Origin of the sequence: Arthrobacter sp. AQ5-05 (assembly GCF_003287975.1) — a bacterium.
GTDB lineage: Bacteria > Actinomycetota > Actinomycetes > Actinomycetales > Micrococcaceae > Paeniglutamicibacter.
In genome coordinates, this window is sequence record NZ_QMKQ01000029.1 from 1 (window position 1) to 42,466 (window position 42,466).

Consider the following 42,466-nt stretch of genomic DNA (forward strand, 5'->3'; position numbering starts at 1 on the left):
TTGATGCGTTCGAGCATGGCCATTTTTTCGTGTTGGTCGCGGGCGCTGCCGCCGGTGTCCAGGTTGGCGACGCCGTCCAGGAACGCGCGCAGGTAGGCCAGGTCCTCGGCGTGGCTCCGTCCGGGTATCGGCGGGAGGGCGGGAGCCGGGGGCTGCCGGGCTGCCGGTGCATTGCTTTCGTCTGGAGGTTCGTCTTCCGAATCCCCTTTATGGTATTCATCGAACATATCTTCATTCTACGCCGCCGGGCCGGCAAAATGAAGGCCCGGATTGCGATCAATCAGGCATAAAGATCCATGTCATAGGCTTATTTTGGTTATCCACAGAATTGCGCAGGGGGCTTGACGGACGGGCCCGGACTGGGTGTCCAGGCCGCGGAAATTGCTGCTTCGCGGCCCCTGCGCGAGACAATGGTTGAATGCTTCCCTCCACCCTGACCTGGCTGCCTCAAGAGCAGTGGCTGCCCGCGGCCACTGCCCACCAAGCGCGCGCCAAGCGCTTTGGCGAGCCGTTCACAGAGCGCCGGATGAAGCGGCAGAAGCATCCGGTCGAGGATTTCCTCTTCACCTATTACACGCAGAAGCCCGGACAGCTCTACCGCTGGCACCCGGGACCCGGCGTGGTCCTGGCCGGGGAAAAGGCCCTCGAACGAGCGGATTGGAAGTTCTACCGAGAGGCCATCGACCCGGATTCCGGCGAGCGCGGCTACACGGTGGACCTGACGGCATTTGCCGGCGCCCGTGCAGAGGCGGTCCGCTTCGCCGCCATCGTCCTGGCCGGCACGGCATCGCGCCCGGGGAACTTCGCCTGCTTCGGGCTGCACGAATGGGCCATGGCCTACAAGTCGGCAGACAACGGCATCCGCCATGAATACCTGCCGCTGCGGCTGGGCTCCGCGGGAACCGATGCGGTGGTGGAGGAACACAAGATCCGCTGCACCCACTTCGACGCCTTCCGGTTCTACACCCCCGAGGCCGTGCCGCTCAATGAGCTGCAGCCGACCCGCGAGACCCAGCGGGACCTGGAACAGCCCGGCTGCCTGCATGCCAACATGGACCTGTACAAGTGGGCCTACAAGCTCACCCCTGCCGTTCCCACCGACCTGGTCATGGACTGCTTCGAGCTCGCCTGGGACATCCGCACCATGGACATGCAGGCCTCGCCGTACGACCTGGCCGCATGGGGGCAGGATCCGATCCGCATCGAAACGCCAGCGGGCAAGGCCGAGTACGTGCGCCTGCAAAAGGAGTTCGCCGACCGCTCCCAGGTCCTGCGCGGGCGGCTGCTGGCCGTTGCCCAATCCCTTCCGGTGCCACAGACTTGAGATAGGCCGGTAGCCACCGGTTCCGGCACGAGACGGGAGGGTTCGGCCATGCGGTCCAGGTCTTCCTTCATGGCAGGGGCACTGCTCGCCGGCGCCGCGATGCTGCTTTCCGGGTGCGCCGGATCCACCGGCAGCGGGACAACGCCGTTGAAGACTTCCACTTCGCCGGCGCCTTCCGCCCCACCCGGCACGGGTCCTCCGACCACGGACCTGCAGGTCTCGATTCGGGCCGACGGCGCCGTGGAGAGCGCGCACTACCGCCTCCTGTGCAGGGGGGCCGTCCCGCTGCCCGAAAGCCGGCACCCGGACGCGGCACAGGCCTGCGCCCTGGTGGCCAAGGAGCCGAAGCTGCTCACCGGTCCCCCTCGCGGCGCCAACGATGCGTGCACCATGCAATACGGCGGACCGGCGGTGGGCGTGGTGAGCGGGACGATGGATGGGCGCGCGGTGAACCGCAGCTTCGATCTGCGCGACGGATGCGGGATCGCCGACTGGCACGCGGCCCTGGCGCTGCTGGTCGACCAGCCCGCCCTGCAATGACCCCCGGCTTGCTCCGGGCTTCGCGGGCTCAGTCCTGCACGAGGTAGCGGTGCTCGGGCCGGCCCCGACTGCCGTAGGCCAATTCCAGGCGCAGCGATCCGGCCTGCACCAGATTCGCCAGGTAGCGCTGCGCGGTGGCCCGGGAGATCCCCACGGCGGTGACCACGTGCATGACGGTGGCCGGTTCGCCGGCCGCGGCAACAGCCGCCAGCACGGCCTGTTCGGTGGGGGTCGCCGCAGTGCCCGCGGACTCCTCGCCCGAAAGCAGTGCGCGTTGCGCCCGGTCGATGCCCTGCTGGTCCAGCGCCGCGGCGCCGTCCAGTTGCCGGCGATAGCGGGCGTAACCGCGCAGCCGGGTGGCGAGCATCCTGGGGTCGAAGGGCTTGACCAGGTAGCCCAGCGCTCCGCGCCTGATGGCGGTGCGCACCGCATCGACCTCGGTGGCCGCCGAGAGCACGAAGGCGTCCACGTCCAGGGTCGCCAGCAGGTCCAGCCCGGACCCCTGCGGCAGGTACACATCCAGCAGCAGCAGGTCGGGCTTGCCCTCGGCGACCGCGCGCGGCACCATCCGGGCGTCGTGCACCGGGGCCAGGGCGCGGAACCCGGGAACCGCATCCACGTAGCCGGCGTGCAGTGCCGCGACCCGGAAGTCGTCGTCGACCACCAGGACCTTGTAGTCGGTGTGCTCGCTCATCGGGTGTTCTTCCCTTCGGTGGTTCCGGCATCGGTGGACAGCACCCCGGGCAAACGGGCGGCAAAGACGGCCCCGGAGTGCGCATGGTCGGTGCTCCCCGGCCCGCCGGGGTCCGCGATCCAGACCTCGCCGCCGCGGGTGCGGGCCAGCCGGCGAACCAGCGGCAGCCCCACGCCCTGGCCGTGTTCCGGGGCATCGGGCAGCGCGCCGGTGCTGATCCCCTCGGCAAAGACGTCCAGGCCCCCCGGGACCCCGTCCCCGGAATCGGCGACGGCCAGGTGCAGCGTGGCGCCCTCGGAGAGCAGGTCGACCTCGACCCAGCGCGGAGCCGGTCCCTCCACCGCGGCGCGCAGCGCATTGTCGATCAGGTTCCCGAGCACCGCGGTGGCGTCCTGCGCGTCGACCAGGCTGCCGTAGAGCGCGCTGGCATCCCCCACCCGCAGCACCACGCCGCGCTCGTAGGCCTCGACGCCCTTGGCCCCGAGGAAGGCCCGCAGGTAGGTGTCCTCGATGGCAGCGAGGTTCTGCACGGGTTCGCGCACCGGACCGGAGGCGATGACCTCGCCGAGGTAGTCCTGGGCCTCGGCCACATCCCCGTGGTGCAGCAGCCCGGAGATGGTGTGCAGCCGGTTGGCGAATTCATGGCGCTGGGCGCGCAGGGCGCCGGCCATGGTCTGGACCGCGTCCAGCCGCGAGCCCAGGGTCTCGATGGTGGTCACGTCGCGCAGCAGCACCACCTGCCCCAGGTCGATGCCCTCGCGGGCCACCGGGTGCACGGTGGCAACCAGTGCCGCGTGCTCGGTTTCCAGGCGCAGCGTGGCTCCGGTGCCCTCGGCGATCGCGGCAACCAAAGGCGCCGGCAGCCGCGCGTCGGTGTAGGGCTGCCCGATGATGTCGGCGGACTCGTGGCGATGCGGCAGACCCAGCATGATCCGCGCGGCCTTGTTGCGCACCGACACCCGGCCGTCGGGGCCGATGCCGATGACCCCGTCGGCCACCCCGTAGAGCACCGCGTCGCGGTCCCGCAGCAGCTGCGCCATCTCGGCAGGTTCCAGCCCCAGGGTCTGCGCCTTGAGCCGGCGCACCAGCCAGCGGGTCGAAGCCGCGGAAAGCGCCAGGGCCCCGAGGCCCAGCCCGAGCACCCAGGCACCTGCGGTGCGCAGCCGCGCGGCCAGCTCCTGGACGCCCACCCCGACGCTGATCTCGCCCGCCACGGTCGCGTCGTCCGGGGCGAAGACCGGGACCTTGGCGCGCACGGATTCGCCCAGGGTCCCGTATTCGCGGGATACCGACTCGCGCCCGGACAGTGCGGCGGGATCGGTGGAGACCTTCCGGCCCAGCAGGGAGGGGGTCGGGTGCGCCAGGCGGATCCCGCGGTCCTCGGTGACCACCACGAAGAACGCACCGGTGCGCACCCGCACGCCCTCGGCCGCCTGCTGCACGTACCCGGTGCGCAGCGCCGCGGCGTCCAGCGTTTCCGCATCGGCGTAGCGCCGCACCTGCGTCCGGATCTCGGGGTCGGCGGCCAGCGTGCGCGCAATGGCCAGCGCGCGTTCCTGGGCCTGTTCGTTGACGCGCTGGACGGTCACCCACATGGCACCGGCCGCGGCGGCAAGGATCATCAGCCCCACCACAACGAATTGCAGGGTCATGATGCGGGCGGCGAATCCACGCCCGGGCTTCGGCTCCGGAGGCATGGAACCCAGTCTAGGACCTCGGGTGGGCTTTATGAGCAAAAAAGGATTTAGGGGAAGAAGCGGGGCTTGTGGGCACAACCACACCACCGTGATGCGCACCACGTAGCGTTGTGTTCCACGGCGCGATCCACCGGTGAAAGCACCCCCAGCCGGTCGCAAGCCAACTCCCCCTCACCCGCGTTACACCCCCATTTAAGGAGATCCCCATGCTGGTAGCACTCGGGTTCCTGATGGTCGCCACGTTCATGGCGCTCATCATGACCAAGCGCATGACCCCGTTGCTGGCGCTGATCATCGTCCCGACCGTCTTCGGCCTCTTCGCCGGCGCCGGACTCGGACTGGGCGACATGGTCATGGATGCCGTGAAGTCGATGTCAGGCACCGCCGCCCTGCTGATGTTCGCCATCATGTACTTCGGGATCATGATCGACGTGGGGCTCTTCGACAAGCTGGTCGACGGCATCCTGCGCCTGGTCGGCAACGACCCGGCCAAGGTCGTCATGGGCACCGCGCTGCTCACCGGGCTGATCTCCCTGGACGGCGACGGCTCCACCACCTTCATCGTGGTCACCGCCGCGTTGCTGCCGATCTACCAGCGCCTGGGCATGAGCCCGGTGGTGCTGACCTGTGTGGCCGGGCTGACCAACGGCACGCTGAACATCGTGCCCTGGGGCGGGCCGACCGCCCGCGCCGCCGCGGCGCTGCACGTGGATGCCTCCGCGGTGTTCGTCCCGATGATCCCGGCACTGGCCGTGGGACTTGTCGTCGTCTTCGGCTTCGCCTGGGCCATGGGCATCGCCGAGCGCAAGCGCCTGCAGCGCGAGGACCCGCTGCGATGGGGCCCGGGCTCGGTCATGACCGGCGGAACCGGCGGCTCCAAGGACTCCGGCAACGCCAAGACCCCGACCGGCGGCCGCGGCGTCGCCCTGCTGGAAAAGGTCGCCGTGCGCGGCGACGGCACCGAATCCGCCACCATGGACGGCACGGTCCTGGACCCGACCCGCGAGACCCTGCGCCCGAAGCTGTTCATCTTCAACCTCTCGATGACCGTGGCCATCTTCGTGCTGCTGATCGCCGACGTGCTGCCGCTGTCCTACCTGTTCATGATCGGCACCGCCGTGGCGCTGCTGGTGAACTTCCCGCGCATCTCCGACCAGGCCAAGATGATCGCCTCGCACTCCTCCGAGGTCATCGCCGTGGTCTCCATGGTGCTTGCCGCAGCGGTGCTCACCGGCGTGCTCTCGGGCACCGGCATGGTCGATGCCATGAGCACCTGGCTGGTCGACGTCATCCCGACCTCGATGGGCCCGTACCTGGCGATCCTCACCGGCATCATCTCGATCCCCGCCACGTTCTTCATGAGCAACGACGCGTTCTACTTCGGCATCCTGCCGGTGCTCACCGAGGCCGGCGCACACTACGGCATTCCCGCCGTGGACATGGCCCGCGCCTCGATCACCGGCCAGCCGGTGCACATGCAGTCCCCGCTGGTTCCCGCGATCCTGCTGCTGGTCTCGATGTCCCGCGTCGATCTGGGCGACCACCACAAGAAGGTCCTGTGGCGCGCACTGGTCGTCTCCCTGGTGATGCTCACCGTGGGCGTGCTCATCGGCGCCATCGGCATCGGCTAGGAAACGCCGCGCCAACCACGCGGCACGCCACGGGGCGGGGAACCTGAAAAGGTTCCCCGCCCCTTTGCGTGCCGCCGGCCCTGCGCGCTTAACGTCCCCGAAACGGGCGTGTGGAAAACTGGAAGAACGGATCAAGAGGAAGAGGCACACCCCCATGGAATTCCTGCTGTTGCTGGTCGGGTTGCTCTTCGGGACGGTGCTGGTGGCGGGCCTGGGCGAACGCATCCGCCTGCCCTACCCGATCCTGATGCTGGTCTTCTCGGCCGGGGCGGCATTCCTGCCGTTCATTCCCGAGGTCCACATCAACCCCGAGCTGATCCTGCCGCTCTTCCTGCCCCCGTTGCTCTATGCCGCGGCCCAGCGCAGCTCCTGGTCGATCTTCCGGCTGCGCTGGCGCTCGCTGGTGCTGTTGGCCGTACTGCTGGTTCTGGCGACCTCCGCCGCCGTGGCGGGCGTCGCCTGGCTGATGGTCCCGACCATGGCGCTTCCGGCGGCCATCGCCCTGGGTGCCATCGTGGCCCCGCCGGACCCGGTGGCCGTCGAGGCCGTTGCCGGCAAGGTGAAGATGCGCCGCCGGCTTCTCACGGTGCTGCAGACCGAGGGACTGTTCAACGACGCGATGGCCATCGTGATCTTCCAGGCGGCGGTTGCAGCGGCCATGGGCGGCGGCGAGGTCGGCTGGGACGTGGTGCCGAAGTTCCTGATCGGGGCGGCCGGAGCCATCGTGCTGGGCCTGGGCATGGCCTGGCTGGTCGGGGCGCTGAACCGCTTCGTCCCGGACCTGGTGGCCCGTTCCGCCACCACGCTGGTGGCACCCTACGCCGTCTACCTGCTGGCCGAGGAGGTCCACCTCTCCGGCGTCGTCGCCGTGGTGGTCACCGCGCTGGAGCTGGGCCGCCGCGCCCGCCCGCAGGACTCCGAGGAACGCCTGACCCGCACCGCTTTCTGGGACGTGGTGGAGCTGCTCACCACCGGGGTCGCCTTCGGTCTGGTCGGCATCGAGATGCGCTACATCATCCAGGACGAGGGGGCGAACCTGCTGACGTTCATCCCCGGCATCGCGGCCATCTGCGCCACGGTGGTGCTGGTCCGCTTCGTGTGGATGATGGCGATGTTCAAGATCGGCGGAACCGAGCGCAAGTCCAAGACCCCGGGCTCGCTGAAAGAGGTGCTGGTGCTCTCCTGGTGCGGCATGCGCGGGCTGGCGACCCTTGCGCTGGCGTTGGCGCTGCCGGCCACCGTGGCCAACGGGCAGCCGCTGGAAGGCCGGAACTTCGTGATTGCCACCGCCTGCGCCGTGCTGATCACGACCCTGGTGCTGCCGGGCCTGACGCTGCCGGCGCTGATGCGTGCGCTGAAGCTGCCCAACGACCACGCAGCGGAAGAACGCAAGCAGCGCTCGCTGGCCCGCCGCGCGGAAAAGGTCGCCCTGGAGACCATGAAGCGCTCCACCGCCGCGTCGGCGCTGCCGCAAAAACGCCGCGACGCGCTGGCCCGGCGCATGTCCTCGCTGCACACCATCCTGGAGGCCGACCTCGAGGCGGACCCGGAGAAGATGCTGCGCCTGAAGCAGATCCTCACCGTCATGGACGACGTGCAGCGCGAGGCGCTGGACGCCGCGCGCTCGGAGATGCTCAAGGCACGCAACGAACCGGGCAACGACCCCGAGCTCGTGGACCGGGTGCTGCGCCGGCTGGATCTGCGCACCGTCACGCTGGACCAGTGACGCCAGGCGGCGGACCGCTGGAGGGAACCCCCACGGGGCGGTAGTGTGGTGCAAACCACACTACCGCCTCTCTTTTTTGGAGGAAACCGTTGTACATTCCAGGTCACTCCAACGAATCCGCAGTCAAGGGACCGAAGGCCGAGAACCTTGCGTTGGTGCGCCCGGACCTCGGCGAACGGCAGGCGGCCGCGCTGGCGCGGTGCTTCTTCGGGCTGGATGCCGACGCGGTCGAGCTGGGCAGCAACCAGGACCGGAACTTCCTGCTCACCTCCGGCGACGGCCGACGCCGGGTCCTGAAGGTGGACAACGCCGTCTTCGGCGAGCAGGAGCTGCTGGCCCAGAACCAGGCCGCCGCGCTCTTCGCCTCCGGCGCCGCGGGCGAGGGCATTTCCGCGGCCCGGGCCCTACCCGGCCTCGACGGGCAGGCCCTGCAACGGGCCCCGGACGCCGGGAACACCGTGGCGCACCTGCGGCTCTTCGAATTCGTCGCCGGCGGCACGCTTCTGGAAGCCGGATACCTGGGCGATGCGACGCTTTCCGGGCTGGGCAGCCTGGCCGCGGCCGTCACGCGCACGCTGGAAGACTTCGGGCACCCGGGGCTGGAACGCGAGCTGCAATGGGACCTGCGCCGCGGGTTCGAGGTGGTGCAGCGGCGGCTCCCGGCCATCAAGGACGCCGCCAAGGCGAAGGCGGTTGCCGCGGCTGCGCAGGCTGCCCGGCGGTTGCTGGCTCCGCTCGCGGACTCACTTCCGGTCCAGCCCATCCACGGCGACCTGACGGATGACAACATCGTCGGCTTCGGCATCGACCCGGATTCGGGTCGGCCGCGGGGAACTTTGATCGATTTCGGCGACCTGGGCCACGGCTGGCGCGTGGCGGAGCTGGCGGTGCTCTGCACGTCACTGCTGCACCACCGCCCCGGCCAACCGCTGTCCGTGCTGGCGACCGCAGCCGCGTTCCACCGCGAGAACCCGTTGTCCGAGGCCGAGGCCCGGGCGCTCTGGCCGCTGCTGGTGCTGCGGGCCGCGGTGCTCATCGCCTCCGGCTGGGAGCAGGTGGGTTTGGAGGCCGACAACGTCTACGCGGTCGAACGCATGGACCACGAGTGGGCGATCTTCGCCGCGGCCACGGCCCTGCCGCTGGAGGTCGGCACCGAGGCGACCATGGCGGCCCTCGGCTTCCCCCGGAGCAACCCCGCCACCGAGGCGGCGCCGATGGTGGCGCTGGACGGACACGCCGTGCTGGACCTGGGCGTGGAATCCCCGCTGCTTGATGCCGGGCGTTGGACGGAACCCGGCATCGAGGCCGAACTGCTCACCGCGGCGCTGGATGAACACCCGATTCTGCTGCTGCCGCAGGGGAGGGCCCGGCTGACCCGGACCGTCCCCGATGCCATGGAACCCGCGGCGACCATCCCGTTGGCCCTCCAGCTCTACACGCGCGAACCGCTCGGCTTCACCTCCCCGTGGGACGGCCGGCTGGTTGCCGGCACCGCCCGGGTGGAAGTGGTTGCCGGCTCCGGCGAGCGCATGGTCCTGGACGGGGCGCTGCCCGAAGGACCATCGCGGCACGTGGTCCGCGGCGAGTTCATTGCCCGGATCCCCGCGCGGTCCTCCACGGAGCGGGAGCTGCCCGCACCGGTGTCTCTCCAACTGCTGTCAGCCGGGGCTCCGGACGAGGTTCCCCTGTTCACGACCCCGGAGCCGGCCGAGGCATGGCTGCGCCTGGCCCGGGACCCGGCCGGGCTGCTCGGGCTGGAAACGGAAGGCCCCGCCGCCGGCCCGCATGCGGAACAGGACCGCCGCAACGCCCTGCTTTCCCCCGCCCAGGAGCGCTTCTTCGAGAACCCGCCGCAGTTCGAGCGTGGCTGGCGCCACCACCTGGTGGACACGACGGGCCGCGCCTACGTGGACCTGGTCAACAACGTCACCTCGATCGGGCACGGGCACCCCGCGGTTGCCGATGCGGCCGCGGCCCAGCTGCGGCTGCTGAACACCAACTCGCGTTTCCTCTACCGCTTGCTGGCCGACTATTCCCGGCGGCTTGTCGATCTGGCTCCTGCGGGATCCGGGCTGGACACCGTCCTGCTGGTCAACAGCGGATCGGAGGCCGTGGAACTCGGGCTGAAACTGGCCCGTGCCGCCACGGGCCGGGACACCGTCCTCGCCCTGCGCGAGGCCTACCACGGGTGGTCGATGGCCGCCGACGCCGTGACCACCAGTGCGTTCGACAACCCGCACGCCTCCGGCAGCCGCCCCGAGTGGGTTGAACTGCTGGAGGTCCCGCACCCGCTGCGCGGCAGCCACACCGGCCCGGACGCCGGTCCCGCGTACGCGGCAGATGCCGCCGCGCGCATCGCCGAGCTGGGCGCGGCGGGCACCCCCGTCGGGGCGTTCATCGCCGAACCGGTGCTCGGCAACGCCGGCGGCGTGCTGCTGCCGGACGGCTACCTGGCCGGGGTCTACCGGGCCGTGCGCGCGGCCGGCGGGGTGTGCATCGCCGACGAGGTGCAGGTCGGGTTCGGACGCATGGGGCGCCAGTGGGCGTTCGAGCTGCAGGACGTGGTCCCGGACATCGTCACCATCGCCAAGCCCATGGGCAACGGCTTCCCGCTCGGCGGAGTGCTCACCACCCGGAAGATCGCCGAGTCCCTGGTGAACGAGGGCCAGTTCTTCTCCTCCACGGGCGGCTCCCCCGCGGCCTGCCGGGTGGGCATCGCGGTGCTTGACGTGCTGCGCGACGAGAAGCTCATGGAGAACGCGGCCCGGATGGGCGACTACCTGCTCCAGAGGCTCACCGGGCTGGCAACGCGCCACCCGATCATCGGACACGTGCACGGCACGGGGCTGTTCCTGGGCGTCGAGCTGATCAAACCCGGGATCGGCAACGAGCCTGCCGTGGAGGAAACCCTGCTGGCCTGCGAGCGGCTGCTGGGCCTGGGCATCATCACCCAGCCCACCTCCGAGCGGCGCAACGTCCTGAAGATCAAGCCGCCGCTGTGCCTGACGCGCGAAAGCGCCGACTTCGTACTCGGCGCGCTGGACCGGGTGCTGGCCGGCCTGCCTCGCACGCCCTAGTCAGGGCAGGTTCGGAAGCCGGATAGCGGACCTCGGTTCCGGGCGCCTCTGGCCGCGATGCCTCCGGGGGAATCAGCCTCCAGACGCATTTTGTCCAGGCTGGACGGGTTGGGGCCGTGGTTGGATGGTCCCATGACCGCCACTCCAGCATTGGCACCCCTGCCCAAGCTCGCCGCGGGCGACCGGGTGGCGGTGCTCCCGCCGTCCTTTGCCACCCCGGGCTGAGACGACCACATCACGCCCACGCCGCACCTTGATGCGAGGCTGGTGGCCGCGAACCCCAAGCCGTTCTTCGGCTGCAGCGACAACACCAACCTGCTGAACCGGCTCTGGTGCCACGGGGTGCCGGGCACCTACGGCGGGTCGACGCAGGTTCATCTGGGCGCGGGGCCCGGCACTTCCGGGGACTTCGGGCCGGACCGGCGTTCCCCCGAGGCCCTGACCGGTTTCGGCGACCGGGAACCCACCGAGCCGTGGCGGTGGGCCGGGCCCGAACCGACCGTGGAGGGCCTGACCTGGGGAGGCGGCTTCGAGGTCGTCGACCAGCTCACCGTCGCGGACCGGCTCATCAAGAGGAGGCTGCGGGCACTGGGCGAACGCGGGCTGCTCGCGGCCGTCGCCGGAGCCGTCATCGCCCGGGCGCCGGTGGGCACGCATGAATCGGTGCCGCCCAGCGCGAGGCGGTGTTCGAGGAGTTTGCACGCTACAACAACGATGCCGTCGTGTGCACCGGGGTTCCCTTCGGACACACCGGTCCGCAGTGGGTCCTGCCCTACGGCGGAACAATGCTGCTCGATGGCCGGCAGCAAACAAACACCGCCGACCACTTCCGACTCGCCGAGGGTCAGTCGGTGAATTCGGTCAGCACGATCTTGCCTCCGGCATGCCCGCCCATGCTCTGCGTGATGGCGGCCGCGGCCTGCTGCATCGGATAGCTGGAGACCACGCGCACGGAGAGCTTGCCCGCCTCGACCAGTGCATCGAGCCGCGCGAGCTCGCGCCCGTCGGGCCGCACCCAGATGTAGGCCCCGCCGTGTTCACCCACGGTGCCGTCGGCGATCGAGGCGTGCTTCCCCGATTCCTTGAGCACCGCCAGGGTGTCCTCGAGCGCGCCGCCGTGGAAGTCCGCCACCGCGTCGACCCCTTCCGGGGCCAGCGCGTGCACCGCGTCGACGAGCCCCGCACCATAGGTCAGCGGCTCGGCGCCGAGGGACGCGAGCAGTTCGTGGTTCCTTTCCGAGGCGGTGGCCAGCACCCGGACCCCCGCGGCCTTTGCGATCTGGATCGCGGCCTGACCGACGCCGCCGGCTCCGTTGTGGATCAACACGCTCTGCCCGGGGGCAAGTTCCAGGGCGTCGAGGGCGCGCAGCGCGGTCCCTCCGGTCAGCGGCAGCGCGGCAGCCTCCTCGAAGGAGAGCTGCTTCGGCTTGTGCGCCACGGCCCCGGCAGGCAGGGTGATGTATTGCGCGAAGGAGCCGATGCCCACGGTGTCACGGCGGCCGTAGGCGTGGACCTCGTCGCCGATGTTGAACTCGGGGGTGTCGAAGCCGACGGCGTCCACGACGCCTGAAACATCCCAGCCGGGGACCGCCGGGAAATCCACCTCCATGATGGGGTCGAGGTATCCGGCCATGACCTTCCAGTCCACCGGGTTCACCCCGGCCGCCTTGATCTTGATCCGCACCGTTCCGGGGCCGACCTTCGGCAGCGGAAGCTCGAGCTGCTCCAGCTTCTCCACTCCGCCGTACCCGGAGTAGGCCATCGCCTTCATCGTGAGTGCTTCCATGGTGTTCCCGCTTTCCTGGTGTTCCCGCTTTCCTGGTTGTCGTCTTCCATTATGGCCAACCGCGCGAAGGCCCGAATTATTCTCCGGGCCCGGCGGTGCAAGCCCCCGCGACTTATACCCGTGATCCGGGCTTTTCGCGCCGGCCTCGGCCTAGACTCGTTTCAACCACCCGTTTCAGGGGTGCAGCCAAGAGCCCAAGGAGCCAGTTCAGATGATCATTGCCGTGCCCAAGGAAACCAAGGACAGCGAACTGCGCGTGGCCATCACCCCTGCCGGCGTTTCCGAGTTCGTTGCGCACGGACACCAGGTCGTCGTCCAGGCCGGCGCCGGGATCGGGTCGGGGATCGATGACGCGCACTACCTCGAGGCCGGCGCGCAGATCGCCCCGGACGCCGCGGCCACCTGGGCCGCCGGCGACATGGTGCTCAAGGTCAAGGAACCTGTCGCCTCCGACTACGGATTCCTGCGCGAGGACCAGGTCCTCTTCACCTACCTGCACCTAGCGGCCTCTCCCGAATGCACCGACGCGATCCTTGCCGCGGGCACCACCGCGATCGCCTACGAGACCGTACGCCGCGGCCCGTCACTGCCGCTGCTGGCGCCGATGAGCGAGGTCGCCGGACGGCTGGCGGCGCAGATCGGCGCCTTCACCCTGCAGCAGCCCTCCGGCGGATCGGGCATCCTGATGGGCGGGGTCCCCGGGACCCGTCCGGCCAAGGTCGTGGTGATCGGCGGCGGTGTCGCCGGCGAAAACGCGGCAGCAGCCTCGGCCGGTCTCGGTGCGGATGTCACCATCTTCGACGTGAACCTGGCCCGGCTCAAGGAGATCGACACCGACTACCGCGGCCGGGTCAAGACGCTGGCTTCCTCGAAGCACGCGATCGCCCGCGAGGTCGCAGATGCGGACCTGGTCATCGGTTCGGTGCTGATCCCCGGTGCCGCTGCCCCGAAGCTTGTCACCCTGGAAATGGTCGAGAAGATGCGCCCGGGTTCGGTGCTGGTCGACATCGCCATCGACCAAGGCGGTTGCTTCGAGGGCTCGCACCCCACCACGCATGCAGCACCCACCTACAAGGTGCACGATGCCCTCTACTACTGCGTGACCAACATGCCCGGGGCCGTCCCGCAAACCTCCACCGCCGCGCTGACCAACGCCACCCTGCCCTACGCGCTGCGCATTGCGGACAAGGGCTGGAAGCAGGCCATGGTCGAGGACGAGGGCCTCGCCAACGGGCTGATGGCCCACGCCGGAGATGTGGTCTTCGCTCCTGTCGCAGCGGCGCTGGGCAGGGAACACGTTTCGATCCAGAGCGTGCTGGCCGGGGCCTGACACCACCTACTTCAACTACCCACACTATCTACTTCAACAATCAATGGTTAGAGTTGGTGTTGTGAGTAGTGTGAGTAGTGACAGTCAATCCACGTCCACCCGATACGGAGATCTTGCAGGGCTGGTCGCTCGCTTGCGCTCGATTGGCTCTGACTCCCGCTACGTCGAGGTGAAGGCCGCTGCCGGGGGATTTCCCAAGTCCGTCAGAGAAACCATTAGCGCTTTCAGCAACAGTGCCGGTGGCGGACTAATAATCCTGGGAATCGATGAACGTACCGGATTCACCCTGGCAGAGGGGTTTGACGCTGAATCCTCAGCAGAAGCTGCCATTGCCATGGTCCGCCCACGCAAACTTAAGGAAGAGTCTGGCGCGCTGACACCCGCCCCTGTCGCAGAGGTAGACATCGTTCCTTTCGAAGGCGGGCGATTGGTACTCATTGATATCAGCGAACTTCAACCTCATCAAAAGCCTTGCTTTGTCACCGACAAAGGTCTCCTCAACGGAAGTTACCAAAGGCTTCATGACGGCGACCATCGTCTGAATGAGTACGAAGTCTTTGCGCTGCAAAGCAATCAGCGGCAACCACAGGACGACATCCAGCCCGTAACGGATGCTTCATGGGAAGATCTCGACGCCGGAGCCATACAGGAGTTCCTTAACAGACTGCGTACCGGACGGGCCCCCATATTCGCAAAACTAAGCGACGAAGAAGCCCTTATCCGCAATGGAATCCTCGCGGCCGACGGTACGACCCCGACCCTCGGCGGGTTACTTAGCTTTGGAATTTACCCACAACAGTACTTTCCACAATTGATGATTAGCGTTGCGGAGTTTCCCGGCACGGACAAGGGAACAGTGCTCGCAGGTGTGAAACTCCTGAATCGTCAAACCCTTGACGGAAGCATCCCTCTGATGCTGGAGGGCGCCGTGACCGAAGTCATCAAATCCCTAAAGACTCGTCGAGTGGTCCGCGCTTCAACCGTCGACGAAGTCCCCGAAATTCCTGTGACAGTAATACGCGAGGCGATAGCCAATGCCCTAATGCACCGCGACTATTCTGCATACACACAGGGTGAGCAGATCCGTATCGAACTATTCGCCGACCGTCTCGTCATTGAAAATCCTGGCGGAATCTACGGCGGGAGAAATCGGGAAGACCTCTGGAAAGGGAGCTCATTGTCCCGAAACGGAACGTTGGCACGCCTCTTGCCGCTCGTGAGGATGCCGGGTAGCGAAACGACAGTCTCGGAAAATCTCGGCACCGGGCTACAGACCATGCTGCACGGCATGCGTGAAATGGGGCTGGATGCCCCGATCATACGGTCAACCTTGCAGCAGTTCAGCATCACGCTTCCCAGATACGGCCTAATGACGGAAAGCGTCCGTGAATGGATTCACCAGATCGGGGCAGACGGTTTGCCTATCGATCACCAACGAATACTTGCGCTGCGTGATTCCAACGAGCCCCTATCCGTAAGCAACATCCGCCAGCGACTTGCCATAGATGGGGAAGACGTACGTGACATCCTTGAGTCGCTCGTTGCCGAGGGCTGGCTCAGTTATCCACAACGCCGCAACGAGCCGTATCCGGAAGGCCCCCGGCTACTTGAAATCCCTGGCATATCCACCCATGCTCGGCCAGGAACCGAAACAAGAGCGAACGCTGAAGCTCGAATCAGAGCGTGCTTTGAAGCACACGATGAGCTCAACACGCAGTCATTGGCAACCATGACAAATCTTCATCAAAACACTGTTCGGCGTCATATCCGCCAGCTCACCGAGAGCGGGTGGCTAATCGGCATTGGCTCTCCGACAAGCCCACGAAGGACATACAGAAAAAAGTAGGTTCGGAAGGGATTCTTCCTCGAACCCATCGCTGCGGAGCTTGGGACAGAGACCCGAACCCCGCAACTACTGCAACTACTCTCAACACCTACTTCAACAATGGTTGAGTAGATGTTGAGAGTAGTGTGAGTCAGTGGTGTGAGCAAGCCTCGCAGCTACATGCCAGTGCCTTAATCGTCGCCGTCGAGGTAGTACCAGTGCCCGCCCTCGCGCACGAAGTCACTGACCTCATGCTGGGAGTTGGACTGGTTCAGCAGTCGGTAGTGCGCCTCGAACTCGACAACACCGCGATCGTCGAAGGGGCCGCCTGCCTCGGTGCGGATGATGTCCAGGTCCTGCCAGACAATGGCCTCGTCGAGCTCAAGCTCGGCCGGGCGGGTGTCGGGGTGCCAGGTGGCCAGCAGGAATTCCGGCAGGCCCAGTGCAAAGGCGCTAAAACGTGAACGCATCAACGCAACGGCGGTTCCGGGCCACTGCGGGGACCCAGGGTCGCTGAATCCGTGGTGATATCGGCCACAGCAGGATCCGTAGGATTCCCCCGAATTGCAGGGGCAGCGCGAGTCTTTTTCCATTGAACAAGCTTAAGGGCAGCAGGAAGCGCAAAATACCGACTTATCACCCCTCCAACCAAACGTCGAGAAGCAGACACGAAATCCACGTAGCTACCGCGTGCCGGTAGACTTAGCAGGCAAGCTCGCGGAGCGCCCCCACCCTTGGCGTGAGACGGCACGTCCGCGGGCGATTAACCACCCCTCGCGCACAGGAGAACCCGGATGCCCCGGATCGTTGTTGATGTTATGCCCAAGCCCGAAATCCTTGACCCGCAGGGCAAGGCCATCGTTGGCGCACTTCCCCGCCTCGGCTTTACCGCTTTCAGCCAGGTCCGCCAGGGCAAGCGCTTTGAACTGACCGTTGAGGGCGAGGTCACCGAGGAAATCCTGGCCCAGGCCCGCACCGCGGCCGAGACCTTGCTCTCGAACCCGGTCATCGAAGACGTTGTCAACGTCGAGGTTGTCGCAGACTAATGAGTGCAACCGAACTTCCATTGATCGGCGACTATTCGACGCCGAATACCGAGCTCTCGGGCGCCCGCATTGGTGTTGTCACCTTCCCCGGAACCCTTGATGACCGCGACGCAGCCCGCGCGATCCGCGTGGCGGGTGCCGAGGCAGTATCCCTGTGGCACGCCGACGCCGACCTGCAGAACGTCGACGCAGTCATCATCCCGGGTGGCTTCTCCTACGGCGACTACCTGCGTGCAGGTGCCATCGCCCGCTTCGCACCGATGATGGGCAACATCATCGACGCCGCGAACTCCGATGCCAAGCTGCCCGTGCTGGGCATTTGCAACGGCTTCCAGATCCTGACCGAATCGCACTTGCTGCCGGGCTCCATGGTGAAGAACGACCACCTGAAGTTCCTCTGCCGCGACCAGGTCCTGCGCGTGGAAAACAACACCACCGCCTGGACCAACCAGTACGGCCTGGGTGAGGAAATCACCATCGTGCTGAAGAACCAGGACGGCCAGTACGTCGCCGACGAGAAGACCCTCGACGCCCTCGAGGCCGAGGGCCGCGTGGCCTTCAGCTATGTCGGCTGGAACCCCAACGGGTCCCGCCGCAACATCGCCGGCATCACCAATGCCGCGGGCAACGTGGTCGGCCTCATGCCGCACCCGGAGCACGCAGTGGAGGCCGGATTCGGCCCCGACCACACCGGAACCGACGGACTTGGGTTCTTCACCTCCGTCCTGACCCACCTTGTTGGAGGCCAGAAGTGAGCGCCGCAGAGCAGACCGCAGAGCAGAAGAAGTTCAACATGGACACCGTGGCCAACGCCGCGGCCACCCCTGACACCGAACTTCCCTGGGCCGAACTCGGCCTGAAGCAGAACGAATTCGAAGAGGTCGTCAAGGTCCTGGGCCGCCGCCCGACCGCTGCCGAGCTCGCCATGTACTCGGTCATGTGGTCCGAGCACTGCTCCTACAAGTCCTCGAAGAACCACCTGCGCCAGTTCGGCGACAAGGTCACCGAGGAAATGAAGAAGGACATGCTCGTTGGCATCGGCGAAAACGCCGGCGTGACCAACCTGGGCGACGGCTGGGCCGTGACCTTCAAGATCGAATCGCACAACTCCCCCACGATGATCGAGCCGTACCAGGGTGCGGCAACCGGCATCGGCGGCATCGTGCGCGACATCATCTCCATGGGCGCCCGCCCGGTGGCCGTGATGGACCCGTTGCGCTTCGGTGCAATCGACCACCCGGACACCGCACGCGTGATCCACGGTGCCGTTGCCGGCATCGGTGGCTACGGCAACTCGCTGGGCCTGCCGAACATCGGCGGCGAGGTCGTCTTCGACTCCGTCTACCAGGGCAACCCGTTGGTCAACGCACTGGCAGTTGGCATCATGCGCCACGAGGACATCCGCCTGGCAAACGCTTCCGGCCTTGGCAACAAGGTGGTGCTCTTCGGTGCACGCACCGGCGGCGACGGCATCGGCGGCGCCTCGATCCTTTCCTCCGAGTCCTTCGACGACACCAAGCCGTCCAAGCGCCCTGCCGTCCAGGTGGGCGACCCGTTCGCCGAGAAGGTGCTCATCGAGTGCTGCCTCGAGCTGTTCAAGGGATCCCTCGTTGAGGGCATCCAGGACCTCGGCGCCGCGGGTATCTCCTGCGCCACCTCGGAACTGGCCTCCAACGGCGACGGCGGCATGGACATCGAACTGACTTCCGTGCTGCTGCGCGATCCTTCGCTGACCCCGGGCGAGATCCTGATGTCCGAGTCGCAGGAACGCATGATGGCCGTGGTCTCCCCGGAGAACGTGGCAGCCTTCGAGGCCGTCATGGACAAGTGGGCCGTGGAGTACTCATGGCTCGGCGAGGTCACCGACACCAACCGCCTGGTCATCAAGTGGGACGGCGAGGTCATCGTCGATGTCGACCCGCGCACCGTGGCACACGACGGCCCGGTCTACGACCGCCCGTACGCGCGTCCGGAGTGGCAGGATGCGCTGCAGGCCGACACCTTCAAGGCCTCCGAGGCCGGGAAGAACCTGCCTGCCACCGGCGGGGAACTCAAGGCAGCACTGGTTGAGCTGATGTCCAGCCCGAACATGTGCTCCAAGTCCTGGGTCACCAACCAGTACGACCGCTATGTCGGCGGCAACACCGCCCTGGCAACCCCGGATGACGCCGGCGTGATCCGCGTTGACGAGGAGACCGGCATGGGTGTGGCCCTGGCCACCGACGCCAACGGCCGCTACACCTTCCTGGACCCCTACCACGGCGCGCAGCTGGCCCTGGCCGAGTCCTACCGCAACGTCGCCACCTCCGGCGCCGTGCCGCTGGCCGTCTCCGACTGCCTGAACTTCGGTTCCCCCGAGGACCCGGATGTCATGTGGCAGCTCGCCGAGGCCATTCGCGGCCTCTCCGATGCCTGCATGGAGCTCGGCGTCCCGGTCACCGGCGGCAACGTCTCCCTGTACAACCAGACCGGCGCAACCCCGATCCACCCGACCCCGGTCGTGGCGATGCTGGGCAAGTTCGACGACGTTGCACGCCGAACCCCCTCGGGCTGGCGCGCGGATGCCGACGGGCAGGCCATCTACCTGCTGGGTACCACCTTCGACGAGCTGGACGGTTCGGAATTCGCGAACATCCGTGGACACCTCGGTGGCCTGCCGCCGAAGGTCGACCTCACCGCCGAGAAGACCCTGGGTGCGATCCTGATCAACGCCAGCCGCGATGGCATGATCGACTCGGCGCACGATCTCTCCGAGGGTGGCCTCGGCGCCGCACTGGGCGAGATGGCCCTGCGCTACGGCGTTGGCGCCCGCGTGGCCCTTGACGACCTGTGCGAGCGGGACGGCGTTGACGCTTTCACCGCGCTGTTCTCCGAATCGCAGGCCCGCGCCATCGTTGCGGTTCCGCGTTCGGAAGAGGTTCGCTTCAACGACATGGCCACCGCACGCAACTTCCCGGTGGTTCGCCTCGGTGTTGTTGATGCCTCGGCCACCTCGCTGGAGATCCAGGGTCAGTTCGACCTGGACCTGAACGAACTGAGCGAAGCCCACGAGGCCACGCTGCCGAAGTACTTCGGCTAAGCGATAGCACTCTGCTGATAGCGGGGGCGTCGGGGATTTTCCCCGGCGCCCCCTCAGTTGCTTAACAGCTTCTACCGTTTCAGGTTCTGTCGTCGAATGAAATCGGACATGCCCGGGACGGTAAACGCGATTTCGCCGTATTCGGGTGAGTAGACCAGACCCTTGGCGATGAGCTGGGCACGATGCGGCCCCAAGCTTGTCACTTTCGTCCCCAGTCGCTCTGCCACAACTCGAGTACTGGAAGGCCCCTCTCCATCTTCGGCCATTGCGAGCATATATTCACGCTCTTTTGGCGTGGCCCGATCCCACCGGGACGGAAAGAAGCCCGAATCGAGCCGCTGCAATCCCGCATGAATTGCTGCAGTGGCATCGTCGTGTTGAAAAGGATGCGAAGTCGCCACATTCCACATGGCACTGCCGAATTCTTGAATGAAATAGGGATAGCGCCCGGATGCCTTCACGAGCAACGCCAATGCTTCGTCAGAGTATGTGGGACCATCGGATTTTGCCGGTATCACAAATGACTCCTCGGTTTCTGATTCCGAAAGTTTACCGATTACTCGATAGTCGAAAAGTCGCTCTGCGTAGCTCCTAGCGTCGGCTAGGCGGGCCGGCAAATTGGGCAACCCCGCACCAACGACGAAGAACGGCAATTCATCTTGTCCGGCATGATGTTGCGCGGCTACCAGTGCTACCAGCAACTCTTCGTCAAGGTCTTGCATCTCATCGATAAAGATCATAAACCCTTGGCGGGCCGCTCGCATCGCACGGGCCACATCCTCCATGACGTCCCTCAAGTCGATGTCCACCACGCCAGTACGGGCCCGCGAGGGGTCTAATTCCACACCAAGGGATATCCCCGATACGCCAAAGGTGGCCCCAAAAGACGAAACTGTTCGAAGCATGGATTTGAATACGGCTTCGCCGGAGCGTGGCACATAGCGCCGCGAGGCGATTTGCAGTTCTCGAGCAAGGACGTTCCGCACATCCCTGGCCGCGGACGCGCCGGCCTGGGCTTCGATCTTGATCGTCAGCCAGTCGTGCGCCAGGGCTATTCCTCGCAACCGGTTAAGTAGCACGGTCTTTCCCACACCACGCAATCCGCTGAGCATCAGGGATCGGCTGTGACGCGACAATTTTGTTCGAGCTACCAGGAGGTCGAAGGCATCAATTTCAGCTTGCCTACCCGCCAAGAAGGGTGGCGGAACGCCAGATCCCGGGCTGTAGGGGTTTAGTTCGGGTTCCAGCCATTGATTATGACAGGTTATGAGGGCTTATTAGAAGAATCCTTATAAGTCCTCATAAGCACCTACAAGATATCGGCAACGTCCGTGTCAAGCGCCGTGGCGCCGGATTCAACAACATGGGAATCGCGCACCATCTTCCCGTTACGCCACCCCGGTGCAGTTGAGGCACTGGGGCTGCGCGGGAGGACCAATGGGAACCTCCTGCACCCCAAACCCCTCACGCAACAGGCAGCCCCAGGCTTGCGTGGCCGTGTCGGATCGTGAAGCGCCAGAGCGTGGCGTGAGCGCCTCGACGCGATTTCCGAAAGGATCGCGGCAATGGAATCTTTCGCAGCATTCAAAGGTGTACCGCTCTTCCCAGGAGAAATCGAAGCCGGCCGCCTGGATCCCGGCGGCCAGCTCTTCAAGGCACGCCACGGATTCCACAACGAATGCGGGGTGCGACTTCTTGCCGGGCGCAAATCCCGGTTCGACACCCACATGGATTTCTGCCACGACGACCTCCCCGTCGAAGGCGCGGAACCAGCAGCCCCCGCGATCGGCAAGGGATGGTGGCTTGTTGACCTCCTTCAGGCCCAGGGCGCCGGCGTGGAACGCGCGAGCTTCTTCCTCCGCGCCCGGCGGCATCGAAACCTGAACGTGATGCAATCCCATCGTGCCTCCGCACCCGTTGACTTGCTTGGCAGTCCATGGGGCGACCGCACCGCCGGGCCCTCCGCAATGCCGCTGCTCGGCGCCACCCGGAGATTCGGCAGCCGTCACGCGTCCACAGGCACTTGTGAGCCACGTCGCCTTGCCGTAGAGTTCTACGTCACAGGCCAGTGTTCGACTATAGAATCCAAAGTTCTAATATAGAACAGTAGCGTTGGCCAACAGACATAGACCTGCGAAAAGAGGAAAGCCCCGTGCAGTTCCACCACCACGGTTACGTATCCGGTGACCCGCGTATCAAGCCAGCCGCCGGAGTCGGCATCAACCGCCCGGAGGAACTTCCCGAGGAAGTCGACGTGCTCATCGTCGGCTCGGGCCCCGCCGGCATGCTCACCGCCGCCCAGCTGGCCCAGTTCCCGGGCATCACCACCCGCCTGGTCGAACACCGCGGCGGTCGCCTGGAGATCGGCCAGGCCGACGGCATCCAGGCCCGCAGCGTGGAAACCTTCCAGGCCTTCGGCTTCGCCGAGCGCATCACCGCCGAGGCCTACCGAATCACCGAGATGGCGTTCTGGCGCCCGGACACGCAGAACCCGAAGAACATCGTGCGCGGCGGCCGCGCGGTGGACGACGAGAACGGCATCAGCGAATTCCCGCACCTGATCGTCAACCAGGCCCGCGTGCTGGACTACTTCGCCGAGGTCGCCCGCAACTCCCCCACCCGACTGGTGCCCGACTACGGCTGGGACTTCCAGACCCTCGAGGTCTCCGAGACCGGCGAGTACCCGGTCAAGGTCACCCTGGTACGCAGTGCCGGACCGGATACGGGCGCCGAAAAGATCGTGCACGCAAAGTACGTGGTCGGCGCCGACGGCGCCCGCTCCAAGGTCCGCTCCTCCATCGGATGCACCATGGCCGGGGACAAGGCCAACCACGCCTGGGGTGTCATGGACGTGCTGGCCTCCACCGATTTCCCGGACATCCGCCTCAAATGCGCCATCCAGTCACACGACGGCGGCTCGATCCTGCTGATCCCCCGCGAGGGCGGACACCTCTTCCGCATGTACGTGGACCTGGGCGTGGTGCCCGAGGACGACAACGGCGCGGTCCGCCAGACCGGCATCGAGCAGATCATCGCGCATGCGAACCAGATCCTGACCCCCTACACGCTGGAAGTGCGCAATGTCGCCTGGCACAGCGTCTACGAGGTCGGCCACCGCCTGACCGACCGCTTCGACGACGTCCGGGTCCAGGACATCGGCACCCGCACCCCGCGCGTGTTCATCACCGGGGACGCCTGCCACACGCACAGCGCCAAGGCCGGCCAGGGCATGAACGTTTCCATGCAGGACGGCTTCAATATCGCATGGAAGCTGGCCCACGTGCTCGAGGGCCGCAGCCCCGAGTCCCTGCTGGCCACCTACTCGGCCGAACGCCAGGTCGTCGCGAAGGACCTCATCGACTTCGACAAGACCTGGTCCACCATGATGGCCAAGAAGCCCGAGGAATTCGAGAGCCCCTCGGACCTTGAGGACTTCTACGTGCGCACCGCCGAATTCCCGGCCGGCTTCATGACCGAGTACGCGCCCTCCATGCTCACGGGGACACCGACGCACCAGGAACTGGCCACCGGGTTCCCGCTGGGCAAGCGCTTCAAATCCGCCATGGCCTCCCGGGTCTGCGACACCAACCCGATGCAGCTGGGCCACCACGCCACGGCCGACGGGCGCTGGCGCATCTATGTCTTCGCCGATCCCGCCGCCCCGGGCAGCGGCTCGAAGGTGGACGAACTGGCCGCGTGGCTCTCCACCGCGCCGGACTCGCCGCTGGCCGCAACGCCTGCCGGACTCGACGAAGACGCCTGGTTCGATGTGAAGGTCATCTACCAGCAGAAGCACGAGGACATCGACATCAACGCGGTCCCCCGGGCCTTCAAGCCCGAGGTCGGCCCGTTCAAGCTCACCGACTACGAGAAGGTCTACGGAATGGTCCCCGGCGCGGACATCTTCGAGACGCGCGGGCTCGCGCGCGAGGGCGTCATCGTCGTCGTGCGCCCGGACCAGTACGTCGCCAACGTGCTGCCGCTGGATGCCACCGAGGAACTGGGTGCGTACTTCGCGCAGATCCACTCCGGAGTGCCCACTGTCGCGAAGGCCTGACCCACCCCCGGCCATCCAATCCCGCCAGGCCCGATAGCCCCGGCGCAGTTCCCGCCCTCGAGGGCGGGATCTGCGCCGGGGGCCCGACCACTGCTCCGCACCGCACCCGGGCCCCCGAACGTCCCCCTGCGGATTTCCTTGGATCTTGCACTTCAGCAGGCCACAAGGGAATAATCCCACAAATGCATGTGTTTGCATGTATATAGGCGGTTATCCCCGCTTCATCAAGGGAAAGGAATTCCACAGTGCAGAGGTTCGAAGGAAAGTCAGTCATCATCACCGGTGCCGGCTCCGGCCTGGGCCGGGCGGCCGCCATCCAGGTCGCCAAGGAAAAGGGCAAGTTGGCCTTGGTCGACTTGAACGCCGCCGGGCTGCTGGAAACCGAAAAAGAAATCCGCGCGGTTGCCCCGGACACGGAGATCCTCTCGCTGACGGCAAACGTCGCCAACGAGTCCGAGGTCCAGAACTATGTCTCCGAAACGCTCAAGCGTTTCGGCTCGATCGACGGTTTCTTCAACAATGCCGGCATCGAAGGCAAGCAGAACCCCACGGAGGACTTCGGCTCGGAGGAGTTCGGCAAGGTCGTCGGCATCAACCTCAACGGCGTCTTCTACGGGCTCAAGCACGTCCTGAAGACCATGCGCGAGCAGGGCTCCGGTGCCGTGGTGAACACCGCATCCGTCGGCGGCATCCGCGGCGTGGGCAACCAATCCGGCTATGCCGCGGCGAAGCATGGCGTGGTGGGCCTGACCCGCAACTCCGCCATCGAATATGGCCAGTACGGTATCCAGATCAACGCCATCGCCCCGGGCGCCATCATGACCCCCATGGTCGAGGGGTCGCTCAAGCAGATGGACCCCGAAAACTGGGAACAGGTCGGCAAGGCGTTCGTCGAGCCCAACCCGATGAAGCGTTTCGGCAAGCCCGAGGAGGTCGGCCAGCTGGTCGCCTTCCTGCTTTCCGGAGATGCCGGCTTCATCAACGCGGCGGTCATCCCGATCGATGGCGGCCAGTCGTACAAGTACTGAGTCACCGAGTGCCCGGCCGGGCACTGGCATGATTCGGGCCCCCGCAGCCAAACTGCGGGGGCCCGCTTGCGTCCGGGTTCGGCGGCGGCGCTAGCCGAGGTCGACGACCTCGAACTCGAGCAGCTCCGCACCGCTGGAAACCGGCGCCTGGGCGGAGTGGTCGTGGCCGGCACGGTTGTCTCGCCAGTTCTCGAAGTCCTCGCGGGTGGCCCACTGCGTGTAAACAAAGTAGCGGTCCTCCCCGGCGACCGGGCGCAGCAGCTTGAATCCCTCGAATCCCGGGGAGCCGTCCACTGCATGCTTGCGGGCCGCGAAACGCGCTTCGAGCTCGGGCCCGGCCTCGCCGGGAACCTTCAGGGCGTTGATGACAACGATGGACATTTGTGCTCCTTCCGGGCCCGGCATCCGCGCTGGGCCGCTTGTCCTTCCAAGCTACCGCACGCCGCCGCGTCCGGCCGGGCCAGGTGGCGCCCGGCGTCCGGGTCACCTGGCCTCGCGGTCCCACAACCCGTTCTCCAGGGCGAAGAGCGTGGCGGAGACGCGGTTGGCCGCACCGGTCTTGAGGTAGATGTGCTCGATGTGGTTCCGGACGGTTTTCGGGGAGATGACCAGGGCCGCGGCAATCTTCTGGTGGTCCATCCCCCGGCACAGCAGCCGCAGCACCTCGATCTCGCGGGCCGTCAGCCCGCCGGGTCCGGCCCCGGGCAACCGTCCCCCGGCGCCCGCGGCCGCGACGAGCACCGCCTCGACCGATCGGGCCTCAAGCCTGCCGGAGTCGGCCTCGGCGCGCAGGCGCAAGCCCGCCGCCCGGGCATCCAGCGCCGCCCGGTGCGGGCGCGGCTCCAGGTACGTTTGGTAGGCATCGACGGCCGCAATCAGGCGTTGGCTCGGATCCAGCTCGGAGGCGGTGCGCCCCAGCGGGTAGCCCGAACCGTCCAGCCGCTCGCGGTGCGCCCCCGCCACCTGCCCCACGCGCCGCATGCCCGGCACCCGGGCGAGGACCCTTTCGCTGAGCAGCGGGTACATGTCCAGGTGTTCGCGCTGGATCCCCGAGAGCTCCCCCGGGGCATCCCACAAGGCGTTGGACACCCCCATCCTCCCCAGGTCGTGCACCCATCCGGCTTGGCGCAGCACCCGGGTTTCGTCGGCGCCCAGCCCATAGCTGGCCGCCGCGCCGGCGGCCAGGGCCGCCACGGCCCTCGAATGCCCGATGGTCCACGGGGATTTCAGGTCGGCAAAATCGCCCATGGCCTCCAGCACCGAGTCCAGTTCCGCCCCGGCCAGGGCTGCGTCCCGGGGCGCGGAATCCAGCACCCGCGGCCAGGGGTCGGCCTCCAGCAACCCGTGGGCCAGCTCAGCGGCCCGGGCGCAGAACAGGTCGGCGAGCGCCGGGTCGAATTGGGTGCCGCGGCGGGCCCTTGCCATGGCCACGGCCCCGTCCAGGCCCGCGGTGCGCAGGTGGACCTCGACGGTGTCGGCCAGTTGCGCGATCCGCATTTCCAGCGGGATCTGCACCCCGGATCTCCCTGCCGGCAGTCCCCGGCCGTCCCAGCGCTCAAAGGTGTGCGCAAGGATCACCGGCAGGCTTTCGTCCAGGCCCACGCGTGCGGCCAGCCGGCCGGCGGAGGTGCAATGCGAAGAGATCAGGTCCCGCACGGACGAGCGTGCGGTGGCGATGAACCGGGCACGCGCCACGGCCCGTTGCCCGCCCGGCAGATCCGCGGCCGTGTGGCGCACCATCATCGAGAGCATGGGCAACCCGGTGGCATCGATGAGGTAGTAGTCAAAGCGAAACCCGATGTCGTCGCCGAAGAGCGCGGCCAGCTCGAATGAATCGGCGTGGCAGCCGATCCAGGCCAAAAGGTTCGCGTAGTAGATCCGCTCGCGCACCTCCTGGTCGACGTCCAGGGCCTCCGCGATCCGCAGCCCCAGCAGGGTCGCGCGCATCATGTGTTCCATGGGCTGGCCGAGCCCCAGGTCGATGGCCAGCGAGAGCGCGGCCAGCAGTTCGCTGCGGCGCGGGGCGGGCCCGGGAACCGGCGGCAGCGCAGCGGATTGCGCTCCGGGCCCAGCGGGCCCCGAAAACGCGTCCGATCCCTGTCTGGCCACGAAACAAGTTTACGACGCGGGCCCCGCCCTGCACCCGGTTCAGGGCATGGAGCCGCCGCCCACGGGCGCGACCGGCACGGCGGGGGCAGTGGAGGGGAACTCGAGGTCCAGCTCGGCCACGAACAAGCCGCGCTGCGGCAGCCAGAAATCCGCCAGGTGCTCCTGCACCGCCAACGGCTGCGGCGCCCCGGCGTCCTGGCCGTCGATGACCGCCTCGGCGGTGGCCACAGTCCACACCCGCAGCGGGCGGGCCCGGAACCGTTGGCCGTTGGGAACCAGCCCGGCCATGCCCAGCCTTCCGGCACGCAGCGCCGGTCCCATCGCCTGCCCCATGGCGCCGAGCAGCCGGTCGTTGCGCCACACGGCGGCCGGCATCATCCCCGCCATGGCGCTCAGTGCGCCCGCGGCCCGGGAGCTCTCCAGCCCGATCCGCCATTCCAGCACGCCGGGCACCGCAACCTCCAGCGTGAACGGGTCGGTGAAGCGGCCGGTGACCGGTGTCTGGACGGCCCGGCTGAACGCAGCACCGAAGTACCTGTTGCAGCTGAGTTCCGGCGGGGCGTCGACATAGACATTCCAGCGCCCGTCGCCCCGGCGCAGCCACACCGCATGATAGGCCGGGCCGATGGAACTGGCGGTGAAGCGCCGGTAGGCCAGGTACCGGCCTTCCCCGAAGGGCATGCCCATCAGCGCGTACCCGGAAAAGCGTTCGGCGCTCCCGCGCGGCAGCCGCGGCCCGGCCTCGGATTCAGCGGCGCATTGACGCGGTGTTGGTGTCTTCATCGCGGACTCCTTGTGCTCGATACCCCGAGCCTAGGAGTCCCTCCGCGTGAAAGCATGGGGCGCCTGCCCCATCTGTTGCCTTCTCAGGCTTCCTGCCGGCGCACCATCTCATTGATCCAGGCCGGGGCGAACGGCGAGGTGCAATTCGGCGGCGTGGGGTAGTCCTTGAGCACCTCGAGGCGCTCACCGATCCCCAGCGCCCGGGCGCGCAGTGCGGGATGCTCGATCCCGATCGTGGCCAGCGCCTGGTTCATGGCCCACTGCAGGCGTTCGGGTGCATCCTTCATCTGCGCCTCGATGACGTCCAGCAACCCGGGCAGGTCCAGGCCCTCGGGTTTCTTGGCAATCCGTTCGCTGGTCAGCGCCCATCCGGCGCTGGCCACCACCGGATCCCGATCCGCCATCCAGGCCAGGCGCAGCTCCTCGACGTGCTTGGATTTCTTCACCACGTAGTTCACCAGCCAGTCGTGCACCTTCGGTGCGCGGGCTTGGCGCAGCATCGCATCCAGCTGCCCGGACCCGAATTCCTTGGGCTTGCAAACCAGCAGCGCCAGCAACCTGCCCGCGGTGTCATCCGTGGCCCACAGCTCGAGGGCCAGGTCCTGTTGGGTCTTCAGCCGCTTGGCCACTGCCCGCAGCTGGGTCAGGTTCACCCCGTGGTCATCCCCGCGCTTTTCGTTGGCTTCGCGCACCTTCGGGTTTTCAAGCCCGGCCAGCTCTGCCATGATCTCTGCAACAGTCGTTTCCGACATCCAAACCTCCCGGTGTTTGTTCCCGGCCCCCAGTCTACGGACAGCCCGCCACGGGATGTACGGGCTTTCGCCGCACGGGCCATGAAAGCCCCCGGCACACGACCCGGCCTACAGCGCTTGCACTCCGGGTTGATGGCCGCCGGCCAGCTCGCGGGCGGCGGCGACGTACCTCCGGGTGGCCAGGCGCTGGGCGGCTTCCGCCACCGGGGAGGCCATCGCGAAGAACCGGTTGGAGTGCCTCGAGGCGGCCTTGATTTCCAGGTACACCGATCCGTCGCTTTCCAGCACCGCGGCAAATGACTCCTCCCCCGTTTCGGGGTGCCCGGCCAGCGTCCCGTAGGCAAAACCCGACCGCGTGGTTTCGTCGATCAGGCGCACCACACGGCAAGGCGCATTGATGCGTGCCGGGCCGACGCCGAAGCCCAGCTCGACGCGGCTGCCGAGCTTCACACGCGGGGTGTCGGGCCGCGTGCGCAGGCCCGAACGCCGATGCAGCGACCAGGTGAGAATGCCTTCGGCCAGCGCGTCGAAGGCGGCCCGGCCGGAGCCCACCCGTTCGCGCAGGTGCAGGTGGCTGTAACCCCCGGGCATCGGGTCAAGCCCGGTCATCCCGGCTTCCGGGTAGCTTAGGTCGGACAGCACCCCGAGGCGGAAGAGCCTGCGCCGGGCGGCCAGCTCGGCCGGACCGCGCTTGGCCAGGGCCAGGCCGGCGACCCCCAGCACCGCCTTCCCGCCGAGGCGGGCCGGCAGCGGCAGCGGGCCCAGCGCGGGCCGCTGCAGGCCCAGCAGCCTGCGGTGGTTTTCCGGCAGCGTGTCCACCACGGCGGCAAAGAGCAGCTTGTAGCCGGGCAGCACCGCCGGATCCAGTGGCGGGTTCTTCAGGAAGGAGACGACCTGCTCCACCCTGGGGCCTCCGGCCAGTTCGCCGCGGGCCTCGTACCCGGCGATGGCCGACCTCAGTTCGGCGTCGCTGCGCGGCGGGTTGGCCACGCCCATGAGTTCGCCGGCCATGGCCCATTCGCGCACGTAGGCGTCGGCGCCTTGGGGGACGGGGCCGGAGAAGATTTCGTGGCTGCGCAAGAACGCGTCGGCGAAGGCGATGTGCACCCATTCGGCGAGCCCGGGGTCGTTGGCCGCGTAGTCGCGTTCCTCCCCGGTGCCGGAGACATAGCGCCCGGTGACCGGTTCGTGGCGGCGGGCCACCCGGGCGCAGGCGGCGTTCGCGGCCGTCGTGTCGCCGTAGGTCAGGGTGAAGATCCAGCGGATGGTCCCGGCCAGCCGGGACAGCGGGTCCGTGCGGTAGTCCGAATGCTCGGCGACACCGGCCAGCGCGCCGGGATGCAGCGCCTGGGTCAGCAGCGCCCGGATGCCCGCGGCGATCGGGCTCATGCCCCCGTGCACCACCCAGACCGCGGAGTCGTGCGGGAAGTATCCCGCATCGTCTCCGCGGTCCAGCTCGCGTTCCCACACCGGATCGTAGTGTTCCTGGGCGGAGAACGTCTGCTGCAGCTTGTGCCGCAATGGCTCGAACATTGCCGGTCGTTAGCCGATCTGCAGTTCGCCCATGTCGCCCCAGGAATCGCCCTCGACCTTGCGGGAGACGATCTTCGGGGTGGCGGCGAGGGCCGGGCGCATGGACTCCAGGCCCGCCTTGAAGTGCTCGGAGTTCACGTGGGTGCCGGCGGCCTCGTCGTCGAGGAAGGCCTCGACGAGCACGAACTCGGCCGGGTTCTCGACACTGCGGGACCAGTCGAACCAGAGGTTCCCGGGCTCGGAGCGGGTGGCTTCGGTGAACGGGGCCACCAGGTCCATGAATTGTTCGGTGTATTCGGGCTTGGTTTGGAACTTGACAACGATGAAGTACATGGTGCCCAGCATACATATTCCGGATCAGCCTCGCTCGACAAGGCCCTTCCATCCCAGCGCCGCGCGGTCGGCGGTCGGCAGCGAGGCGACCACCAGGTCATAGGAGTCCTCGATCATCGCCAGCATGGTCTCGGCGTCCAGACCCGGCACCACGGTGTTCCAGTGTTTCTTGTTCATGTGGTAACCCGGGGTGATCTGGGGGTTTGCGACGCGCAGCTGTTCTGCCAGCACGGGGTCGCACTTCAGGTTCAGGCTCGTTGTCCCGCCGCGGTGCATCAGCAGCCCGAACATCTTGGCCCGTGCGCCTTCCCTGCCCGCGACCTTGAAGACAGCCGCGTCCTCGCCGAAGGGGAAATCCTCGAAGGCGCCCGGAAGGGAGAGCAACATCGCACGCCAGGTTTCGTATTCCACGCTGCCAATCCTAAGCCCGGCGGGCAGAAAAGAGGCCGGCCCCGCCACCTGGGGGGGTGTGGCAAGACCGGCCGGTCTACGGGGGTTCGCGGTCGACCCGTCCCCGGAACGGGGAGAGTCCGACCGCGAACTTCGGTTCTTCCTGTGGGTTAGTTCCCCTCGCCCTTGCGGCGGCGGGAGCTTGCCACGAACGCTGCCCCGAGGAGCAGGATCAGTGCGCCGGAGCCCAGGATCCACAGCGTGGAGTCATCCGCGCCCGTGGTCGCCAGCGGCGGTGCCGGCTTGCGCGGCGAAACCACGGCGACAGGTGCCGGATTCACCGGCGGACCCACGACCACCGGTGCCGGATTCAGCGGCGGGACCACGATGACCGGCGGTGCCGGCAGCACGATCTCCTCGTCCGGCGTGGGGTGCACGGTCTTCGACGGCGGGACATCCCCATTGCCGGTGGCCACGTTCACCAGGACCTCGTCCCAGGCCTCGTCATCGACCGTGATGGAGTAGGTAAGGGTCTTCTCCTCGCCGACCGCCAGGTCGCCCACGGTCCACACCAGCTTGCTGCCGTCGATGGCCGACTCGCCGCCGTGCAGCCGCAGGCTTCCCTCGTCGAGGGTTGCCGCGTGCTGCCAACCGGCCATCTCGTCGGTGACCACCGCCCCGGTGTACACGAACTCGCCGGTGTTGCGCACCGTGAGGGTGTAGGTGACGGTGTCGCCCGGCCAGACGATGGTGCCGCTGGCCGGATCCGAGGTCTTCACCAACGAGTAGCTGCGCGGGTTCTTCACCGGGGTCGCGCAATCGCGGGACGCGGTGGTTTTGCCGTTGGCGCTCAGGATGGCCTCGTTCAGGAAGCCGCCGTTGGTGTTGGTGTCCTCGGGCTGGCAGGTGCCGGCCTCTGATCCGATGACCCCGTCCGCCAGGACCGCGACGACGTGCACCACGTAGGTGTGGGAGTCGCGTGCCTCGAGGTTGCGGTCGGCGGCGAGCACCGTGCCCGTCTGCGTGCCGGGGTTCTCCCAGCTGCCGGTTTCAGCGGTGCCTTCCAGGGTCCAGTTGGCGCCGGTGGCGGTGAGCCCCGCGCCGAAGCGCAGCGTGTCGGTGAGGTCGTAGCGGGTTGCCACGTCCGAGGTGTTGTTCACCACGACCGTGTAACGCGCATCCCAGCTGCCATCCGCGTTCTCCTCGGCCGAGACGGCCGTCTTGACGACGTTGCTGCTCGGTACCGGGATTTCCAGGCAGGCCGTGTCCTGGTCGGACTCGTTTCCTGCGGTGAGAACGCCGGTGTTCAGCAATCCGTGGCCGTCGGAGCCGCAGACCCGATCCGCATCGTTGATCGCCGAAGTCAGGGACACGTTGACGATGACCGTGAAGGTGTGGACAGCTCCCGGGTCCAGGACCTGGTTGGCCGCCACGAGCTCGTCGGTGGAGTCCTTGCCGTGCCAGGCCTCGTTGACAACGACGTCGGTGGAGCTGACGTGGCGGTCGTTGACGGTGACGCCGTCGGCGAAGGCCGGGGTGTCGGTGAGCGTGTAGTTCGCGCTCGCACCCTCGGTTCCCGGGTTGGTGACGATCAGCTTGTAGCTCGCGTCCCAGGTGCCGTCCCAGTTTCCGTCCGCGTTCTCATGCTGGACCAATTCAAGGGCCTGCTTGTCGAGGCTCGGGGCAACGGGTGCCGCGCAGGCGCGGGCCTCGCGGTCCTGGCCGTTGGAGGTGATTCCCGCCGTGTTCAGGAACCCGGTGCCGTCTTCCCCCTCGGTCAGTTCGCAGTCGGCTGCAGCACTGCCGGTGGTTCCGGCGGCCACGGTGGCGGTGACGCTGATGCTGTACTCGTGGGTGTCGCCCGCGGCCAGGAACTTGTTGGTGGCCAGCGTGGTGGCGGGATCGGTGTCGGGTGCGCTCCAGGCGCCGTCGGCACCGTCCGGTCCGCTCCAGGTGGCCGAATCGATGGTGGCACCTGCGCCGAAGGCCAGGGTGTCATCCAGCGAGTAGATGCCCGGCGAGGCCACGTCCCCTCTCACCGTGACCTTGTAGTCCACGGCCCAGCTGCCGTCGGGCTGCTGGCTGGCCGAGGTGACGGTCTTGGCGATGTCCGGGTTTCCGGTGGCCGGGATCTTCACGCAGTCCTCGTCCGAATCGGTCTGGTTGCCGCTGGTGAGCCTTGCGGTGTTGAAGAAGCCGCTGCCGGCGCCCTCGCATTCCCGCTTGCTTTCCAGGTCCAGCCCGGCCAGGTCCACGGTGAAGGTCACCCGGTAGGCGTGCTTCGTGCCCGCCGCGATCGGGGTGTCATCCGCGATGGCCACCGGGACGGTGGTGCCGTCCAGCGTGGTTGCCGGGGTGTCCTCGCCGACCGAGACGACGTTCCAGCCCTCGATCTGCGTTCCTGCGGCGAATGCCGGGGAATCGAGAAGATCGTAGTGGGAGTCGTGTCCGGTGGTGTTGTCCACGTCCAGCGTGTAGGAAACCTTCCACGTTCCGGTCGCCTCATCCAGCACCGGGTCCCCGGTGGCGGTCTTGGCGATTTCCGGTGTGGTCGGCTCCGCGCAGGCCGTGGCCTCGGTGCCCTGTCCGTTGGCGGTGATGGTGGCCGAGTTCAGGAACCCGGTGCCGTCCTCGCCTTCGACCAGTTCGCAGTTGCCGGCCTCGGTGCCCACGACCCCGGCCGCGACGGTGGCGGCGACCGTGACCTCGTAGGCCTCGGTGGTTCCGGCGTCGATCAGCTTGTCGGCGGCCAGGACCTCGGTGTAATCCGGGGTCGCCAGGTCCCAGTCGCCCGAGTCGCCGGCCGTCGGGCCGGTCCACGAGGCGTCGGTGACGGTGATGCCGTCGCCGAAGGACAGGGTGTCTTCCAGCGAGTAGCGTCCCTGGACGTCGTCGTTGTTGGTGACCTCCAGCTTGTAGGTGATGCTCCAGCTGCCATCGGCGTTCTGCCGGGTGCCGGTGACGGTCTTTTCAACCGTCGGGGCTCCGACCCTCACGCAGACCTCGACCGAGGTGCTGGCATCATCGGTCGCCACGGAGGTGGCGGTGTTGGTGTGGGTGGTGCAGGTGCCGTCCGGGGCATCCGGGTCCGGGTTCGTGAAGACCACCTGGTAGGTGAATTCCGTGGAAACGCCGTCGGGGTTCCAGTCCGCGGTGCCCAGGGACACCGGGGCCGCAACGGTTCCGGCCTTGTCGTCAAGGACCTCAAGGTCCTTGTTGGTGGAGCCGGCCTCGGCGTAGTTCACCTCGGCCGTCCCCGTGGCGGACACAGCGTCGCCCTTGGCGTTTTCCCAGCTGGCGGTGGCGGTGTTCGCACCGGTGTAGTCCATGTCCCGCGGGGTGCCGGTGCACGTGTAGTCAAGGACCACGGTGCCCGGTTCCCCGTCGGTACCGGCGGGAACCAGGACCTGCAGGCCTTCGGTTGATTCGTCGGCGTCCTTGGCGTCGACCTTGCAGGCGACACCCTGGATGTCGATGTTCTCGGAGACGGTGGCCGTGATGGCACCTTCGGCGAACCGGTTCGGGTTGGACAAGGTGATCTTGCCGCTTACCGCGTGGTTCGAATCCTCGAATCCGGACGGGGTCGCGGCCACCGTGTAGTCGAACGTTGCCGTCCCGTCCAGGCCGATCTCGGCCTTGGTGGCCGAGACCTTCTTGTCCAGGTCCCACAGGTACTCGCGGTCGAAGGATGCCTCGGCGCTCTTGCTGACCGACAGGCCCTCCTTGGCGCAGACCGTGACGTCCGTCGAGTCGGTGTTGTCGCCGGCGGCGCTCGTCGGCATGACCTCGGCGGGGCCGTTCTCGGTGCTTTCCTCGAGCACCGCGTTGTTGGTGTAGATGGTGCACTGTCCGGCCACGCCGGCGAGCTCGACCGGGTAGGTGAACGTCCTGGCGTCCTCGTTGTCTCCAACGCTGACGGTGCCCAGGTCGTGGGTGGCACCGGGTACCGTCTTGTCGTCGAGAACGTTGACCGTCTCGTCGATGCTGCCGGTCTGCGTGAACAACACGTCGGCGTCGAAGGAAGCGGTGCGGTCCTCACCGTCAACGCCACTCCAGCTGACCGTGGCGGTGTTGGTGTGGCCCGAGTAGTCGGCCTCGAGCAGCTTGGCGTCGATCATGCAGTCGTAGCTGACCGTGGTCTTGCCGCTGACAACTTCGCCGTCAACGACGGTGGCCGCGGGGACCACCACGTCCGTGCCGCCACCGGCGACGGTGCACGTTGCGCCCGGAACCGAGGTGGCATCGCTGATGTCGACGCTCAACTCGCCCTGCTGGTTCGGGTTGAACACGTCGATCGATCCGGACATCGTCCAGTCCTGGTCGGCATGCCCGTCCAGGCTGGCGGTGACCGTGTAGTTCGCGGTCGCCTTGCCGTTGCCGTCGACCGTGAACTTGCCCTTCTCGACCTGCTTGTCGATGCTCCAGTCGTAGTCGCGGGTGAATCCGGCCTTGACGGTCTTGACGACCGTCATGCCCGTCTCCACGCAGACCTCGACGGATACCGAATCGGTGTTGTCCTCGTTGCTGCCGGCCTTTTCCTTGAGCACCGCGGTGTTGGTGAACGTGGTGCACTTGCCCGCCGTGCCCACCAATTCCTGCGCGTATGTGAAGACGTTCTCGCCGCCCAGGGTCGCGGTGCCCAGTTTCACGGGCTCCGCTTCCGGGTTGGTCTTGTCGTCATAGACGTCGACCGAGGCGTCGGTGGCCTGATCGAGCGTGAAGTCCACGTCAACCGGATCGCTGGATGCGGTGCGGCCATCGCCCCAGGCGGCGGTCGCGGTGTTCTTGAGGAAGCCGGTGTACTTGGCTTCGTCCACGCCGGCGGCAACGTTGCAGGTGTAGTCGAGCGTTGCCGTCGCTCCGGCAGCGATCTGCACGTCCGCACCGTCGGCGACCGTGCAGGTGATGCCCGCGATATTCAAGGCATCGGTGACGTCGGCGGTGATCGAGCCGAAGTCGTTCGGGTTGTGCACGGTGGTCTTTCCACCGAGCGTCCAGCCCGAATCCGTGTGTGCATCCTGCGTTGCGGCCACGGTGTAGTTGGCAACAACCTTGCCCTCGCCATCGACCTTGAAGTCGGTCTCGTCGACCTGCTTCTCGATCTTCCAGTCGTAGTCGCGGTCGTAGGTCGCCGTGGCGTCCTTGGAGACATCCAGGTCCGCCTCGACACAGACCGTGACGGTCTGCTCGTCGGTTGCCAGGATGTTCGTTTCGCCGGCTGCCGCCATCGCCCGCGGCTCCCCGGCCACGCCGGCCAGGGTCGCGGTGTTGGTGTAGTCGGTGCAGGTGCCCAGCACGCCTGGGAACGACAGGTCGTAGGCGTCAAACGCCGTGGGTCCGTCATTCCAGTGTGCGGTGCCCAGCAGGACCGGTTCCCCAACGGTTCCGGCCTTGTCGTCAAAGACCTGCACGGTCTCGTCCGTCACGTTGGCAGCCTCGTACGCGAAGCCTGCCGTGGCCTTGGCGGACTTCGGATCGCCTGCGGCATCCGTCCACGTCACGTCTGCGGTGTTGGTGCCGTTGTAGGCGGCGGGTGTGCCGCCGCAGTGGTAGGCCAGTTCCCCGATGCCTGGGTTGCCGTCGGTGCCCGCGGGCACCAGCACCTGGAATCCGTCCTGGTCCGGATCAAGATCCGTCGGGTTGGTGATGTCGCACGTCAATCCGGCGATGCCCGCGGTGTCCTTGACGGTTGCGGTGATTGCACCGCCGGCGAACTGGTTGGGGTTGGTCAGCGTGATCTTGCCGTCCAGAGTGAACCCGGTGTCGACCTTTTCCTTGGGCTCTGCCGAAACGGTGTAGGTGAACGTCGCCGATCCGTCCGGGGCAATCGTCTGCTTCGTCGAATCCACGGACTTCTTCACGTCCCAGGTGTACAGGCGGTCAAATGAGGCCGCGGCGTCCTTCTCCACCTGCAATCCGGCCTTGGCGCAGACTTCCACCTCCTGGCTGGCCTTGTTGTTTGCATCCTTGCCGTCGGTTGCTGTTTCCTCGTTCAGCACCGCGGTGTTGGTGTAGGTGGTGCACTGCCCGGCAGTGCCTTGGAGTTCAACCGGGTACGGGGCGAACGTCTTCGGGGCCTCGGACACGCTCGCGGTGCCCAGGTCATGCTCGGCGCCGGGAACGGTCTTGTCATCGACAACCGTGACGGTCTCGTCGATGCTGCCGGTCTGCGTGAAGACGATCGGCGCACTGTTGGTCACGGTGCGGTCCATCCCGTCAACACCCTTCCAGCTGACGATGGTGTGGTTCTTCTTGCCCGTGTAGTCGCCTGCCGAAACCCCGCCGGCAAAGGTGCAGTTGTACTGCACCGTGGCGGTCCCGTTGCTGACCTCGCCGTCCGCCTCGGTGGCGGCGGGAACATTCACGCCGGTGCCGTTGGCCACCGTACATACGGCGCCCGGGATCTCCGGGGTGTCGGTGACGTCGACGGTGATGGCTTCCTGCTGGTTCGGATTGAACACGGTGATCACACCGGACATGGCCCAGTCCTGGTCCTTGTGCCCGTCCAGGAGCGCCTTGACCGTGTAGTCTGCGGTGGCCTTGCCGTTCCCGTCAACGGTGAACTTGCCCTGGTCGACCTGCTTGTCGATGCTCCAGTCGTAGTCGCGGGTGAAGCCCGCATCGACGGTCTTGACCACGGTCAGGCCGTCCTCAACGCAGACCTCGATGTCGGCCGATGATTCGTTGCCTTCGGGGTTGTCGTCGTCGCCCTCGAGCACGGCGGTGTTGGTGAAGGTGGTGCACTTGCCGGCAACGCCCTGCCATTGAACGTCGTATGCAAAGGTCTGCGGCGACTGGTCGCGCGTCACCGTGCCCAGCACGCCGTCATTCCCGGCGTAGTGGTCGTCGGCCACCCTGATCTCGGTGTCCGTTTCGGTGGCCAGTGCGAAGTCCACGTCGACCGGGCCGCTGGAGGCGCTGCGGTTGCCTCCCCAGGTGGCCGTCGCGGTGTTGGTGATCTTGCCTGTGTAGTCGGCTTCGGCCACGCCGGCTGAAACCTCACAGGTGTAGTCGAGTGTTGCCGTCTTGCCGGCAGCGACCACCACGTCCTGGCCCTCAGCGACGGAGCAGGTGATGCCCTCAACGTTCAAGGCATCGGTGACATCCGCGGTGATCGAACCGAAATCGTTCGGGTTGGCCACCGTGATGGTGCCCGCGAGCTTCCACTTCGAATCCGTGTAGCCGTCCTGGGTGGCGGCCACCTTGTAGCCGGCGGTGACCTTGCCGTTCCCGTCGACCTTGAAGGAGGTCTCGTCGGCCTTCTTCTCGACCTTCCAGTCGTAGTCGCGGTCGTAGGTGGCCGTGGCGTCCTTGGAGACAACCAGGTCCTGTTCGGCACAGACCGTGACGGGCTCGCTGTCCGACGCCAGGGTTGCCTGGTTCCAGCCCTTCTCGGTCACGATCGCGGTGTTCGTGTAGTCGGAGCAGGTTCCCGGGGTTCCGCCGAACTTCAGGTCATAGGGGAAGGCAGTGGGGGTCTTCTCCTTGTTCCAGGTGGCTTCGCCCAGCAGCTCGGGGTACTCGGTCTCGTAGACCTTGTCGTCAAAGACCAGGACGGTCTTGTCGTACTCGGTGTCGAGGGCATACTCGACCTTGGCCGTGGCCCGGGTCGACTTCTTGTCGCCGGTGACATCCGTCCACGACACATCCACAGTGTTTGTTCCGGTGTAGCTGGCAGGGACGCCATCGCAGGTGTAGTCCAGGACGACTATGCCGTTGTTTTCCCCGGCGTTGGCGGGCACCAGGACCTGCAGTCCCTCGGTGTTCAGGTCGTAGTCGGTGGCCTGGATTTCACAGGTCACGCCGCCGATGCCCACCGTGTCCGTGAGCGTTGCGGTGATCGCGCCGCCAGCGAAATTGTTCGGGTTGGTCAGGGTGATCGTGCCGCCCAGGGTTTCGCCAAAGTCATCAAAGCCGTTCGGGACTGCCGTGACGGTGTAGTTGAAGGTTGCCTTTCCGTCCGGGGCGATCGTCTGTTGCGTCTTGTCGACGTCCTTGGTCACGTTCCACTTGTAGAGGCGGTCGAAGGATGCCTTGGCGGTTTTGGAAACCTGCAGTCCTGCCTGGCCACACACGGTGGCAGTGGCTTCGTCGGAGGGGTTCTCCGAGCCGTCGCCTTCAAGCTCGATCCAGGCCTTGTTGGTGAAGGTGCCGCAGGTGCCGGGATCCACAACGTGCTCCAGCTCGTACGGGAACGCCTTGGATCGAGTGGCTTTGTCCTTGACCTCGCTCCACGAGACGGTGCCGACCTCGGTGCCGTCGCCCCCGGGTGCCGCCTGGTCGTCAAATACCTTGACGGTTTCGTCGGTGATCGTTCGCGGCTTGAATTCGATGGGCTTGGCCGGGCCGGTGGCTTCGCCGCCGGCCCAGGCAATCTTTGCGGTATTGGTTCCGCCGGTGTAGTCGGATTCGGCTACATTGCTGGGATCACAGGCGTAGTTCACGGTCGCGGTTCCGGGAATCCAGTTCCCGTCGACCAGGGTGGCCTGCGGTACGTTGATCTGGATGCCGGCAGCGTTCAGGTTCACGTCGTGGGTGGCATCCACGGTGCAGACCAAGCCCGCCAGCGACGTACTATCCGAGACCGTGGTCTCGACATCGCCGCCGAACTGGTTTGCGTTGGCCACCGTGATGGTGCCGCCCATCGACTTGGTGTCCGTGTAGCCCTCGCCGGTGACGGTGATGCCGTATCCGACCGTTGCCTTTCCGTCGGAGTCCGCGTTGACGGTCCCCTCGGTCTTGGCCTTCTTGTCGATGTCCCACGTGTAGGTGCGGTCGTAGCTTGCGTCGACGGTCTTTGACACGCTCAAGCCGGCCGGGAGGCAGGCCAGGATGGTCGCGTCCTCGGATGCGAGGGCCTCGGTGGCGGAAACCTTCGCGGTGTTCGTGAACGGTACGCATTGTCCGGCGTCTGCCGCCGGGACCGTCCAGGTCACCTCGTAGTCCTTGGACTGTGGCGTCGTGCCATCTGCCCCGTCAATGGTCCATGCGGGGTCAAAGGTGAACTCGTCGTCGGTCACGGTCACGTTTTGGTTCAATGGGCTCTGCGTCCACGAACCGGCGGTGACCTCGGCGGTGCCCTCGTCGACCTCGCCGGGGGTTGAGGCCTCGGCCTTGCTCCAGTCAACTCTGGCGGTGTTGGTTCCCGTGTACCTGGGCTGCGAACCGAAATCACAGCCGTAGTCGAACTCGACGGAGCTGTTCTTCGGGATGACCGTCTGGAATCCGGCCTTGGTCGGGTCCAGGTCGGTCCCGGTGCCCGGGCTGGTCTGGCCGGTCACGGCACAGACGGCGTCGCCGCCCACGTCCACCGAGTCGGTCAGGGTCGCGGAGACGTCCTGCCACTTGTTCGGGTTCGTCACCGTCATGGTCCCGGTCATGGCCCAGTTGCTGTCCACGTACGGCTGCGGCGTCACCGTCACCCGGTAGTCGATGGTGACCTCGCCGTTCGCATTGGTGTTGTACTTCGTGTTGTCCGCGACCGGCTGGCCGTTCAGCAGCGGGGTCTTGTCGATCTTCCAGGAGTAGGCGCGGTTGAAGCTTCCCTGGACGTTCTTGGTGACTTCCAGGTTGGCACCGATGCACACCTGGACCGACGCCGAATCGCTTCCGGTTCCGCCGTCGGATTCCTTGTAGGTGGCAATGTTCCCGTATGGCGTGCATTCGCCGGAGACCCCTGGCCACTTGATGGAGTAGTCAAACGTCTTCGATGCTTGCTCCGCGGTGACCTCGTTGCCGCCCGGAAGCATGCCCAGGTCAAATTTGTTGTCCGTGACGGTGACCTTGTCATCGGTGACGGTGGGTTCCACACCTGTGAAGGTGAAGTCCTTGCTGGCGCTGGCTTCGCCGTCGGTGCCGTAGTAGGACGCCGCGTCCCAGGTGGCCTTGACGGTGTTGGTTCCTGCCGTTGCCTCCGTGGTTCCGGCCGGCATCTCACAGGTGTAGTTGAAGTTCGTCGTTCCGCGCGGAATCGAGATCGGGCCGGTAACGGCCGTGCCGCCGGTTGTTTCGATGGCGCACTGGGCACCGGGGAGGCTGTCACTCAGCGTCACGCCGTTGATGGCGGCGGCATTGCTGTTCTCGACGCTGATGACACCGTCGACGACAAAGTTGCTGTCCTTGGGAGCGCTGGCCTTGACCATCACGCTGTAGTCGACACTGACGTTTGTCGTCGGCGACTTCACGCTGGCGGCCTGGCCGGCGGCAAGATTCTTGTCGATGGTCCAGTCGTAGTCGCGGTCAAACCTGGGCTTGGCCGTCGTGGAGACCGCAAGATCCTGGTATGTGGTTTTGGTGTTGGTGAACGTACAAACGACTTCCACACGGTTCAGCAAGGTAAAGGACACAAGCCGCTTCGTTTTGTCGACCGTCGGTATGACACCCGTACAGGTCAGGTCTGCGAGGTTCCAGCCGGCAGGAAGGACACCTTCCGAAATCGTGACCTCGCCCGGTGCAACGTTGTATTCAATCTGGTTCGGAAGGTTCTCACCGGTGTCGGATTCTGAACTGTCATCCAGATCGAAGTTGGCTGAAGACTCTGCTTCCTCCGAAGACAAGTTGAAATTGAAATCCGTCCCGTCAGCGGGAATGGCCTTCTTGACAACTGTCACAAAACCGACCTGCATGCCCGCCGTTTTTATCGACAGGGCCGAGGCACCCTGACCGACGCAGTTCAGTGAAACCTTGGATACGTGGTACGAGGAACCTGAAATCGATGAGGCTCCGGTGGACGGCCCATGGTCAAGTTCGGAAGCGATATGTGCACTGAAGTAAAGGATTCCGCTCCTCTCGGTGGCATCGAATGTCACGTACACGGTATCTTCGCGGGCAGAGCCGGAGCCTTCCACAACCCTGGTCCTGATGTTGTTTCCGCCATCCATGGAGAAGCGGCTAGCGTAGTCAAAACCCCATCTTTCGCCGTCCCTGACTTGGTACCTAAAAACGAATTCGTTCTCTCCAAGGCTCAAACCACTCATCATGACCCTGTACTGGACGAATCCGCCTTCAAACAGCCCCTGGGCAAGGTTGCCAGTCATCCAATCGGTCACTTCCGACTTTTGTTCCATCTTGCCAAGATTTCCCGTGCCCCCATTGGGACCACAGGTACCAATAGCCGACGGAGTGACCGGTTCTTCCGCAGGGAGTGCGGCCTTGGGGTCAGCGGTTTTCGCCGAGGGGTCGCTGGTCTTCGTTTCTGTCTTATTGGGGGCTTCGGTGGTAGGGGCAGCCGACTTCTTCGTCTGGACGGGCTTCTTCGTCACTGGAGCTTCGGACTTGGGGGCCGCGGACTCCTGCGGTTCGGCGACCTTCTCGGCCGCGGGCGGTTCGGTGCCCTCGGAAGGTGCTTCAGCAGCTTTCTCTTCTGCGGCAGCGGCCGGGGATTCTTTCTTCGACGCGTCCGATTCGAGCGTCGTTTCGCCGTCCTTCGCCGCGTCGAGCAGCTGCTGCTCCACGGTGGTGTCCTGTTTGTCGGCTGGCGCGGCCACGGCGGGATTGAATCCACCGCCGCCAAACATCATCGTTGCGACGAGCGCCGTCGTTGCACTGGCGCCAACGGTTGAACGGACGACGCCGTTCCTCCAAATCGCAGCCAAAAAAGGGCTCTACTGACTCTTCCGTGGGTCATCCCCGTCCCGGGAGTACCGGTTTCCGGCCTCCGAGGCTGAGCATCGCCAGGCCGATGAGGGCTTCGGGTGCTTTGAATCCGAAGGCCACCCGGGTGATGA

The 42,466-nt window shown here is 66.4% G+C and carries 29 protein-coding genes; 14 read left to right on the forward strand and 15 right to left on the reverse strand.

The genetic code is table 11. From position 1 onward, the window contains the following. Positions 1–227: hypothetical protein (locus DQ353_RS17805; protein ID WP_220094057.1), on the reverse strand; the 227-nt coding region annotated here is incomplete at its 3' end. Between the two features lie 191 nt (positions 228–418). On the opposite strand from DQ353_RS17805, the gene DQ353_RS17810 reads away from it, so the two are divergent. Beyond that, positions 419–1,324, forward strand: a complete 906-nt coding sequence (locus DQ353_RS17810) for a 3-methyladenine DNA glycosylase (RefSeq protein ID WP_113764532.1) — start codon at positions 419–421, stop codon at positions 1,322–1,324. A gap of 48 nt (positions 1,325–1,372) precedes the next feature. Continuing rightward, positions 1,373–1,864, forward strand: coding sequence for a serine protease inhibitor (locus DQ353_RS17815; protein ID WP_113764533.1), 492 nt, complete (start codon positions 1,373–1,375; stop codon positions 1,862–1,864). A 28-nt stretch (positions 1,865–1,892) separates the two neighbouring features. Here DQ353_RS17815 and DQ353_RS17820 read toward each other — a convergent pair whose 3' ends face one another. Then, positions 1,893–2,558 carry a response regulator gene (locus DQ353_RS17820; RefSeq protein WP_113764534.1) on the reverse strand — a complete coding sequence of 222 codons (666 nt, stop codon included), beginning with the start codon at positions 2,556–2,558 and terminating at the stop codon, positions 1,893–1,895. Further along, complete coding sequence (locus tag DQ353_RS17825) at positions 2,555–4,255, reverse strand: sensor histidine kinase (RefSeq protein ID WP_113764535.1); 1,701 nt, start codon at positions 4,253–4,255, stop codon at positions 2,555–2,557. The genes DQ353_RS17820 and DQ353_RS17825 overlap by 4 nt, the downstream gene beginning before the upstream one ends. A gap of 206 nt (positions 4,256–4,461) precedes the next feature. On the opposite strand from DQ353_RS17825, the gene DQ353_RS17830 reads away from it, so the two are divergent. The 4 genes from DQ353_RS17830 (at position 4,462) to DQ353_RS22650 (ending at position 11,544) form a co-directional block, all read left to right on the forward strand. Beyond that, positions 4,462–5,886 carry a CitMHS family transporter gene (locus DQ353_RS17830; RefSeq protein ID WP_113764536.1) on the forward strand — a complete coding sequence of 475 codons (1,425 nt, stop codon included), beginning with the start codon at positions 4,462–4,464 and terminating at the stop codon, positions 5,884–5,886. A 154-nt stretch (positions 5,887–6,040) separates the two neighbouring features. Continuing rightward, the gene (locus DQ353_RS17835) at positions 6,041–7,612 is read left to right on the forward strand and encodes a Na+/H+ antiporter (RefSeq protein ID WP_113764537.1); all 1,572 of its coding nucleotides are present in this window, start codon (positions 6,041–6,043) and stop codon (positions 7,610–7,612) included. An 89-nt stretch (positions 7,613–7,701) separates the two neighbouring features. Continuing rightward, a complete protein-coding gene (locus DQ353_RS17840) occupies positions 7,702–10,689 on the forward strand; it encodes an aminotransferase (RefSeq protein ID WP_286166887.1) in 2,988 nt (995 codons plus the stop codon). A 267-nt stretch (positions 10,690–10,956) separates the two neighbouring features. After that, positions 10,957–11,544 carry a hypothetical protein gene (locus tag DQ353_RS22650; RefSeq protein WP_353616710.1) on the forward strand — a complete coding sequence of 196 codons (588 nt, stop codon included), beginning with the start codon at positions 10,957–10,959 and terminating at the stop codon, positions 11,542–11,544. On the opposite strand, the gene DQ353_RS17850 is transcribed toward DQ353_RS22650, so the two are convergent. Beyond that, positions 11,534–12,475: an NADP-dependent oxidoreductase gene (locus DQ353_RS17850; RefSeq protein ID WP_113764538.1), complete on the reverse strand. Its 942-nt coding sequence runs from the start codon at positions 12,473–12,475 to the stop codon at positions 11,534–11,536. The genes DQ353_RS22650 and DQ353_RS17850 overlap by 11 nt on opposite strands. Positions 12,476–12,686: 211 nt before the next feature. Between DQ353_RS17850 and ald the strand changes: the two genes are divergently transcribed. Beyond that, on the forward strand, positions 12,687–13,805 hold the full coding sequence (gene ald / locus DQ353_RS17855; RefSeq protein WP_113764539.1) for an alanine dehydrogenase: 1,119 nt from the start codon (positions 12,687–12,689) through the stop codon (positions 13,803–13,805). A gap of 70 nt (positions 13,806–13,875) precedes the next feature. Then, positions 13,876–15,651 carry an ATP-binding protein gene (locus DQ353_RS17860; protein WP_220094058.1) on the forward strand — a complete coding sequence of 592 codons (1,776 nt, stop codon included), beginning with the start codon at positions 13,876–13,878 and terminating at the stop codon, positions 15,649–15,651. Positions 15,652–15,821: 170 nt separating this feature from the next. Here the strand turns inward: DQ353_RS17860 and DQ353_RS17865 are convergent, their stop codons facing one another. Beyond that, positions 15,822–16,223, reverse strand: coding sequence for a YchJ family protein (locus DQ353_RS17865; RefSeq protein ID WP_113764541.1), 402 nt, complete (start codon positions 16,221–16,223; stop codon positions 15,822–15,824). A gap of 201 nt (positions 16,224–16,424) precedes the next feature. Here DQ353_RS17865 and purS point away from each other — a divergent pair, with 201 nt between their 5' ends. Genes purS through purL form a run of 3 tightly spaced genes read left to right on the forward strand, consistent with a single transcriptional unit; the run spans position 16,425 to position 19,755 of the window. After that, a complete protein-coding gene (gene purS / locus DQ353_RS17870; protein ID WP_071214694.1) occupies positions 16,425–16,676 on the forward strand; it encodes a phosphoribosylformylglycinamidine synthase subunit PurS in 252 nt (83 codons plus the stop codon). Next, positions 16,676–17,431, forward strand: coding sequence for a phosphoribosylformylglycinamidine synthase subunit PurQ (gene purQ, locus DQ353_RS17875; RefSeq protein ID WP_113764542.1), 756 nt, complete (start codon positions 16,676–16,678; stop codon positions 17,429–17,431). The genes purS and purQ overlap by 1 nt, the downstream gene beginning before the upstream one ends. A gap of 38 nt (positions 17,432–17,469) precedes the next feature. Continuing rightward, on the forward strand, positions 17,470–19,755 hold the full coding sequence (purL, locus tag DQ353_RS17880) for a phosphoribosylformylglycinamidine synthase subunit PurL (protein WP_113764554.1): 2,286 nt from the start codon (positions 17,470–17,472) through the stop codon (positions 19,753–19,755). 71 nt (positions 19,756–19,826) lie between these two features. Here purL and DQ353_RS17885 read toward each other — a convergent pair whose 3' ends face one another. Further along, positions 19,827–20,948: an ATP-binding protein gene (locus DQ353_RS17885; protein WP_286166888.1), complete on the reverse strand. Its 1,122-nt coding sequence runs from the start codon at positions 20,946–20,948 to the stop codon at positions 19,827–19,829. A 195-nt stretch (positions 20,949–21,143) separates the two neighbouring features. Beyond that, on the reverse strand, positions 21,144–21,656 hold the full coding sequence (locus tag DQ353_RS17890) for a VOC family protein (RefSeq protein ID WP_113764544.1): 513 nt from the start codon (positions 21,654–21,656) through the stop codon (positions 21,144–21,146). Between the two features lie 251 nt (positions 21,657–21,907). Here DQ353_RS17890 and DQ353_RS17895 point away from each other — a divergent pair, with 251 nt between their 5' ends. After that, positions 21,908–23,812, forward strand: coding sequence for an FAD-binding monooxygenase (locus DQ353_RS17895; RefSeq protein WP_113764545.1), 1,905 nt, complete (start codon positions 21,908–21,910; stop codon positions 23,810–23,812). A 245-nt stretch (positions 23,813–24,057) separates the two neighbouring features. Beyond that, entirely contained in the window at positions 24,058–24,840 is a 783-nt protein-coding gene (locus DQ353_RS17900) for an SDR family oxidoreductase (protein WP_113764546.1), read from the forward strand. Between the two features lie 90 nt (positions 24,841–24,930). Here DQ353_RS17900 and DQ353_RS17905 read toward each other — a convergent pair whose 3' ends face one another. The 8 genes from DQ353_RS17905 to DQ353_RS17940 all read right to left on the reverse strand — a co-directional run bounded on the left by DQ353_RS17905 (position 24,931) and on the right by DQ353_RS17940 (position 41,365). Next, positions 24,931–25,221: an antibiotic biosynthesis monooxygenase family protein gene (locus DQ353_RS17905; protein ID WP_113764547.1), complete on the reverse strand. Its 291-nt coding sequence runs from the start codon at positions 25,219–25,221 to the stop codon at positions 24,931–24,933. A gap of 102 nt (positions 25,222–25,323) precedes the next feature. Next, positions 25,324–26,949, reverse strand: a complete 1,626-nt coding sequence (locus DQ353_RS17910) for an HD domain-containing phosphohydrolase (protein ID WP_286166889.1) — start codon at positions 26,947–26,949, stop codon at positions 25,324–25,326. 39 nt (positions 26,950–26,988) lie between these two features. Beyond that, a complete protein-coding gene (locus DQ353_RS17915) occupies positions 26,989–27,732 on the reverse strand; it encodes a hypothetical protein (protein WP_113764548.1) in 744 nt (247 codons plus the stop codon). A gap of 83 nt (positions 27,733–27,815) precedes the next feature. Further along, complete coding sequence (locus DQ353_RS17920) at positions 27,816–28,484, reverse strand: DNA alkylation repair protein (protein WP_113764549.1); 669 nt, start codon at positions 28,482–28,484, stop codon at positions 27,816–27,818. Between the two features lie 108 nt (positions 28,485–28,592). After that, complete coding sequence (locus DQ353_RS22655; protein WP_113764550.1) at positions 28,593–30,017, reverse strand: DUF1990 family protein; 1,425 nt, start codon at positions 30,015–30,017, stop codon at positions 28,593–28,595. 9 nt (positions 30,018–30,026) lie between these two features. Beyond that, positions 30,027–30,350 (reverse strand): putative quinol monooxygenase, encoded by a 324-nt coding sequence (locus DQ353_RS17930; RefSeq protein ID WP_113764556.1) that lies wholly within the window; start codon positions 30,348–30,350, stop codon positions 30,027–30,029. Positions 30,351–30,374: 24 nt separating this feature from the next. Beyond that, on the reverse strand, positions 30,375–30,761 hold the full coding sequence (locus DQ353_RS17935) for an MmcQ/YjbR family DNA-binding protein (RefSeq protein WP_113764551.1): 387 nt from the start codon (positions 30,759–30,761) through the stop codon (positions 30,375–30,377). A 149-nt stretch (positions 30,762–30,910) separates the two neighbouring features. Continuing rightward, a complete protein-coding gene (locus DQ353_RS17940) occupies positions 30,911–41,365 on the reverse strand; it encodes a DUF7927 domain-containing protein (RefSeq protein WP_220094059.1) in 10,455 nt (3,484 codons plus the stop codon). A 526-nt stretch (positions 41,366–41,891) separates the two neighbouring features. Here DQ353_RS17940 and DQ353_RS21420 point away from each other — a divergent pair. Then, positions 41,892–42,350, forward strand: a complete 459-nt coding sequence (locus DQ353_RS21420) for a hypothetical protein (RefSeq protein WP_146755321.1) — start codon at positions 41,892–41,894, stop codon at positions 42,348–42,350. Positions 42,351–42,466: the final 116 nt, after the last annotated feature.

Coding starts and splice junctions, on each gene's coding strand:
- DQ353_RS17820 (WP_113764534.1), bottom strand. CDS start 2,558: ATGAGCGAGCACACCGACTACAAGGTCCTGGTGGTCGACGACGACTTC.
- purL (WP_113764554.1), top strand. CDS start 17,470: ATGGACACCGTGGCCAACGCCGCGGCCACCCCTGACACCGAACTTCCC.
- purS (WP_071214694.1), top strand. CDS start 16,425: ATGCCCCGGATCGTTGTTGATGTTATGCCCAAGCCCGAAATCCTTGAC.
- DQ353_RS17810 (WP_113764532.1), top strand. CDS start 419: ATGCTTCCCTCCACCCTGACCTGGCTGCCTCAAGAGCAGTGGCTGCCC.
- DQ353_RS17920 (WP_113764549.1), bottom strand. CDS start 28,484: ATGTCGGAAACGACTGTTGCAGAGATCATGGCAGAGCTGGCCGGGCTT.
- DQ353_RS17830 (WP_113764536.1), top strand. CDS start 4,462: ATGCTGGTAGCACTCGGGTTCCTGATGGTCGCCACGTTCATGGCGCTC.
- DQ353_RS17890 (WP_113764544.1), bottom strand. CDS start 21,656: ATGGGATTGCATCACGTTCAGGTTTCGATGCCGCCGGGCGCGGAGGAA.
- DQ353_RS17865 (WP_113764541.1), bottom strand. CDS start 16,223: ATGGAAAAAGACTCGCGCTGCCCCTGCAATTCGGGGGAATCCTACGGA.
- DQ353_RS17915 (WP_113764548.1), bottom strand. CDS start 27,732: ATGAAGACACCAACACCGCGTCAATGCGCCGCTGAATCCGAGGCCGGG.
- DQ353_RS17905 (WP_113764547.1), bottom strand. CDS start 25,221: ATGTCCATCGTTGTCATCAACGCCCTGAAGGTTCCCGGCGAGGCCGGG.
- DQ353_RS17835 (WP_113764537.1), top strand. CDS start 6,041: ATGGAATTCCTGCTGTTGCTGGTCGGGTTGCTCTTCGGGACGGTGCTG.
- DQ353_RS17930 (WP_113764556.1), bottom strand. CDS start 30,350: ATGTACTTCATCGTTGTCAAGTTCCAAACCAAGCCCGAATACACCGAA.
- ald (WP_113764539.1), top strand. CDS start 12,687: ATGATCATTGCCGTGCCCAAGGAAACCAAGGACAGCGAACTGCGCGTG.
- DQ353_RS22655 (WP_113764550.1), bottom strand. CDS start 30,017: ATGTTCGAGCCATTGCGGCACAAGCTGCAGCAGACGTTCTCCGCCCAG.
- DQ353_RS17825 (WP_113764535.1), bottom strand. CDS start 4,255: ATGCCTCCGGAGCCGAAGCCCGGGCGTGGATTCGCCGCCCGCATCATG.
- DQ353_RS17850 (WP_113764538.1), bottom strand. CDS start 12,475: ATGGAAGCACTCACGATGAAGGCGATGGCCTACTCCGGGTACGGCGGA.
- purQ (WP_113764542.1), top strand. CDS start 16,676: ATGAGTGCAACCGAACTTCCATTGATCGGCGACTATTCGACGCCGAAT.
- DQ353_RS17815 (WP_113764533.1), top strand. CDS start 1,373: ATGCGGTCCAGGTCTTCCTTCATGGCAGGGGCACTGCTCGCCGGCGCC.
- DQ353_RS17940 (WP_220094059.1), bottom strand. CDS start 41,365: ATGCAGGTCGGTTTTGTGACAGTTGTCAAGAAGGCCATTCCCGCTGAC.